Below are 56,239 nucleotides of genomic sequence, written 5' to 3' on the forward strand. Positions count from 1 at the left end.
CGAAATCGGTCGGCGCTGTCCACCCGATACGGGCGCGCTGCGGCGTTGCAAATGCTCGCGATATTACGGGTATCGCTGCGCGTTCTGCCTAGCGCCTTGCATCGCCTCCCGCCTCGGGCGTCCCTCACCGCCCATTTCAACGATTCAGCGGACTAGGCGACGAAAAGCCCTCCGCCAACTTTCGTTCGTGCGGGAGGGCCTTTCGCAGACTCGGAGTGCCGCGATGGGTGTTGCCGAGTCCGTGAAGGTATTGTGCCCACGCGCAGGAGCGGCGCAATTCAGCCATGCGCCATAGAGCAAGAGGGCGCTTTCCTACGCTGCGCTTGCCGCGCCTCATCCGTTCGTCATGCCGGACTCCACACGATCCGCGCCTCGAAACCGGTCGCCGAGCCGGGCGGCGGCGACATCAGCTCGAGCCGCGCGCCATGCTTCTCGACGATGGTGCCGACGATCGACAGGCCCAGCCCGTAGCCGGCACGATCGGAGCTGTGGCGCACGTGGCGCTGCTGCAGCGTGCGCAGCGCGACCTCGCCGACGCCGGGGCCGAAGTCGCGCACGGCCAGCGTGCAGGGCTGCATCACCTCGATCACGACGCGGCCGCGGCCATAGCGCAGCGCGTTCTCCACCAGGTTGCGCAGCGCGATCGCCAGCGCATCGACGTCGCCCAGCGCCGTCGGCGGCTCGGTGTCCGGCACCTTGAGCGACAGGCGCTCGTTCACGCGCGGGTCTTGCCAGAACTCCTGCGCCACCGTGCCGGCCAGCTGGACCAGGTCGGTCCTCGTGCGCGTCAGCGAGGCCGCCGATTCGGCCCTGGAGAGCTGCAACAGCTTCTCGGTGCGATGCCCGAGCATTCTCAGCGCATCGAGCGCGGCCTCGACGTCGTGGCGCGTGAGCTCGTGTTCGAGCGCGGTCTGCAGCCGCAGCCGCGCCGCCGCGAGCGGCGTGCGCAGCTCGTGCGCCGCATTCGCGGCCAGCGCGCGTTCGACATCGAGCGCCTGCGAAAGCCGCTCGAGCAGGCGGTTGACATGGTCGCCGACCGTGCGCAGTTCCTGCGGCAGTCCGGGTAGCCGGATCGGGCGCAGGTCTGCACCGTTGCGCTGCGCGATCTCGCCGGCAAGCTCCTGCAGCGCACGCAGCTCGGTGCGCGCCACGTTGCGCAGCACCAGCGCAAGAAGCGGCAGCACGGCGAACAGCGGGACGATGAGGCCGAACAGGGTGCGATTGAGCGCGGTGCGGCGCTCGTCCAGCGGATCGGCAACCTGGAGGAAGAGATCGAGCGAAGGATGCCGCACGGTGTAGATGCGCCAGGCTTCGGCGTTCGCGAAGCCGGCTGCCAGCGGAACGTCGAAGGCATTGGGCGGTGCCTCGGCGGAGCGCAGCAGCACGCGCTCGTGCGGGTCGACCACCTGGTACATCACGGCGTTGGTCGGGAACAGCTGCGGCGGCGCGATCAGCGGCGCGCGCGTCTCGCCGCGCTCGAGCCTGAGCTTGTCGAGCTCGTGCACTGCCATGTCGAATATGCGGTGCGAAACTTCCACCAGTTCGCTGTCGAAGTTGTGGTTGATCTCGCGGTCCACATACCAGACCACGCCCAGCACGCACAGAAGCCAGACGCCGCCGACCCACACGATGAGCGTGCGGGTCAAGTGTCCCGCGAGCGAATCGCGCATGCCGAGCTCGGCGCCTGCCTGCTGCAGGAAGTTCAGCTTCATTCGTCCTCGTCTTCGGGCGAGAAGGAGAGCCGATAGCCCAGGCCGCGCAGGGTCTGGATGTGGCTGCGGCCGAGCTTGCGCCGGAGGCGGCTGATGAACACTTCGAGCGTGTTGCTGTCGGCCTCGTCGCCGAAGCCGTAGAGCGCGTCGGCCAGGTTCTCGCGCGTGTGGATGCGCTCAGGCCGCGTCGCCATCACGCGCAGCAGCGCCCACTCTTTCTGCGTGAGCGTGATCGGAAGGCCGTTCCTGCGCACCAGGTCGCGCGCCAGGTCGATCTCGAGCGTGCCGAGCCTCAGCACGGGCGAGCTGGTGCTGCTGCGCCGCCGCTCGACGGCCCGCAGGCGCGCCAGCAGCTCCGCGGGGTCGTAGGGCTTGATGAGGTAGTCGTCGGCGCCGGCGTCGAGGCCGCGGATGCGATCGGTCACCTGGTCGCGTGCGGTGAGTACGATCACGATCGGGCGCTCGCGCAGCGCCCGCACGTCCGGCAGCAGCGAGAGCCCGTCGCCGTCGCTCAGGTGCAGGTCGAGCAGCACGGCCGCGTACTGCACGGCCGCGAGCGCGGCGCGCGCTTCTGCGAGCCCGGACGCCGCATCGACCACGAAGGCCTTGGCCTCCAGGTAGCTGCAGACCGCGCCCGCCAAGGCGGCATCGTCCTCGACCAGCAATATGCGCACGTCGCTCCGTTCTTTCCCAAAAGAGGAGAGTCTAGTGCGCCGTCGCTTCAGATTCGGTTCAGGCGCCGACCCTAAGCTTGGCCGCGCATGATCCGTTCCGTTGCCGCTCGCCCGCTCGCCTGGATTCTTCCGACACTGGCTCTTCTTCTGCTCTGGGATGCCACCGGCCTCGACCTGGCACTGGCTCGGACGGTGGGCACGCCGCTGGGTTTTCCGTGGCGCGGCAACTGGTTCCTGGTCCAGGTCATGCACGAGGGCGCGCGGTCGCTGAGCTGGCTGATCGTGATCGCGCTGTTCGCCGGCATCCGCTGGCCGGTGGGCATCCTGCGCCGGCTGCGCCTGCGCGAAAGAGCGCAGCTCGCGTTCACCGTGCTGGCCTCCGTGCTGGCTGTGTCGCTGGTCAAGACCACGAGCCATACCAGCTGTCCCTGGGACCTCCAGCTCTTCGGCGGCGTCGCGCGCTACGTGTCCCACTGGTCGTGGGGCGTGCAAGACGGCGGCCCGGGCGGCTGCTTTCCAGCCGGCCACGCGTCGGCTGCTTTTGCCTATGCCGGCGGCTGGTTCGTATGGCGCCGCACCGCGCCGACTGTGGCGCGAAGGTGGCTCATCGCAGCCCTCGCGGCCGGGCTGCTGCTGGGGCTGGTGCAGCAGTTGCGCGGCGCCCACTACATGAGCCACACGCTATGGACCGCGTGGATCTGCTGGACGGTGGGCTTCGCGATCGATGCCTTCCTGCACAGGGGGTCGGCCGGATCTGCGCGGCTGGCCGGCTCTCCGAAGCTGAACGAATCCTGAGCTGCGCATTCAGCGAGTCTTCAGTCCAGGTTTTCAGACTCGCTGGATGCCTGTTTCGAATGCCCGTCCCTTCCCCCCAGCCGCGCATGACCTGCCGCTCGCCACGCCGGCGCAGGGCGCTGCCGAGGCGTCCACGCAGCTCTGGCATCACGTCGATGCCTGGTTCGCGCGCCCGCGCTCGGCGCGCAGCGTGGTCCTCTGGCTGAGCCTCTACCTGGCCCTGGCCGCCAATTGGCCCTTGTGGAACGAGCTGGCGCGCATCGGCGGCGCACCCAGCGTGTACCTGCCCTCGGCCGCAGCGATGGCGCTGCTCGTCGTCTGCGGCAGCGTCGCGCTGCTGTCCTTCACCGCCTGGTCGCGCTGGATGAAACCGCTCTGGTTCGCCGTCGTCGTGATCGCCGCAATCGCGCAGTACTACATGCAGAGCTACCGGGTGGTGATGGACCCCAGCATGCTGGCCAATGCGATGCAGACCGATGCCCACGAGGTGAGCGACCTGCTGAGCTGGCGCCTGCTGTTCCAGGTGCTGCTCGTCGCCGCTCTGCCTGCCTGGGCGCTGTGGCGCGTGCAGGTCGTCCCGATGAGATTCGTTTCGCAAGCCTGGCGCAATGCGCTGATGCTCTTCGCAGCGGTGGCGGTGGCAGTGGGTGGCGCGCTGGCGATGGGCCGGGAGCTCGCGCCGCTGATGCGCAACAACGTCCACCTGCGCTACATGATGAATCCGCTGGCCAGCATCTATTCGGCCAGCGCGGTCGCCATCCGGCCATTGTTCAAGCACAGCCGCAGGCTGATTCCGGTGTCCGGCGGCGCGGCGCTGGGCGCCAGCTATGCGGCGCAGGCCCGGCCGCCGCTCCTCGTGCTCGTGGTGGGCGAGACGGCGCGGGCCGACCATTTCGCGCTGAACGGCTATGCGCGCGAGACCACGCCCGAGCTCGCGGCGCGCAAGGTGCTGAGCTGGCACGATGTTCATTCCTGCGGCACCAACACGCTGGCCTCGGTGCCCTGCATGTTCTCGCCTCTGGGCAAGACGGCCTTCGAGGCGCGCAAGGACGATCACGAGAACCTGATGGACGTGCTGCAGGCCGCCGGCCTCGCGGTGTTCTGGCTCGACAACCAGGCCGGCGGCTGCAAGGGCGTCTGCGACCGCGTGCCCCACGCGTCGGCCTTCGACACCGTCGATCCCGGCGTGAAGAGCGCGCTCTGCGAAGGCGACGAATGCCTCGACGATGTGATGCTCCATGGCCTGGATGCGCGCCTGGCCGCGTTGCCGGCCGAGCGCCGCGGCAAGGGCGTGGTGCTGGTCATGCACCAGATGGGCAGCCATGGCCCGGCCTACTACAAGCGTTCTTCGCCCGATGCCAAGCGCTTCCTGCCCGAGTGCAAGAGCAATGCGCTGGCCGAATGCAGCCACGCCGAGCTGATCAACGGCTTCGACAACACGATTGCCTACACCGACCGCTTTCTCGGCAAGACCATCGACTGGCTGAAGGCGCAGTCCGGAAGCTACGACCCCGCATTGCTCTATCTCAGCGATCACGGCGAATCGCTGGGCGAGTACGGGCTGTTCCTGCACGGCGTGCCCTACAGCTTCGCGCCCGAGGTGCAGAAGCACATACCGATGGTCGCGTGGTTCGGCGACGGCATGAGCGCTCGCGACAGGCTCTCGCATTCGTGCATGGAGGCGGGGCTCGACACGCCGCTCACGCACGACAACCTCTATCACACGGTGCTGGGCCTGATGGACGTGAAGACGCCGAGCTACAAGCCGGCGCTCGATGCGCTGGCGACTTGCCGCGGTGCTGCTGCTCCCTCTCCCTCTGGGAGAGGGTTGGGGTGAGGGCTCTTGGGCCTTTGATTCGGTTGCTGCATGTTTTGCTGAGGCCTGGAGCCGGGTCTCGCCCCGGCGGGCGACTCACTTTCTTTTGCTTCGCCAAAAGAAAGTAAGCAAAGAAAAGGCGACCCCACTGCCTGCGACCCCTGCGCTTCGCTCCGGGGCAACCTGCGGTGCTCGCGCAGCCGGCCTGCCGCAGAACTCGCTGCGTTCACTTCGCTCACTGCGCTCAAACAGCCGCGGCAAGTCAGACCACGAAGCACGCCTGTCCTTCGGCAGGCGTGCGGCCGCCGCCCCTGCGCTCCTCGGCGCAGCCAGAGGGGAGTGGGTCGGGCCGTCGCTTCGCTCGGCCGCCAACGGCCACGCTGCGCGTGGCCTGGTCTCTTCGTTCTTGAGCCGACGCAGCGGCGTGTGTGCAGGTCCAGTGCCGTCGCTCACCCTTACACCCCCCAAGTACGCGCCATGGCGCGTTGGAGTTCGATCCCCTCTGCGCGTGCCGAGGAGTGCAGGGGCGCCGGCCGCACGCCTGCCGAAGGACAGGCGTGCTTCGTGGACTGACTTGCCGCAGCTGTCTGAGCGCAGTGAACGAAGTGAACGCAGTGAGTTCTGCGGCAGGCCGGCGGCGCGAGCACCGCAGGTTGCCCGGAGCGCAGCGGAGGGACACGCGCAGTGGGGTCGCCTTTTCTTTGCTTACTTTCTTTTGGCGAAGCAAAAGAAAGTGAGTCGCCCGCCGGGGCGAACTCCCGGCTCCGGCCTCAAACCAAACGCAGCGCTCAAGCAAAGGCCCAAGTGCCCCCACTCCAACCCTCCCCCAGAGGGGGAGGGAGCAAGGCAGGAGAGGCGCAAGACAGCTACTTCCTCTCCTTCGGCACCCGCCCCATCAGATAGAACTCCGGATTCGGCTGCATGCCGCTGAAGCTGGCCATGCGGTTGGAGAGTCCGAAGAAGGCAGTGATGGCGGCGATGTCCCAGATGTCCTCGTCGCTGAAGCCGTGCGCATGCAGCGGCGGGAAGTCGGCTTCGTCGATCTCGTGCGAGCGGTCGCAGACCTTCATCGCGAACTCGAGCATCGCGTGTTGGCGCGGCGTGATGTCGGCCTTGCGCCAGTTGACGGCCACCTGGTCGGCTACCAGCGGTTTCTTCTCGTAGATGCGCAGCAGCGCGCCGTGCGCCACCACGCAATAGAGGCACTGGTTGGCGGCGCTGGTGGCGGTGACGATCATCTCGCGGTCGCCCTTGGTGAGAGAGCCTTCCTCCTTCAGCATCAGCGCATCGTGATACGCGAAGAAGGCGCGCCACTCGGCCGGCCGGCGCGCGAGCGCCAGGAAGACGTTGGGCACGAAGCCGGCTTTCTCCTGCACTTCGAGGATCTTCGCGCGGATGTCTTCGGGCAGCTCGGCCAGCTCGGCCATCGGGTAGCGTGATGCGGTCATGTCGTCTCCATGAGTGCGTCGCCCATCATAGGCAAGGCGAGGGGCCTCACTCCGGCAAGGCGCTGATGGCGCCGTCCGGCGCGGACAGCACCGCCAGGTCGCTTTCATCCTTGAGTGCCACGCCGGTCAGGCCGCGCTTCAGCGCCTCGCGCAGAAGCCAGGCCAGTTTGAAGGCCGCGGCCTCGTAGCGCAGGCCCTCGGGGCGCACGTTCGAGATGCAGTTGCGCTCGGCATCGTGCCGGCCGCGGCGCGGCGTGTGCGTGACGTAGATGCCGAGGCTGTCGGGCGAGCTGAGGCCGGGCCGCTCGCCGATCAGCATGACCGAGAGCCGGGCGTCGAACAGCTCGCCCACCTCGTCCGCGAGCGCCACGCGGGCCTGCGTGGCGATGACGATGGGCGCGAGGCGGAGCTCGGCCGGCAGATGCTGCTTCAATGCGGCCAGCAGCGGTGCCGCATGGCGGGCCACGGCCAGCGAAGACAGGCCGTCGCCGATCACGATGCAGATGTCGCTGGGGGCAACGGCTGCGGCGCGCAGAGCCTGGGCATCGTCGGCGTCGAGCTGGCGCCCGAGGTCGGGGCGGCGCAGATAGCCCGTGCGATCGGGTGCGCGGCTGCGCACCTGCGCCACCTCCCAGCCCTGCGCGCGCAGCGAGGCCTCGAGCGCCGGCACGTCGAGCGCGGCATGGATCGCGTCGCGCGCCATCGCATGCGCCCAGCCGAAGCGCAGCACCTCGTCGGTCGGCATGCCGGCGCCCGCGCGGCCCAGCGCGATGCGCGCCGGCGTGGCCGGGCGCCAGTCGCGCCACGGGCTTTGCGTGACGACGTCCTTGCTCATTGGTGCAGCGCCCGGAGCCCGCTCATGTCGGCAAGCAAGCGGTTGGAAGAGGGCGGCTGCAGCCGGCCCGCGCCGTCGGTGATCTGCATGCGCGCCAGCCACGCCTCGAACTCGGGCGCACGCTTGAGGCCCATGGTCTCGCGGAGGAACAGCGCGTCGTGGAAGGAGGTGCTCTGGTAGTTGAGCATCACGTCGTCCGCGCCCGGCACGCCCATGATGAAGTTGATGCCGGCGGTGCCGAGCAGCACCAGCAGCGTGTCCATGTCGTCCTGGTCGGCCTCGGCATGGTTGGTGTAGCAGACGTCGCAGCCCAGCGGCAGGCCCAGCAGCTTGCCGCAGAAGTGGTCTTCCAGCCCGGCGCGGATGATCTGCTTGCCGTCGTAGAGGTACTCGGGCCCGATGAAACCGACCACCGTGTTGATCAGCAAGGGCTGGTAGCGCCGCGCGAGCGCATAGCCACGCGCCTCGCAGGTTTGCTGGTCGACGCCGAAATTGGCGTCGGCCGAGAGCGCGCTGCCCTGGCCGGTCTCGAAGTACATGACGTTCTGGCCCACCGTGCCGCGCTTCTGCGCCTGCGCGGCGGCGTGCGCTTCGTCGAGCAGCTCGGGCGTGATGCCGAAGGAGCGGTTGGTCTTCTCGGTGCCGCCGATCGACTGGAACACCAGGTCGACCGGCGCGCCGGCCTCCGCCAGCTTGAGCGTGTTCGTCACGTGGGTCAGCACGCAGCTCTGGGTCGGGATCTCGAAGCGCTGGATCACCTCGTCCTGCATGCGCAGCAGGTCGCCCAGCACCTGCAGGCTGTCGGAGACCGGGTTGATCCCGATCACAGCGTCGCCGGCGCCCATGAGCAGGCCGTCGAGCGTGGAGGCCGCGATGCCGCGCAGGTCGTCGGTCGGATGGTTGGGCTGCAGCCGCACCGAGAGATGGCCGGGCAGGCCGATGGTGTCGCGAAAGCGCGTGACCACGCTGCACTTGCGCGCGACCGCCACCAGGTCCTGGTTGCGCATGAGCTTGGACGCCGCGGCCGCCATCTCGGGCATGAGGCCGGGGGCGAGCGCCGTCAGCGCCTGGGTGTCGGCCTGCTCCGACAGCAGCCAGTTGCGGAAGTCGCCGACCGTGAGATGCGCGACCGGCGCGAAGGCCTCTGCATCATGCCCATCGATGATGAGCCGCGTGATGTTGTCCTCTTCGTAAGGGATCAGCGCTTCGGTGAGGAACTGCTTGAGCGGCGTCTCCGCCAGCACGTGGCGCGCGGCCATGCGCTGCTGCGCGGTGGCCGCGCCCACGCCCGCGAGGTAGTCGCCCGAGCGCGCCGGGCTTGCGGCGGCCATGACCTGCTTGAGGTCTTCGAAGGAGAAGGCCTGCGAATCGATCGTGGTTCGGTAGCGCATCGATAAAGGGGCTCAGACGGTCGTGGACAGCATCTCGTCGGGCGCTGCTGCCGTGCGCTGCTTTGCCGTGAGTCGGAAGTAGCCGTAGGCCAGCGCCATCAGCACCAGGAACAGCAGCGTCAGCATGCCATTGAACCAGATCATCGCGCCGAGGCAAACCACTCCCAGGCCCAGGGCAATGGCCGGAAAGACCGGGTAGAAGGGCGCGCGGTAGGTGCGCTCGAGGCCGGGTTCGGTGCGCCTGAGCTTGAAGAGCGCGGCCATCGAGATGAGGTACATCACGATCGCGCCCAGCACCGCCATCGTGACGATGTTGGCCGTGAGCGTCTGGCCGCCGAACTGCACCCACTCGTCGCTGAAGATCGCGGCCACGCCGATCACGCCGCCCACCACCAGCGCGCGATGCGGCGTGTTGAAGCGCGGGCTCAGCGCAGCGAAGGTGGCGGGCAGGTAGCCGGCGCGCGCCAGCGCGAAGATCTGGCGCGAGTAGCCCATGATGATTCCGTGGAAGGAGGCGATCAGGCCGAACAGGCCGATCCACACCAGCATGTGCAGCCAGCCGCTGTTCTCGCCGACCACCACTTTCATCGCCTGAGGCAGCGGGTCGTTGATGTTGGCGAGCTTGCGCCAGTCGCCCACGCCGCCGGCGAAGATCATGACGCCGAAGGCCAGCACGACCAGCGTGAGGATGCCGCACGTGTAGGCCAGCGGAATGGTGCGGTGCGGATCGCGCGCTTCCTCGGCCGCCATCGCTGCGCCCTCGATCGCGAGGAAGAACCAGATCGCGAACGGGATCGAGGCGAAGATGCCCGGGATCGCCGCGCTGCTGAAGGACGAACTGCCCGACCACCCGTTGGCGGCGAAGTTCGCGAGCGACCAGCCGGGCGCGACCACGCCCATGAACACCAGCAGCTCGAAGATCGCGAGCACGGTGACGAAGAGCTCGAAGGCGGCGGCGATGCCGATGCCGATCCAGTTGAGCCCGATGAAGATCACATAGGCGCCGAGCGCGAACCACTTGGGGTTGATGCCCGGGAATTGCACATTGAGGTAGGCGCCGATCGCCAGCGCGATGGCCGGCGGCGCGAACACGAATTCCACCAGCGTCGCGAAGCCGGCGACGAAGCCGCCGTTGGGCCCGAAGGCACGCCGCGCGTAGGCAAAGGGTCCCCCTGCATGAGGGATGGCGGTGGAGAGCTCGGTGAAGCTGAAGATGAAGGTGGTGTACATGGTCGCGACCAGCACGGTGGCGACCAGGAAGCCCAGCGTGCCGGCAGTGTTCCAGCCGTAGCTCCAGCCGAAATACTCGCCCGAGATCACGAGGCCGACGGCGATGCCCCACAACTGGAAGGGGCCGAGCACTTTTTTCAAGCCCGAGGACATGGTGGATTCCTTGTTGCTGTTTGGACAGGGGCCTCGCAGCAAGAGCGATGCCATGGCGGCGCGCCCGCAATAATGGACCGTTTTCAGACATTCAAGGAGATCTCTTCGTGCCTTCCCTCTTTCGTACTACCGCCGCAGCTTTGGTCTCGTTGTGCGTCGTGCCCGCTGCCCTGGCGCAGAGCGCAGCGGTCACCCTGCCCAGCGGCCTGATCTACCAGTCGCTCAAGGAGGGCAGCGGCGCCTCGCCCGCCGCCACCGACGTGGTCAAGGTGCACTACCGCGGCACCTTCCCCGACAGCGGCAAGGAGTTCGACAGCTCCTACAAGCGCAACGAGCCGACCGAGTTTCCGTTGAACGGCGTGATCCCGTGCTGGACCGAAGGCGTGCAGAAGATGAAGCCGGGCGGCAAGGCCAAGCTGACCTGCCCGCCGGCCATTGCCTACGGAACGCGCGGCGCGGGCGGCGTGATTCCGCCCAATGCCACGCTCAATTTCGAGATCGAGTTGATCTCGGTCACGAAGCGCTGATCACTCTGTGTTTCGACGAGTAGGGGGCGCGGAGGCGCGCGGCATGCCCTGTGCCGGCCGACGTCACCGGCCCTTCGGGCTTCCCTGCGCTGCTCGCGTCAGGCGGGGTCTCGCTCAAACTCGCGTCGCTCAAACAGTCGCGAGCCCTGATCCGCCTGCCGCTGCGCTGCTCGGCGGTGCCTCAACGGCCGGCCCAGGGCACACCGCCCGCCTCCGTGGAAACGCTGCTGTCTTGCTCCCTCTCCCTCCGGGAGAGGGCTGGGGTGAGGGACCGGGCCCGCCATGCGCCGACATCGATCAAGCCCCAACGTTGCGGCTACTTCGCCCGCAACAACTCCCCCACCTCCAGCAGCACCAGCTCGTTGTCGTCCGCCTTGTTCGGCTCGCGGCTGCTGGAGAAGGGCAAGTTGTTGTCGTTGCCCACCACGATATGCGTGGCATCGACCACCTCGACGTTCTCGATCGTGAAGAAGGGGAACTTGAGCACGCCGTCGTTGAGCGGCTTGCGCGCCAGCTTGTTCGGGTCGGCGATGGCAAGCAGGTCGATGTAGCCGATCTTGCGCACGGCCTGCCCGGCGTTGGCATCGCTCAGCTCGATCTTGTAGACGCGCTTGAACTTCGCCAGGTCGTGGAAGCAGTCGGCGCGCTTCTGGCCTTCGGGGCAGGCCTTGTCGGCTGTGCCTTCGCCGTTGTCGCGCTCGATGACGAGGCCGGTGGTCGCATCGATCATGTTGAAGTCGCCGATCGCGTGGCCGTTGGCTTCCAGCGGGTAGTTCCAGTGACGGCCGGTCCACTTCTCGCTCGCGACGTCGAACTCGAGCACACGCAGCGCCTCCTTGCCGTCGATGCGCTCATAGTCCTTGGCCTCGGCGTTCCATACCGGGCCTTCGAGCAGGGCGTAGAGCTTGCTGCCGTCCTTCGATGCGGCCATGCCTTCGAAGCCCTTGGAGCGCCGGATCCGGAAATCCACCGCGCCGCCGGGCGCGCCCGGCGTTGTCACGGCCGGATGGTCGGGCGAGCGCACCGCCTTGCCGTCGACCTGGGTCTCGAACACCGCGAGCACCTTGCCCTTCAGGTCGGCCTTGATCAGGTAGGGGCCGAACTCATCGCCGATCCACAGCGCGCCGCCCGCGAACTGGAAGCTCTCGGGGTCGAAGTCCGAACCCGTCAGCAAGCGCTGCTTGCTGCCTTCGTGGACGATGCGGAAGGGCACCTTCTTGTCCGGGTCGTGCAGGAACACGGTGCCCGTGCGCTCGAACTTGCCGCCCTTGAAGTCCACCTTGTAGTGGTTGAGGTAGAGCATGAAGTCCGGCGAGTTGGCCTTGGCGCCGGCGCCGTTGTCGGTGAGGATCCAGAAGCTGCCGTCGTCCATCTTCTTGATGCCCGAGTGGCCCTGCACCGGCTGCCCCTTGAAGGGCAGCGAAACGCCGGTGCCGCGGCCGGCCGAGAGGCCTTCGATGCTGCCCGGCGCCTCGACACGCTTGCCGCTGGTGAACTTGCCGCTCACTTGCAGATCGGCCGGCGCCTCCTTCGGCGCGGCGATGAAGCTCTGCGCCGGCAGCAGCGCATGGCCGGCGAGCGCGGCGGGGTAGGCGGTTTGCGCCGCGGCGCTGCCGCAGGCCAGGGCGGCGGCGAGGGCGGTGAGGGAGAGGGAAGCGATACGCATCATGGTCCGGGGTGGCTTGGGATAAAGCCCTGCACCATGCCGGCGCCGGGTGACGACGCCGTGACAGCAGCGCTACTTCGCGTCGCTGTAGATCGTCGCGCGCGACACGCCCATGTGCGCCGCGGCGATCTCCATGCCGCGGCGAATGTCGAGGAAGCCGGCCTTCTTCAGTTCCTGCACCAGCTGCCTCCGATCCGCCGGCTTGAGCGAGCGTGCCGTGGTCGCGCGTGCCGCGGCCAACTCGTCGAGCCGCTCGCAGATGCGGTCGGCATGTCTTGCATCCAGCGTTTCGCCGACCTCGCTCGATTCGATTCGCGTGAACTGCGCGAGCGCGGCCTGGAAGCCCTGGAACAGCGTGAGGTCCACGTTCAGGCACAGCGCGGCCACGTACTCGCCGCTCTCGTCCTTGATGCCGATCGAGGTGCTCTTGACCTTGCGGCCGTCGGCGAACTGGTTGGCGTAGTTGGTGATGACCGCCGGGTAGTCCGGATCGCCGATGCGCGCCAGGCCCAGCTCCGTCACCGGCTGGCCGACGCGCCGCCCGCTCAGGTTGTTCTCGATCGCGAAGATGGCGTTCTTCGGATCGCTGAGGTCGTGGACCACCACTTCGCAGAACGGGGCGAAGGTCTTGCCGAGGCCTTGGGCAATGGTTCGCAGCTCGCGCAGCAGGAGCTTGTTCGGCTTTTTCTTCATCGGCCGAATGTATCCAACATTGGACTAAGCGTCCAAGTTGGTCGATGGGATCAGCCGGGCTGGTACTGGTAGAGCCAGGTCTCGGTCAGCGTCTGGTCGCCGGTCTTCAGATACAGGCGCATGTCCACCGGCTCGCTGCCTTCGGCCGTGAAGTCGAACTGCGCGCGCCAGTGGCCCGGCACACCGTTGGGTACCGCTTCCGAGAAGATGTACGAGAACTTGCCGCGCGAGGCCGTGAGCACGAGCTCGGGCTTGACGCCGAAGGGGATCGCCTCCAACGGCTTGCCGATGAACTCGACCATGAACTTGCGCACACCCTGCGGCCGCTGCGTGCCCGGCTGCCCGCCGCGCCCGAGCCGCGTCGCCACGCAGCGCGCGAGCGGCGATGGAAAGGGCTCCTGGTCGGTCCAGTGCAACCGGTACTTGAGGTTGTAGCTGGAGCCCGCGGCGGCCGGCGCCTTGGGCACCCAGCAGGCGAGGATGTTGTCGTGGATCTCGTCGTCGGTCGGTATCTCGACCAGCTGTACCGAGCCTTCGCCCCAGTCGCCCAGCGGCTCCACCCAGAGGCTCGGGCGCTTCTCGTAGAACACGCCGTCCTGGTAGTGGTCGAAGGCGCGGTCGCGCTGCAAGAGGCCGAAGCCGCGCGGGCGGGTGTCGCTGAAGGACGAGGCGCGGGTCTGCGTGGGATTGTTCAGCGGGCGCCAGATGCGCTCGCCGGCGCCGTTCCAGATCGCGAGGCCGTCGGAGTCGTGCACCTCGGGCCGCCAGTCGATGCCGGTGGGCCTGCTTTCCGAGTACCAGTACATCGAGGTCAGCGGCACCAGCCCGAGGCGGACGATGTCGCGGCGCAGGAAGAGGCGCGACTCGATGTCCATCAGCACCGCCTTGCCGCGCTGCATGACGAACTTGTAAGCGCCGGTGATGCTCGGTCCTTCGAGCAGCGCATAGACCGTCATCGTGTTCGCATCCGGCGCCGCCGGCGGCTCGAAATAGAAGCGCGTGAAGGTCGGGAACTCCTCGGGCCGGTCGGGCACGGCCGCATCGAGCGCGATGCCCCGCGCCGAGAGGCCGTACTGGTAGAGCTCGCCGATGGCGCGGAAATACGAAGCGCCCAGGAAGGCGACCCAGTCGTTGGTCTGCCAGGGCAGCTTCTTCTGGTCGCCGTTGCGGCTTTCCTGCAGGCGGAAGCCCGCGAAGCCGGCGCCGTCGGGCAGCTTGCGCGCGGGGCTGTCGTCCGGCATCGAGAAGTACGCGCTGTCGTAGAGGATCTCGCGCGCGAAGCCGTCGCCGCTCGCGGCCTCGGTCACGTACATGTGGACCGGTGTCTGGAAGTAGCGGCCGAGGTGGAAGAAGGTCACGGGGAACTGGCCCGGACCGTCGCGGAACAGCGCGTTGTCGGGGTTGTATTTGATCTTGCCGTGGGCGTCGTAGTCGATGCGCTGGAGCACGTCGGCCGGCAGCGTGTTGTCGGCCACATAGGGCTTGGCGGCCTGCGATTTCGCGAAGGTAACAAGACGTTCAAAAGAGAAGGGCCGGGGTTGTGCGAGCTTGATTCCGCCGGCTGCGAGGGCATCTAGGGGGAATCCGAGTGCGGAGAGCGCCATCGAGGCGCCGCTGGCGGTGAGGAGTGAGCGTCGATCGATCATTGGCCGAAATGTTAACGAAGCCCGGCGCCCCGGCCCGTAGGCCAAGGCCGGAAGTACCCGAATTCGAAAGCAAGACCCGGAGTGCGCATGCAAGCCCTGATCCCTAGAGTGGATGCATCGATCAACGACACTGCTAGAGGATTCACATGAACATGAGCAACCCCAACGAAATCCGCGCCCTCGCCACCGTGAGCGATCCGCGCTGGGCAGCGGTGGCCGCGCGCGATGCGGCGGCCGACGGCAAGTTCTTCTACTCGGTGCGGACCACCGGCGTGTATTGCCGGCCTTCCTGCGGCGCGCGCGCGGCCCGGCCCGAGAACGTGGACTTCCATGCCACGGCGGCGGACGCGGAACGCGCGGGCTTCAGGCCCTGCAAGCGCTGCAAGCCGGACCAGCCCGCGCGGGCCGAGCAGCATGCGGCGCAAGTGGCCGAGCTGTGCCGCTTCATCGAGCGCGCCGAAGAGACGCCCACCCTCGACCAACTGGCCGAGCGTGCGGGTCTCAGCAGCTACCACCTGCACCGCATCTTCAAGGAGGTGACGGGCCTCACGCCCAAGGCCTATGCGGCCGCGCATCGCGCGAAGCGCGTGCGCGCGGAGCTAGCGCGCAGCGGCACGGTAACGGACGCGATCTACGACGCCGGCTACAACTCCAACGGCCGTTTCTACGCCGACTCGAAGGACATGCTCGGCATGACGCCGACCGCATGGCGCGCCGGCGGCGCCGACACCGACATCCGCTTCGCGATCGGCGAATGCGCGCTCGGTGCGATCCTGGTGGCGCAGAGCGAGCGCGGCGTCTGCGCGATCGCGCTGGGCGACGATCCCGATGCCTTGGCGCGTGATCTCCAGGACCAGTTTCCGCAGGCGCGGTTGATCGGCGGCGATGCCGCTTTCGAGCAACTGGTGGCCAGGGTGGTGGGCTTCGTCGAAGCGCCGGGCCTGGGGCTGGACCTGCCATTGGACGTGCGCGGCACCGCCTTCCAGCAGCGCGTGTGGCAGGCGCTGCGCGAGATCCCGCCCGGCGCGACGGCGAGCTATGCCGAGATCGCCCGGCGCATCGGCAGCCCGAAGTCGGTGCGCGCCGTGGCCCAGGCCTGCGGCGCCAATGCGATTGCCGTGGCCATCCCGTGCCACCGCGTGGTGCGCAGCGACGGCAGCCTGTCGGGCTATCGCTGGGGTGTGGAGCGCAAGAGCGCCTTGCTCGAGCGGGAGGCCAGCGCCGCATGATCGATTGGGGCCAGGTGGCGCTCGACCTCGATGCCGAGGGCAGCGCCCTGATCGAGCGATTGCTGACGCGCGAGGAGTGCGAATCGCTGTCGGCGCTGTACCCGCTCGATCCGCTGTTTCGCAGCCGGGTGGTGATGGAGAGGCACGGCTTCGGGCGCGGCGAGTACAAGTATTTCGACTACCCCTTGCCGGAGCGCCTGGCCGGCTTGCGCGAAGCGGTCTATGCGCAGCTGGCGCCGATCGCCAACCGCTGGAACCAGGCGATGGGGGTCGAGGTGCGCTATCCGCCGCGGCATGCCGACTTCATCGCGCGCTGCCATGCGGCGGGCCAGACGCGGCCCACGCCGTTGCTGCTGCAGTACGGCGCCGGCGACTACAACTGCCTGCACCAGGACCTGTACGGCGAGCATGTGTTCCCGCTGCAGCTGGTGATCCTGCTGTCCGAGCCGGGCCGCGATTTCGAAGGCGGCGAGTTCGTGATGACCGAGCAGCGCCCGCGCATGCAGTCGCGGCCGATGGTGCTGCCGCTGCGCCAGGGCGATGCGGCCGTCATCGCGGTGCACCACCGCCCGGTTCAGGGCACGCGCGGCGTCTACCGCGTCAATCTGCGGCATGGCGTGAGCCGCGTGCGTTCGGGCCACCGGCATACCGCCGGCATCATCTTTCACGACGCAACATGAAGCTCTCCCCCAGGCTTCGCGCACTTCGTGTCGCGCGCGCCTTCCCCCTCGCCGGGGCCAACACCAGCGGCCCGGCAAAGCCGGTTCCGCGCTGTTCCCCGAAGGAGCCGCACGTGACAGAGGATTTGTTTGAATCGTCTGTCGAATCGCTGGGCCCGGGCGCAGTGTGGCTGCGTGCTTTTGCGACGCCGCACGAAGCCGCGCTGCTGGCCGGCGTGAACGAGGTGACGGCGCGGGCGCCGCTGCGCCACATGGTCACGCCGGGCGGCTTTCGCATGTCGGTCGCGATGAGCAACTGCGGCGCGCTGGGCTGGGTCACAGATCGCACGGGCTACCGCTACGACACGATCGATCCAGAGACCGGCCGGCCCTGGCCGCGCATGCCCAACGCTTTCTCGCAACTGGCCACCGAGGCGGCCGCCGCGGCCGGCTTCGAGGGCTTCGTGCCCGACGCCTGCCTGGTCAATCGCTACGAAGCAGGCACGCGCCTTTCATTGCACCAGGACCGCAACGAGCGCGACATGCGCTGGCCGATCGTCTCGGTGTCGCTGGGCATGCCGGCGGTCTTTCTCTTCGGCGGCGCGAAGCGCACCGACAAGGCGCGCCGCGTGCCGCTCATGCATGGCGACGTCGTCGTGTGGGGCGGACCGGCGCGGCTCAACTACCACGGCGTGCTGCCGCTGAAGGAGGAGGCGCATCCCGTCGTCGGCGCTTGCCGCATCAACCTGACGTTCCGCAGGGCGGGTTGAGGATCAGGCAGCGGGCGGCTGGATGTGGTACGAGATCCGCCCCGCCGGCAGATAGAACAGCGCGATGACGGCACCCCCCTTTGCCTCGGGATAGTGATGGCTCCCGGGGGCTGGCGCGGTCCACCCGCCGTGGCACCAGCCGTTCGGCCCGGCCAGCGCCGCGCCTTCGTCGAGCGGGATCACCATGTTGAACTCCCCGTACGGATGCGCGTGGTAGTCGCCGCGGAAGCTGCCTTCGGGATTGCCCTGCGTGTTGCCGGTGCTGTCCATGTACACGGCGGTGATGCTGAAGCCGAGCGTCTCGGGCGTTGCTTCGCAGATCCGGCTGCGACGGTAGTGCCGGCCCCGGATCTCGACGTTGGCAGCCCATCCGTCGCGCACGCCGGCCTTCACCAGCGCCGCCAGTTCGTCATAGAGCGCACTGCCGGGGCCGTACTTCGCGTTCAGCCATTGCTCGACCTCGGTGCCTGCGGTCATGTCCTGGATCTCCGCCAGGAAGGGCAGGCTCGCGGCGATGAGTGTTTCTCGATCGGTCATGGCCATTACTCGTCCGCCTTGAAACCGGAGGCCTCGACGACGGGCTTCCATCGCTCCCGTTCGGCCGCGATGAGTTGCGCGTACTCGGCCGAGCCGAGGTAGGTCGCTTCGAGCCCGATCTGCTCCAGGCCGCCGGCCAGCGCCTTGTCGCGGGACGCCGCCTGCGTTGCCGCGGCCAGCGCCGCCACCGTTGCTTCGGGCGTCGAAGCCGGCGCGAAGACGCCGTAGCTTTCCAGGCCTGCCACCGTGCCGAAACCCTGCTCGGCGAAGGTGGGCACGTCTTTGAGGAAGCGCGAACGCCGCTCGCCCGTCGCGGCCAGAAGGCGGACCTTGCCGCTGCCGAGGTACTGCAGGAAATCGCCGACGAAACCGAGGTAGGCCGGAACCTGTCCGCCGAGCAGGTCCTGCATGGCGGGCGCGGAGCCACGATAGGCCACGTGCGTGAGCGGCACGCCTGCGGCCTGAGAGAAGCGATAGCCCAGGAACTGCGCCAGCGATCCGGCGGCGGGCGATGCGTAGGTCCGCCCGGTGTCGTGGGCCTTCAGCCAGCGAACATAGTCGGCAAGCGTCCTGATCTCGGACGGCAGCGCGCTGCTGATCGCGAGTACGCAGGTCGCAGACGCGAGCAAGGCGACGGGGCGAAGGTCTTTGACCGGATCGTAGGAGAGCTTGGCGTACACGTGCGGGTAGATCGTCATCGCCGAGGTGTGAGTGCAAAGAACCACGCTGCCGTCGGCGCGCTCTCGCTTGAGTTGGCCGTTCGCGATTCTTCCGGCGGCGCCCGGCCGGTTGTCGACGACGTAGGCGCGGTTCTGCGCCTTCCATGCCTCCGCAAGGCGGCGCGCGGTCTGGTCCAGCGTGCCGCCGGGCGGATAGCCGACGACGATTCGGCCGACGCCGCCGTCGGCTTGTGCGTGTGCCAGTGTCGGAAGGCCGGCCAGAGCCGGCGCGAGGCAGGACACATACTTGGCGAAACTTCGTCTGGAAAGATCGGTCATCGCGGTGCTCCGTGTGATGCGTGGCTGCACATTGCCACCGCGGCTTCGACATCGGAAGCGATGAATCTGCAACAGGAAAATGCACGAGGTGCAAGATGAAAAGAACCCAGGCACCGCTCAGTCCCAAGCGCATCGACCTGAATCTTCTGCGCGTGTTCGACGCCGTCTTCGAGGACCGGAACCTTCTTCGCGCCGGCAAGCGGCTGCACCTCAGCCAGTCGGCGATCAGCCATGCCTTGTCGCGCCTGCGCGAGGCCTTGCAGGACGAACTGTTCGTGCGCACGGCCAAGGGCATGGAGCCCACGGCGCGTGCCCTCGCCATGGCGACGCCGCTGCGCGAAGCCGTGCGCGCCATCCACGACACGCTGGGCGTCCAGCCTTTCGAGCCGGCGACGACCACGCGCAGGTTCGTGGTGGCGGCCAACGACTACGTCACCTCGGTCCTGCTGACGAAGCTGGCGCGCCGCATGGGCGATGCGGCGCCGTCGTCCGATCTGGTCGTGCGGCCGGCGACGCGGCTCGACCTGGCCGAGCAAATCGACGTCGGGCGCATCGACATCGCGCTGGGCATCTTCGCCGACGTTCCGGGCCGGTTCCAGAGCGCGCGGCTGTGGATCCAGCAGGACGTGCTCGTGTTTCGCAAAGGCCATCCGCTCGCGCGCCGCAAGCCGCGGACCGAAGATCTGGCCGCGTTCCCGCTGCTGACGGTGTCGCTCGGCGGCCAGGAGGAAGGGGCGGTCAGCGGCTACATCGTCGAGCGCGGATTGGCGCGCCAGTCGGAGATGTTCGATCGTTCGGCGCTGGAGGATGCGTTGGCGGCCGCCGGAAGGCGCCCCCACTACCGGATCACGGTGCCGCATTCGCTGGCCGTGCCCGATCTTCTGCAAGGCAGCGACATGATCTCTATCGTGCCGGCGCCACTCGCTCAGGCCTTTCTCGCGCGGCGCGACCTGTTGGCAAAGCCCTTGCCCTACGCGGCGCAGCACGCCACCGTGCGCGCCATATGGCACCGGCGGGACGAGCACGATCCCGCGCATCTTTGGCTCAGGGAGCAGCTGGTCGAACTCTCGGGTGTTCAGGATCTTGCGCTTCGTGCATGACGATCTTGCTCAATGTTCACTGGATGGCGAATACGCGCTGGGGCAACATCGCGGCATGATGAACGCAGATCGTCCCGTGGTGGCGGAAGGGTCCACCGTATGCAGCGTCGTGGAGGCCCTGATCCGATCGCGCCGGACGGTCCGCGCCTTCCGGCCGACGCCGGTTCCGAAGTCCGAGGTGGCGGAGATCCTCGACGTCGCACGTTGCGCGCCGAGCAACTCGAACACGCAGCCCTGGTCGGTCCATGTCCTGGCAGGCGAGCCCAAGCGCCTGTTGAGCGAGGCCCTGTCGCTGTCGCATGAGCGCAATGAGCTGCCGCCTTCGCGGCACTTCCCGGACGATCTGCCGGCCGCCTGCGTGTCGCGGCAGGCCGACTTCGGCGCCCGGTACTACGCGGCGCTCGGGATCGATCGCAACGATGCGGCGGCTCGCAACCGGCAATCGGGGCGCAACCTTTGCTTCTTCGATGCGCCGGTCGGGCTCATCTTCACCATCGACAGCCGCCTGACGAAGCACAGCTGGGCGGATTGCGGCATGTTCCTGCAGACGCTGATGATTGCCGCCAAGGCCAGGGGCCTCGATACCTGCCCGCAGGTTTCGTTCGTGCGCTACGAGTCGCTCATTTCGGAGTTTCTTCACCTGCCGCCCACCCAGTCGGTCGTCTGCGGCATGTCGCTAGGCTACGCGGACGCCGATGCGGTGGTGAACGATCTGGGGATGCCGAGGGAGCCGGTCGAGAATTTCTCGGTCTTCTGGGGCTTCGAGGATGCAGGTGGCTAGCGCGCCGGCTGCGACGAAGGCTCCCACGAATCGGGCGTGGTCGCGACCAGCGACTTGAGATCGGACCACGGCTTGGCATCGGGCACGCGCGTGCCGCCGGTGACCACGCGTTTCGCGAAGGCCACCATGCGTTGCTGCATGTAGGCCAGGTCGGCCGGCGCCCAAGTCTCCATCGAATGCGGTCCGCGGGCCACCACGATCTCCTTCGGGCCGCGGATGCGGTCGTAGGCGGCGATCGTGCCTTCGACGCTCTCGGCGCGGTCCCACAGTCCCTTGCCGAAGAAGGCCGCCGGCCAGCGGTCCATGCCCGCGAGCGTGGCCGAGCTCGGATAGAAGACGATGTGGTGCTCAGCCGCCATGCCGGCCGCGAAGAGGTTGCGATCGGCCAGGTCGGGCGATGCCGGCACATAGCCCGCACCGCTCGCGAAGGAGGCAAGCAGGATCGCGCCCTTGATGTTCTTCAGGCCTTTCGGCGGCGCGCAGCGCACGATCGGCATGTCGTAGCCGCACGACTCGGCGAAGTTCTTCGTCATGGCCCAGGCGGTGGACATCGAGCCGCGCGAATAGCCGCCGAGGATGATCGGGATCCGGTCGGCCTTCATGCCCGCGAGCAGGCGGCCGCCGGCCGCGTCGCCTTCGAGCAGCTGGCCAGTGGGCGTCAGCATGCGCATGCCGCGGCCGCTCTCGAGCTGTTCGAGCACGCGGAACACGTCCTCGCCCTGTTCAAGGGTGTGGGTGTCGCTGAAGCCGCCCGAGAGCCCTTCGCCGCGCCGGTCGTAGCTCAACACGTCGAAGCCGGCGGCGTTCAGCGCATGCAGGTTCTCGCGCCACCAGCGCTGGCCCATGCTCTCGGTGGTGGCGTTGGGGAAGGCGATGCCCACCGTCCTGCCGGTGGCCGGATCGATGCGGTAGGGCTTTTCATCCGGGTGCTGGATTGCGGTGAGCTGGCCGCTGCCGCCACTTGCCATGACGACCAGCGCGCGCAGCTTGCCGCCCTTGCCGTCATCCACGCCGGCACCCTCGAGGTACCAGCCGCGCAGCTTGATCGTGTCCTGCATCCTCAGTGCGATGCGCTCGAAGCTGTCGCGCGGCGCGCTGAATTCGACCGTGTAGGCGTGCGGCTCGGCCTCGGCGATCGATTCGTTGTACGGCGCCTTGGCGAAGAAGGCCGGCCGCCGGATCTGCCGCAGGTCGACCTCGCCGTCGGGATCGATCCTGCCCGAGGGATCGACCACGCCGGTCGAGCGCGTCGCGCGCTCCTTGTTGGGCGGCAGCCAGCGCTGCATCTGCGCATCGATGCGGCGGAAGCAGGCGGCGTCGGCCTTGCAGGCGCTCCAGCGCGACCTGAGCTTGGCATCGGTGAATTCGTCGACGTGGTAGTCGCGGCCAGCGTAGTTCTTCGGCGGGTGGTTCGCGCTCGGCAGAAACGGAACGCAGACCGTGCCGCCGCTTGCGCGCGGCAAGCTGTAGCCGGGCAGCTCGGCGTTGCGGTCGGCGCCGACGCGCGCGGTGCAGTCGGTGGGCGGCGGCGCGGCGCGGGCTTCGCGCGGCGGCGCGTTGTTCAGCGTGCATCCAGCCAGTCCAACGAAGGCCGCGAGGATGCAGCCGGCGGCGCACGAGGGCCTCGTCATCCGCGGGTCTCCCTCATCGCCAAGGCGCGAGGTGCGAGCTTTCTCGTCTCGCCGATCGCCATCACGAAGAATTCGTCCTCCGGCATGCCGCGCGCCGCTCGCAATTCGGCCAGCTTTCGCGGGGGCTCATCGAGCGACTCGTCGGTCAGCTCGAAGGTGCCCCAGTGCACGCCGAGCGAACGCTTGGCGCCGAGGTCGTCATGGATCGGCAGCGCCTCCTCGACATTCACATGCTGCGCGCTCATGAACCAGCGCGGCGCGTAGGCGCCGATGGGCAGCAGGGCGATGTCGAAGCCGCCGCCTCGCTCTTTCGTCTGCCGGCTTTCGAAGTGGCGGCGGATGTCGCTGAAGTCGCGCGAGTAGCCGGTGTCGCCGGCAAAGAGCAGATGGCAGTCCGGCGCGAGCACGGCGAAGCCGCCCCACAGGGTGGCCAGCGCATCGCGCGGGCCGCGCGAGGACCAGTGCTGCGCCGGGACCAGCACGACATCGGCCTCGCCCTGCGGCGTCGCGATGCGGTGGCTGTCCCACCAATCCAGCTCCACGGCATGCCGGATGCCCTGCGCCCTGAACCATGGCTCGAGGCCCAGCGGCACGACGAAGAGCGGCGGACCGCCGGGCTGGCGATTCAGCGCGTTCACCGAGGCGGAATCGAGATGGTCGTAGTGGTTGTGCGAGACCAGCACCAGGTCCACGTGCGGCAGCGCGCGCAGCGCGATGCCGGGCGGCACATGGCGCCGCGGCCCCGCGAACTGCACGGGCGAGGCGCGCTCGGAGAACATCGGGTCGGTCAAGAGCGTGAGGCCGCCGAGCTGTGCCATCACGGTCGAATGGCCGATCCAGGTGAGGGCCGGCGCCATCTGCGCGCCGGCCTGTGCATTGGCGTGCAGCCACGGCAGATCGGGCGCCACCTGCGGGATGGACGCGAGCGGCGGGCGGGGCAGGCCGGCGCGCGCGGCCTCGCGGCGCCATCGCAGCAGCTCGGCGAGGCTCTTGGGCTGGAACTCGATGTAATTGTTCTGGAAGCCGCGCGCGCGATGGTGCGGCTTGCCGGGGTCGGGGAGCGAAGACATGGTTTCGGATCGTGCCGTAGCCGGCTTAGCCGGCGATGAGCTTCTGCACCAGCTCCGCAGTGGTCGCCGCTGCGTACTTGCGCATCAGCCGCGCGCGGTGGATCTCGACCGTGCGGTGGCTGATGCCGAGCGCCTTGCCGATTTCCTTCGAGGTCGAGCCCTGCATCACCTGGGCCGCCACCTCGCGTTCGCGCGGCGTGAGCTCGGCCTTCGCCGAGCGTCGCGAGCCCAGGTCCTCGAAGGTCCAGATGCCGGCCTCGTGCGGGGCCGCGCGGTTGAGCGCCTGGCCGCTCACGTGGCACCAGAAGGTCTCGCCCGCGAAGACGCCATGCAGGCTGCCGACCCTTCTCATCATGCGGTTGTCGGCATAGCGGCCGCTCGCGTTGAGAATGGGCTCCATGCGCTTGCCGATGCGCTCGAATTCGGCGACGCTCGGGTAGAGCACGCGAAACGATTCGCCGATCAGTTCATCCGGCGTGGTTCCGAACATCTCGCACAGGCGCGCGTTGCAGTCGATGATGATGCGGTGGCGCGACAGCACCATGCCCACCGGCGCCTGCTCGAAGGCGAGCCGGTAGTCGATCGAGTGCAAAAGAGTGTCGGGTGTGTCCATTACGAAATACTACGTATGCCTGTACGTAGTATCGTCTCAGGCGCTTCATCAACCATTTCCGAACGAGGAACCATGGCCAACAAGATCTACCCCTCCGCCGACGCAGCGCTCAAGGGCGTCGTGGCCGACGGCCAGACCCTCGCGGTCGGCGGCTTCGGCCTTTGCGGCATTCCCGAGGCGCTGATCGACGCGCTGCACGATTCGGGCGTCAAGAACCTGACCTGCATCTCCAACAACGCCGGCGTCGACGGCTTCGGCCTCGGCAAGCTGCTCGGTACGCGCCAGATCAAGAAGATGATCGCGAGCTACGTGGGCGAGAACAAGGAGTTCGAGCGCCAGTACCTGGCCGGCGAGCTCGAGCTCGAATTCACGCCGCAGGGCACGCTGGCCGAGAAGCTGCGCGCGGGCGGCGCCGGCATTCCGGCCTTCTTCACCAAGACCGGCGTCGGCACGATGGTGGCCGAGGGCAAGGAGCTGCGCGAGTTCGAGGGCGAAACCTACGTGATGGAACGCTCGCTGGTGCCCGACGTGGCGCTGGTCAAGGCCCACGTGGCCGACAAGTCGGGCAACCTGCGCTTCCGCCTCACGGCGCGCAACTTCAACCCGGCCGCCGCGATGGCCGGAAAGGTCTGCATCGTCGAGGTCGAGAAGATCGTCGAAGTCGGCGAGATCGCGCCTGACGACATCCACCTGCCGGGCATCTACGTGCACCGCATCGTGCTCAATGCCAAGCCCGAGAAGCGCATCGAGAAACGCACCGTGAGCGCGGCGGCGCCGGTCGATGCGGCAGCCGCCAAGGTCGAGGCCCAGGCTGCGATCGCGCAGGCGGCGGTGGGCAGCGAAGTGCCGGAGCCGGTCAAGAACAACACCAACATCAAAGGAGCCTGACATGCCCTGGACCCAAGACCAGATGGCGGCACGCGCCGCGCAAGAACTCGAGGACGGCTTCTACGTCAACCTCGGCATCGGCATCCCGACGCTGGTGGCCAACTTCGTCGGCGACAAGGAAGTCTGGCTGCAGAGCGAGAACGGCATGCTCGGCATCGGCCCCTTCCCGACCGAGGACCAGGTCGACGCCGACCTGATCAACGCCGGCAAGCAGACCGTGACCACCATTCCCGGCTCGGCCATCTTCGGCAGCCACGAGAGCTTCGCGATGATCCGCGGCGGCAAGATCAACCTGTCGATCCTGGGCGCCATGCAGGTGAGCGCCAAGGGCGACCTGGCCAACTGGATGATCCCGGGGAAGATGGTCAAGGGCATGGGCGGCGCGATGGACCTGGTGGCCGGCGTCAAGCGCGTGATCGTGCTGATGGAGCATGTCGCGAAGAAGAAGGACGGCACCGAGGACCTCAAGATCTTGGAGCAGTGCACCTTGCCGTTGACCGGCGTGGGCGTGGTCGACCGTGTCATCACCGACCTGGCCGTGATGGACGTCACGCCCGAGGGGCTCAAGGTGATCGAGCTCGCCGAAGGCGTGACTTTCGAGGCGTTGCAGGCCAAGACGGGTGTGAAGCTGCTGCACTGAAGATGAAGAGCATCGGCGCGGTGCAGGGGCTCTGGCAGCAGGCCGGCCTGCCCGCCGATGCGCTGGACTTCGCGCGACTGACCGGCGCCGATCCGGTGCTGCCTTCGTCCTTCGCCGTCGGCACCGCAGCGCAGAGCACCATCGCTGCCGCCGCGCTCGCGGCCTGCGAGCTGGGCCACCTGCGCGGCGTGCCGCGCCAGCAGGTGGCGGTCGACATGCTGCATGCCGCGCTCGACTGCACGGCCTGGTTCAGCATCGACGGCCGCGTGCCGCCGCAATGGGATCCTTTTTCCGGCCTCTATCGCTGCGCCGACGGCTGGGTGCGCGTGCATGCGAACTTCGCGCACCACCGGGACGGCGCGTTGCGGCTGCTCGGATTGGATCCTGCGGCGTCAGGGCGCGCCGACGCCGAGCGGGCTATCTCCGCATGGCAGGCCTTGGACTTCGAACAGGCGGCCGCGGAGAAGAAGCTGGTGGTCGCGGCCCTGCGCCGTTTCGACGAGTGGGACGCCACGCCGCAAGGCAGGGCAGTGGCGGCGCAGCCCCTGTTCTCCATCGAGCGCATCGGCGACGCGCCACCGCTCGCGCTGCCGCCGCTGCACGAGGACGACCGCCCACTGGCCGGCCTGCGCGTGCTCGACTTGACGCGCGTTCTCGCCGGGCCGGTCGGCTGCCGCGCGCTCGCCGCCTATGGCGCCGACGTGATGCTGGTCAACTCGCCGCATCTGCCCAACATCGACGCCATCGCCGATACCAGTCGCGGCAAGCTGTCGGCGCATGCGGATCTGCGCAGCGAGGCGGGACGCGAAGCGCTGTCAGGTCTGCTGGCCGATGCCCACGTCTTCGTGGAGGGCTACCGGCCCCGCGGCCTGGCGGCGCTGGGCTTTGGCCCCGAAGAAGCCGCGGCGCGGCGTCCCGGGATTGTCTATGTCTCGCTCTCGGCCTACGGAACCCAAGGGCCGTGGGCCGACCGCCGCGGCTTCGATTCGCTGGTGCAGACCGCCATGGGCTTCAACCACGCCGAGGGCGAGGCGGCAGGCGACGGCAAGCCGAGGCCCTTGCCGATGCAGATGCTCGACGAGGCAAGTGGCTACCTGATCGCGCTGGGCGTGGCAGCTGCGCTGTGGCGCCAGCAGCAAGAGAGCGGCAGTTGGCACGTACAGGTCTCGCTCGCGCAGACCGGGCATTGGCTGCGCGGGCTCGGGCGCGTGTCCGGCGGCTTGGCCGCGGCCGAGCCGGACATCGAACCCTGGCTCGAAAGCGCGCCGTCCGGCTTCGGCGAACTTCGGGGAATGCGCCACAGCGCGCAGCTGGCGCGCACGCCTGTCGTCTGGGCGCGCCCCTCGATGCCGCCCGGCAGCGATCCGCCGGCCTGGCCTTGAGCGAGCTTCGCCCTCAGGGGGCGGCGAGGAAAGCCACCAGCATCGACAGGCCGAAGCTCGCCATGGTCATCGAGAGTCCCACGGTCAGGGTCTGGGCCTTCCATGAAAGCCGGAGCCAGATCCGGCGGTGCATCCTCTGAATGGCCACAAGGGGGCCGAGCATTCCAGGGACTTCGGGATTGCTGCGCGCGAACGCACGATCATGCTCGTTCGTGATGGGGTGGCGGCCGGGGCTCATGAAAATCTCCAGTCAGGGCGCGCATGGGCCCGGGGCGGTTTCTTCTTGCCTTCCCGGCTTCTTGCGCAGGGAGAAATATTCGTCGCGACGGTGCTGCAGCGCATCGGCCAGAGGAGCCAGCCAGGCTCGCGGCGACGGGCCAACACTCGCCGCTGTGGGAGGAAAAAAGTTCTATAGGTCGGCTCATGGGCCGGCGGCCGCTGGGCTGCATTGCATGCGCAGGAGCCAACCTCGGGCCAATGCCGCCGCCGCTCGGTGCGGTCGAGATGCTTGCGCTGCATCGAGTGCGGCCTATAGTCCCGTGTGATTTCAAGGCTCCCATGATCTTTTCGCCAACCAAGATCCAGCCGCCGCGATATCGCGTGGGCTTGATCGAACGCAGCGAGCTCGAGCGGCAGTTCGCCGCAGCGCTTCTCGACCATCGTCTGGTCCTGCTGGTAGCGCCGGCGGGCTACGGAAAGACGGCGGCGCTCTCGCGCCAGCTGGCCCTGCTGCCCGCGGACTGCGCGACCGCCTGGGTCAAGGCTGACGCCGAAGACGACCTGGAGCGGCTGCTGTCGCACCTGATCGAGGCGCTGGAGCCTTGCGATCCGCCGTGGCGCGTCGCACCCGAAGCCTTGGTCAGGCTGGTCGCCACCGGGCACGGCTTGCGGGAGGCCGCCGTGGTCATGGTGAACACGCTGGCGGCGACCGAACTGAAGCGGGGCGTGATCGCGCTGGACGACCTGCACAGCGTCGCAGACACGAGGGTGTGCGATTTTCTCTCGCTGCTCCTGGATTCCCTGCCCGAGAACTGGACGATGGCCATCGCGACCCGGGTCGATCCTCGGCTGCCGCTGGCGCGCCTGCGCGCACGCCGGGAGCTGGCCGAGTTCAGGCAGGCCGAGTTGAGCTTTTCCATGCCGGAGGTTCAGCGCCTGTGGCTGGTTGCGGGCGGCGGCGACGAGCCCGAGCTCGCGCGGCGCCTGTACGAGCGCACTCAGGGCTGGGCCGCCGGGCTGAGCCTGAGCCTCGACGCGATGAAGGGGCAGCCGTCCACTGCGCCGGCGGCAGGCAAGCGGAGCCAGCGGCACCTGTTCGACTATCTGGCCAGCGAGGTCCTGGCGCAGATGCCGGAGGAACTGCATGACTTCCTGCTGCGCTGTGCCGTGTTGCCGGAGCTCACGGTCGAGCGTTGCGCCGCGGTGAGCGGCAGCCCGCGCACCGCCGAATTGCTGGAAGAGATCGAGCGGCGGGGACTCTTCGTGTCGGCGCTCGAGGGCGATCAGTTCACACTGCGTCTTCACGACCTGTTCAGGGACTTCCTCGACGAGCGGCTGCGGCGCGAGTATCCCGACGAGGTCCCATCGCTCCTGAAGCGGGCCGCCGAAGGTGAGGGCGACCCGGTGCGCAGGGTCAACCTGCTGTTGCGCGCGGGCGCCTGGGACGAAGCCGAGCAGGTGTTTATCGACGCGGCCTCGCCGATGCTGGCATCGGGCGACAGCGCCCAGGTGGTGCGGCTCATCGAGCAGTTCCCACCGCTGCTGCGCGCGCGCTCGCCGCAGCTGACCTATGCAACCGGGCTCTGCGAGCTGCAGAACCTCGAGTTCGCCAAGATGCAGATCGCAATGAACCGCGCCGCTGCGGGCTTCGAAAGCATGCAGCAGGACCGCGAAGCGCAGCATGCGCGCGCCTTCGAGACGCTGGCCCTGTTCTTTGCCGGCCGTACCGAAGAGATGCATCGCCTGTCGAAGGCGATCCGCGCCCGGCCGCTCGACGAAACCTCCGCCGCGGTGACGGAGCTGGTCCGGATCTGGGAATCCTGCGTCGACGGGCCGCCCGAAGGGCCGGCCGAGCATCTCGATCGATTGATCGACATCCTCTCGAAGGCGGCGACGCCCGATCTCTGGTATTGCTGCGCACCCAATCTCTACGTCTTTGTCGGCCGCACGGACTTTCGGGCCTCGCTCCAGCGCTTCGTGCGCGGCGCGCTGGCGGTTGCCGGCGACACCAACGCGGCACTCCAGGCGGCCGCGCACACGCTCGAGGCCTGGCTCGAAATGGGGCAGGGACGCTTGGCGCAAGCCGACGCAAAGATCCGCCAATTGCGCGAAGACAACCAGTGGCTCGGGCAACCGCGCAGTCTTCGCGTGCCCTTGCTTCGGCTCGAAACCATCTACCAGGCGCTGCAGGGCGACACCGCCGCACTCGGCCCTTCATGCAACGCATTGCTCGAAGATGGCCAGGAGCGCACGCGAGGGCTCAACTGGGGCTTGATGCAGATCAGCCTGGCCGGCCGCGCCGCCGCTGCGGTGGGCGATTGGGACGGCGTTCGCGAAGCGGAGCGCGCTTTCGCACGGATGCCCAAGACCTTCCGTTGGCCGCTTCACATGCCGATCATCCGGTCCTTCGAGGGCCTGCTCGCGCTGCGCGATCAGCGCGACGAAGAGGCGTTGAAGCTCCTGCGCGAAGCCGCCGCCATATCGGCCGACGTCGACCGCATCGGCATCGATGCCTTCTGCCGCATCCACCTGGCGCGCGCCGAGCTCAGATGCGGTTCACCCGCCGATGCCTGGCAAGCCGTGGCCCCGCTCCTGGAGCATGAACGCCGCACGGGCGAACTCATCGGTGTGCTGCTGACCGGCGTGAGCGCGCTCACCGAACTGGCCAATGCCGCCTGGGGCACCGAGGTTCCCGTCCATGGCGTCGCGGCCGTTCGACGATGGGCCGACACCGCGCGGCAGCTGCGTCGGGTGGAAGTCGTCGCGCCGGCGCGGGAGACGAGCGAGGCCTCCGCGTTGCTCAGCGAGCGCGAGCTGGAGGTGCTCGCGCGCGTCGCGGTGGGCGAAAGCAACAAGCTCATCGCCCGCGCGTTGAGCCTCAGCCCCCATACCGTCAAGCGTCATCTCGCGCGCATCCTCGAGCGGCTGGGAATGTCGTCTCGCGGAGAAGCGGCGGATTGGTATCGGACGCACATGGGGCCGCTGCGAGATCGCCACTAGGGCCTGTTAGCAGGCCTAGCCGGCGGTGGCGTCCGCCGGCAGCAGCAGCTCGCGCTGCGCCTCCACCGTCTCGCGCAGAAAGTTCCAGGTGGCCTGCATGCGCGCCAGGTGCCGGGTCTCGGCCGCTACCGACATCCAGAAGGTGCGCGTGAAATTGGCTTCGCCCGGCAGCACGCGGCGCAAGGACGGGTCGCGCTCGGCGATAAAGGCCGGCAGCACCGCGATGCCGGCGCCGGCCGCGGCGGCCTGGTGCTGCGCGAGGATGCTGGTACTGCGCAGCGCGAACGAGTCGGGGCGGTACAGCTCGTCGAGGTACTGCAGCTCCTTGCTGAAGAGCAGGTCGTCCACGTAGCTGATGAAGCTGTGGCCGCGCAGGTCCTCGCGCTCGACGATCGGCTTATGCGATGCCAGGTAGCGCTCGGACGCGTAGAGGCGCAGCACGTAGTCCGTCAGCTTGGTCACCACCACCGGACCGCGCGCGGGGCGCTCGAGCGAGATCACGATGTCGGCCTCGCGGCGCGACAGGTGCACCAGCCGCGGCATTGCCAGCAGGTCGATCACGAGCTTGGGATGCGCCTGCGCGAAGAGCGCGAGCTGCGGCGCAAGCACGACGGTGCCGAAGCCTTCGGTGGCGCCGATGCGCACCAGGCCCGAGAGGCCTTCCCGCGAAGCGGGCGCCGCGCTCTCGACCGCGAGAAAGGCGCTCTCCATCGCCTCCACCTGCGGCTGCAGCCGGCGGCCCGCTTCGGTCAGGCGATGGCCGCCGGCCTCGCGCGAAAAGAGGGCGCTGCCGACTTCCTTCTCGAGCGCCTGGATGCGGCGCGCCACCGTCGTGTGGTCCACCGCCAGCCGGCGCGCCGCGCTCACCAGTGTGCCGGTGCGCGCGAGCTCCAGGAAGAAGCGCAGGTTGTCCCAGTCCATGCGTTGCAATTATGCAGATCGCCAGTGCGTAATTGTCTATTGCCATCGCAAAAGTGCAAAGCTAGCATCGATTGCTGCACCCCATTCAAGGAGACAAATTCATGGACGCCACCACCACTCCCGCGACTCAGGTCGCGACCGTCAAGCTGCTGATCGGCGGCCAGTTCGTCGAGTCGAAAACCACCGAGTGGCGCGACATCGTCAACCCGGCCACGCAGGAAGTGCTCGCGAAAGTGCCGTTTGCGACGCAGGCCGAAGTCGATGCCGCCGTCGCCTCCGCCAAGGAAGCCTTCAAGACCTGGCGCAAGACGCCGATCGGTGCGCGTGCGCGCATCTTCCTCAAGTACCAGCAGCTCATCCGCGAGAACATGGCCGAGCTGGCCGCGATCCTCACGGCCGAACAGGGCAAGACACTGCCCGATGCCGAAGGCGACGTGTTCCGCGGCCTCGAAGTGGTCGAGCACGCCACCAACATCGGCAACCTTCAGCTCGGCGAACTGGCCAACAACGTCGCCAACGGCGTCGACACTTACACGCTGCTGCAGCCGCTGGGCGTGTGCGCGGGCATCACGCCTTTCAACTTCCCGGCCATGATTCCGCTGTGGATGTTCCCGATGGCCATCGTCACCGGCAACACCTTCGTGCTGAAGCCTTCCGAGCAGGATCCGATGGTCACGATGCGCTTGTGCGAGCTCGCGCTCGAGGCCGGCATCCCGGCCGGCGTGCTCAACGTCGTGCATGGCGGCGAAGCGGTGGTCAACGCGATCTGCGATCACAAGGACATCAAGGCCATCTCCTTCGTCGGCTCGACCAAGGTCGGCACCCATGTCTATCACCGCGCCTCGCAATCGGGCAAGCGCGTGCAATGCATGATGGGTGCGAAGAACCACGCCATCGTCATGCCCGACGCGAACAAGGAGCAGACGCTCAATGCGCTGGCCGGCGCGAGCTTCGGCGCGGCGGGCCAGCGCTGCATGGCGGTGTCGGTCGCGGTGCTGGTGGGCGAGGCGCAGAAATGGGTGCCCGACCTGGTCGCGAAGGCCAAGACGCTGAAGGTCGGCGCCGGCACCGAGAAGGGCGTGGACGTCGGCCCGCTCGTTTCTTGCGCGGCCTACGAGCGCGTCAACAGTCTGATCGAACGTGGCGTGGCCGACGGGGCCACGCTGGCGCTGGACGGCCGCAAGCCCACGGTGCCCGGCTACGAGAAGGGCAACTTCGTCGGCCCGACGGTGTTCGCCGACGTCAAGCCCGGCATGACCATCTACGACCAGGAGATCTTCGGCCCCGTGCTGTGCCTGGCCAATGCCGAGAGCATCGACGAAGCCATCGAGCTCATCAACGCCAACCCGAACGGCAACGGCACCGCGATCTTCACGCAGTCGGGCGCCGCAGCGCGCCGCTTCCAGGAAGACATCGACGTCGGCCAGGTCGGCATCAACGTGCCGATCCCGGTGCCGGTGCCGATGTTCTCCTTCACCGGTTCGCGCGGCTCCAAGCTCGGCGACCTCGGCCCCTACGGCAAGCAGGTCATCATGTTCTACACGCAGACCAAGACGGTGACGGAGCGCTGGTTCGACGACGACACCGCGCACGGCCTCAACACCACCATCAGCCTCCGCTAAGCTCGGCGGCATGGACTTCGAACTCTCCGAAGAGCAGCGCGCATTCGCCCACACCGCGCGCGAATTCGCGTCTGCCGAGTTCGCGCCGCATGCCGCGCGGTGGGATGCGGAAGGCATCTTCCCGAAAGAGGCGATCGCGAAGGCGGGCGAGCTCGGCTTCTGCGGGCTCTATGCGCCGGAAAGCATCGAGGGCCTGGCGCTGCCGCGCCTCGACGCCACGCTGGTGTTCGAGGAGATGGCCGCGGTCGATCCGTCGACCACGGCCTTCATCACGATCCACAACATGGCGACCTGGATGCTCGGCACGTGGGGCGGCCCGGCCGTGCGCGAGCAGTGGGGCGCCGATCTCACCAGCGGGCGCAAGCTGGCCTCCTACTGCCTGACCGAGCCGGGCGCCGGCTCGGACGCCGGTGCGCTCAAGACGCGCGCCGAGCTGCAGGGCGCGGAGTACGTGATCAACGGCGGCAAGGCCTTCATCTCGGGCGCCGGGTCGACCGACGTGCTGGTGCTGATGGCACGCACCGGCGGCGGCGGCGCGGGCGGCGTCTCGGCCTTCGCGGTGCCGGCCGACGCGCCCGGCATCAGCTACGGCAAGAAGGAGCACAAGATGGGCTGGAACAGCCAGCCCACGCGCACCATCAATTTCGACAACGTGCGCGTGCCCGCCGCCAACCTGCTCGGCAGCGAAGGCGAGGGCTTCCGCATCGCGATGAAGGGGTTGGACGGCGGCCGCATCAACATCGCGACCTGCTCGGTCGGCGCGGCGCAGGGCGCGCTCGATGCGTCGCGCCGCTACCTGCACGAACGCCAGCAGTTCGGCAAGCCGCTGGCGAGCTTCCAGGCGCTGCAGTTCAAGCTGGCCGACATGGCGACCGAACTCGTGGCCGCGCGCCAGATGGTGCGGCTGGCCGCGAGCAAGCTCGACGCCGGGCATGCCGATGCGAGCACCTATTGCGCAATGGCCAAGCGCTTCGCCACCGACGCGGGCTTCAACGTCTGCAACGAGGCGCTGCAGCTGCACGGCGGCTACGGCTATTTGAGCGAGTTCCCGCTGGAGCGGCTGGTGCGCGACACGCGCGTGCACCAGATCCTCGAAGGCACCAACGAAATCATGCGCGTGATCGTCGCGCGCAAATTGCTGGAAGGCGAGAGTGACATCCGATGAGCGATGAAGTGGTCCTGTTCGACGAGATCCAGGCGGCCGGCGGCCGGCGCTTCGGCGTGGCGACGCTCAACACGCCTGCGGCGCTCAATGCGCTCTCGGTGGCGATGGTGCGGCTGCTCACGCCGAAGCTGCGCGAGTGGGCGCAGGATGCGGGCGTTGCCGGCGTGCTGCTGCAGGCCGCAGGCGAGAAGGCCTTCTGTGCCGGCGGCGACCTGCGCCAGCTCTACCAGACGCTGCGCGAATGCGGGCCCGAACGCAATTCCTACGCCGAGCGCTTCTTCGCCGAGGAGTACGAGCTCGATTACCTGATCCATACCTTCCCCAAGCCCGTCCTGTGCTGGGGCCACGGCATCGTGATGGGCGGCGGCATCGGGCTCATGGCGGGGGCCTCGCACCGCGTGGCCACGGCCCAGAGCCGCCTCGCGATGCCCGAGATCAGCATCGGCCTGTACCCCGACGTGGGCGGCAGCTGGTTCCTGCGCCGCATGCCGGGGCGCGTGGGCTTGTTCCTCGCGCTCACGGCGGCCCACCTCAATGCCGCTGATGCCATCTTCTGCGGCCTGGCCGACCTGTTGGTGCCGCACGAGCGCAAGGCACAGGTGCTGGACGAGATCGCCGCAGGCACATGGACCGGCGAGGCCAAGTCCGATCGCGCCGCGCTGTCGCGCATCCTGCTGCGTGCGGGCGAAGGCGCGGAGCTGCCGCCTTCCAAGGTGCGCGAGCATTTCGACACCATCAACGCCCTGATGGCCGGCGACGACTTGCACGACATCGCCAAGCGGCTGCTCGCGTTGCAAAGCGAAGACCCCTGGCTGCAGACCGCGGCGAAGACCTTCGCCAAGGGCGCGCCGAGCTCGGCGACGCTCAGCTTCGAACTCTGGCAGCGCGTGCACCGCATGTCGCTGGCCGAAGTCTTCCGGCTCGAGTACCGGGCCTCGCTGGGCTTCTGCGCGCACAAGGACTTTGCCGAGGGCATCCGCGCCGTGCTGATCGACAAGGATCGCAATCCGAAGTGGGACCCGGCCACGCTCGAAGAGATCACGCCCGAGTTCGTCGCAGACCATCTGCGCGTGCGCGGCGAGATGCCTGCAGAACTCGCATCGCTGACCTGACAGCCATCGCACGAATAACGGAGACACACATGAAGATCGCATTCATCGGCCTCGGCCACATGGGCGGCCCGATGGCCCTCAACCTGCACAAGGCCGGCCACGCGCTCAGCGCTTTCGATCTCTCGGCCGAGGCCTGCCGGAAGCTCGGCGCCGAAGGCCTGCCCATCGCCAAGTCGGCGGTGGACACGCTCGCCGGCGCCGAGGTGCTGATCAGCATGCTGCCCGCAAGCCAGCATGTGGAGTCGCTCTACCTCGGCAGCGACGGCCAGCCCGGCCTGATGGAGAAGATCCCGGCCGGCACGCTGGTGATCGACAGCAGCACGATCGCCGCTGCGACTTCGCGCAAGGTGGCGGAGGCGGGCGCGAAGCGCGGCGTGGCCGTGATCGATGCGCCCGTGTCCGGCGGCACCGGCGGCGCGATCGCCGGCACGCTGACCTTCATGGTCGGCGGCTCCGAAGCGGATCTCGAACGCGCGCGCCCGGTGCTCGAGAAGATGGGCGCCAACATCTTCCACGCCGGTGGCGCAGGCGCGGGCCAGACGGCCAAGATCTGCAACAACATGCTGCTCGGCATCCTGATGATCGGCACCTCCGAAGCCATCGCGCTCGGTGTCGCCAACGGGCTCGATCCCAAGGTGCTGTCGGAGATCATGCGGCGCAGCTCGGGCGGCAACTGGGCGCTCGAAAAGTACAACCCGCTGCCCGGCGTGATGGAGAACGCGCCGGCCTCCAAGGGCTACGCCGGCGGCTTCGGCACCGACCTGATGCTCAAGGACCTGGGCCTCGCGCAGGAGAGCGCTGCCGCGGTGCGCGCCGCCACGCCGCTCGGCGGCCTGGCGCGCAATCTTTATGCGGCACACAGCCTGGCCGGCCATGGCGCGCTCGATTTCTCGAGCGTGATCAAGCTGGTGCAGAAGAAGTAGGGTGCCGCCAGGGGCGGGCTGACGCGGGATCGCAACGCGGCCTGCAGCCGCCGCCGAGAAGTAGTCCACGGCGGCGGCGTTTATGTCGCCGGCACGGCGCCCGCGCTTCGCGGACTGCCTAGCATGCGGGTTTACCGTCTTCGGCCGCCCCATGAAGCAGCTCCACAGATTTTTCCGATCGGGCGCGGCCCGGATCGCCCTCGCGGCACTGCTCGGCATCGCCGTCTTGGCGGGCCTGTACCTGGCTTTGCGCGCGACGCCGCAGGCTCACCAGCTCGGCGGCGACGCGCAGCAGATGCGCAACGCGGCTTCGGGCTGGACGGGCACCGAGAAGGACGGCTCCGAGCTGCTGCGCGACCTGCGCGCCGGCGCGGTCCGCACCGTCGGCATCGCGGCCAATGCCATCCTCGTGACGACGGCCGGCGGCGAGCGCTACTTCGTGGTCGACGGCCGCGGCTCCTTCGCCGCGCTGGTCGTCGGCGAGGCGGCGAAGGCCGGCGATTCGAAATCCTTCCAGCTGGTCGTGCTGCCGGACACCACGGTCGGCGCACCTGCCGCAGACGACCGCACGCTGGGTACCGCGCGCGATCTGGTGGGGGTGTTCCTCCCCATCCTGCTCGTCGTGGCCGTTCTCTACATGATGCGGGACAGCATCGGCGCAAGCGCCAAGCTGGTCGAGAAGCCGACCGGCCTGCGCTTCGACGACGTCATCGGCGCCGGCGAGGCCAAGAACGCGCTGCAGGACATCGTCGACTACCTGAAGAATCCGAAGCGCTTCAGCGCGCTCGGCGCACGGCCGCCTTGCGGCGTGCTCATGCTCGGCGGCCCGGGCGTCGGCAAGACGCTGCTCGCCAAGGCGCTGGCCGGCGAGTGCGGCGCCCGCTTCATCGCCACCAATGGCAGCGAGTTCACTTCCAAGTTCTATGGCGTCGGCGTGCAGAAGGTCAAGAAGCTCTTCGAGACCGCACGCAAGAACGCGCCCTGCATCCTTTTCATCGACGAGATCGACGGCATCTCCAGGCGCAGCGCCGGCGGCTCGGGGCCGGCGGAATCGGAGGGCAACCGCATCATCAACCAGTTGCTGGTCGAGATGGACGGCTTCGCGGCCAACGAGGGCGTCATCGTGGTGGGCGCCACCAACCTGGTCGACAACCTCGACGAGGCGCTGCTGCGCGAAGGGCGCTTCGATCGCCGCGTGAACGTCAAGCTGCCGGACGTGCGCGACCGTGCCGCCATCTTCCGGCTCTATGCCGCCAGGCTGCGCCTCGCCGGCGAGCTGGACTACGAGCAACTGGCCCGCCTGACCACCGGGCTGTCGCCGGCGACCATCGCGCACGTCGTCAACCACGCGGCCCTGGTAGCGGCGCGAGCGAATGCGCAGGCGGTGTCGATGGGCCACCTGATGGAGGCCATCGAGACCACGCGCATCGGCGAGCTCAACGGCGCGCAGCGGGCGCTCGGCGAGCGCGAGCGGCGCTACATCGCGGTGCACGAGGCCGGCCACGCGCTCGTCTCCGTCGTGCTGGGTTACGGCAAGGTCGAGAAGATCACCATCCTGCCGCGCGGCGGATCGCTGGGCGCCACGCTCGTGACGCAGGAAGAAGACATGACGCTGGTGTTGAAGAGCGACATGGAGAAGCACATCCAGATGCTGCTGGGCGGCCGCAATGCAGAGCTGGCCGTGTTCGAGGAGGCGTCGAGCGGCGCCAGCCACGACCTGCAGCAGGCCTCGAAGCTGGCGCTCGACATGGTCGGGCGCTACGGCTTCGGCGAAGACGGCGCGCTGTTCAGCCTGGGCGCGCTGCCGGCGCAGCACGCATCGCGGCAGGTCTCGGCCGCGGTGCGCCAGGCCAGCCTGCTGCTCGAAGGGCTCAACGTGAAGTGCCAGCAGATCATGCGCACGCATCGCCGGGCGCTGGATGAACTCACGCAAGAGCTGCTCGCCCACGAGACCGTGTCGGGCGAGCGCGTGCTCGAGCTGGTCGGGCATCGCAGCCCGATCGCGCTGGTCGCCTGAGCGCCGCCCTCAGAGCAGCTCGATCCCGGGCAGGCTCTTGAAGCAGCTCTCGCGCGTGATGCGCACGAAGTCTTCGAGCCAGGGCCGCGCCGAGGTCGCGGCGGTGCAGGCCATGTGCAGCTCGCCTGTCAGCCCCTTGCGGCCCACGGGCCGGGCCGTGACGTAGCCGCGGTCCAGGTAGTTCTGCACGGCCCACAAGGGCAGGGCCGCAATGCCGCGGCCGCTGGCCACCAGCTGCAGCATCGCGACCGTGAGCTCGGTGGTGCGGCGCTGCGCGGGCTCGACGCCTGCCGGCGCCAGCACCTGGCGCACGATGTCGAGCATGTCGTCGGGCACCGGGTAGGTGATCAGCGTCTGGTCAGCGAAGTGGCGGGCCGTGAGATGCGTCTTCGCCGCGAGCGGATGCTCGTTGGCCAGCAAGGCCATGATCTCGAAGCGAAACAGCGGGTGGTAGTCGACCGTCTCGTCCGGATCCTGCTCGGACACGATGGCCACCTCGGCGCGCTTCTGCATCACCAGCGCGATCGGGTCGGGATGGAAGCCCGAGACGATGTCGAGCTCGATCTCGGGCCAGCGGTTGCGAAACGCATCCATCGCCGGCATCAGCCAGTCGAAGCAGGTGTGGCACTCGACCACGATGCGCAGCTGCCCGGCGCCGCCCTGCGCCAGGCGCGCCACGTCGCGCTCCGCCTCCTCGACCAGCGGCAGGGCCGCATCGGCCAGCCGCAGCAGGCGCAGGCCGGCGCCGCTGAACTGCGGCGGCACCGATTTGCGCTCGAACAAGGCCGCGCCGTAGCGCTCCTCGAGCAGCTTGACCTGGTGCGACAGCGCCGACTGCGTGAGGTTGAGCAGCTGGGCGGCGCGCACCAGGCTGCCGGTGTCGCGCAGCGCGACCAGGGTGCGGAGATGGCGGATCTCGAGAACGGATTGGGCCATGAATGAAATTCAAGTTGACGGGCAAAAGCTTTCGTTTGAATCATAGGCGAGGAACGCCGACCATCAGGGGATGACACGTATCCACACTCTCGGCTTTCCGCGCATGGGCGCGCAGCGCGAACTCAAGTTCGCCCTCGAACAACACTGGCGCGGCGAGATCGACCGCGATGCGCTCGAAGCCGTCGGCCGCGAGCTGCGCGCGCGCCACTGGCAGGCCCAGTGCGACGCGGGCCTCGACTTCGTGACGGTGGGCGACTTCGCCTTCTACGATCACGTGGCCAACCACATTCAACTGCTGGGCTGCGAGCCGGCGCGCTTCGACTTCCGCGGCGACGAGCCGGAGCTTTCGCGCTACTTCGCGATGGCCAGGGGCGTCGCCGACGAAGTGCACGAGCACGGCTGCACCCATGTCGACCACGGCACCTTCGCGCTCGAGATGACCAAGTGGTTCGACACCAACTACCACTACCTCGTGCCGGAGTTCTCCCCGGCCACGCGCTTCAGCCTGCAATCGTTCCGCCTGTTCGACGAGGTGGCCGAGGCGCAGAAGGCCGGCCACGCGGTCAAGGCCGTGCTGCTGGGGCCGCTGAGCTTCCTCTGGCTCGGCAAGGAGAAGGAGGCCGGCTTCGATCGCTTCAGCCTGCTCGAATCGCTCTTGCCGGTCTACGAGCAGTTGCTCGCGCGCCTCAAGGCGCAGGGCGTCGAATGGGTTCAGATCGACGAGCCCATTCTCGGCCTGGACCTGCCCGACGCCTGGCGCCATGCCTTCGAGCGCAGCTACTGGCAGCTCGCGCGCCGGGCGCCGAAACTGCTCCTGGCCACCTATTTCTCGCCGCTCTCGGACAACCTGCGCCTGGCATGCCAGCTGCCGGTGGCCGGCCTGCATGTCGATGCGGTGCGCGCGCCCGACGAACTCACCGGCGTGGCCGACTGGCTGCCGGCGCACAAGGTGCTGTCGATCGGCATCGTCGATGGCCGCAACATCTGGCGCACCGATCCGGACGCTGCGCTCGCGCGCCTGCGGCCCGTCGCGGACAAGCACCAGGGCGAACTGTGGATCGCGCCTTCGTGCTCGCTGCTGCACGTGCCTTTCAGCCTCGCGGGGGAGAACAAGCTCGACGCCGAATTGAAGAGCTGGCTTGCCTTAGCGGTGGAGAAGCTGGACGAGCTGCGGGTGCTGTGCGCCGCGCTCGACGGCAACGAAGCCGGCGTGCACGACGAACTCGCTGCGGCACGCGCCGCCGTAGCCGCCCGCCGCGCGAGCGCGCGCGTGCACCGCGCAGACGTGGCACTGCGCCTCGCGCGCCGCGTGGCCGGCGACGATCGTCGCGCTTCGCCCTTCGCCGTGCGGCAGGCGGTGCAGCGCATGCGCTTCGCGCTGCCGCCGCTGCCGACCACCACCATCGGTTCCTTCCCGCAGACGGCCGAGATCCGCGCCGCGCGCGCTGCCGTCAAGCGCGGCGCGCTCGATGCCGCTGGCTACCGCGAGAAGATGCATGCCGAGATCGCGCTCGCGGTGCGCAAGCAGGAAGAGCTGGACATCGACGTGCTGGTGCACGGCGAGGCCGAGCGCAACGACATGGTCGAGTACTTCGGCGAGCAGCTCGACGGCTTCGCCCTCACTGCCAACGGCTGGGTGCAGTCCTACGGTTCGCGCTGCGTCAAGCCGCCCGTCATCTACGGCGACGTGGCGCGCCCGGCGCCGATGACGGTGGAGTGGACCGCCTATGCGCAAAGCCTCACGGCCCGGCCGATGAAGGGCATGCTGACCGGGCCGGTCACCATCCTGCAATGGTCTTTCGTGCGCGACGACCAGCCGCGCAGCGTGACGACCGAACAGATCGCCTGGGCGATCCGCGACGAGGTGATCGACCTGGAGCGCGCCGACATCGGCATCATCCAGATCGACGAGCCGGCGATCCGCGAAGGCCTGCCGCTGCGCCGTACCGGCTGGAAGGCCTATCTGGAAAGCGCGACGCGCGCCTTTCGCATCAGCGCCTCGGGCGTGGCCGACCGCACGCAGATCCACACCCACATGTGCTACTCGGAATTCAACGACATCCTGTCCGAGATCGCGGCGATGGACGCCGACGTGATCACCATCGAGACCAGCCGCTCCGACATGGAATTGCTGCGCGGTTTCGGCGAGTTCAAGTACCCGAACGAGATCGGCCCCGGCGTTTACGACATCCATTCGCCGCGCGTGCCGGCCGTGGACGAGATGGTGCGCCTGATGCGCAAGGCCGCGGCCGTGGTGCCGCCGGCCAACCTGTGGGTCAACCCCGACTGCGGGCTGAAGACGCGCGGCTGGCCGGAGACCGAGGCGGCGCTGGTGAACATGGTGGCGGCGGCGAAGGTGTTGCGACAGGAGCTCGCGTCGGTCTCTAGGGCCTGTTAACGCTATTTGCGGGGATCGCGTTGCCCAGCCAAGGGGCTGGATGCAAGGCGCCCGCGCGCAGCAAGGCTTGCGCCTTGCAAGCGCGGGCAACGCCGCAGACGGCCCCTTGGCTGGGCAACCCGAAGGGAAGGCCTGCCAGGGCGCGCCACTCGGCGTTGCGCTCCTTGTGCGTGCCGACGCACGCACGGCGTCGCGCGCCTTGATTGGCCCGCCCTGGCAGGCCTTCGCGACCCCGCAAATAGCGCTAACAGGCCCTAGGCGCTGAATCATTGAAATGGGCGGTGAGGGGACGCCCGAGACGGGATGCGATGCAAGGCGCAAAGCGCAGCGATACCCGTAGGTATCGCGAGCATTTGCAACGCCGCAGCGCGCCCGTATCGGGTGGACAGCACCGACCGATTTCAGTGATTCAGTGGTCTAGGTGATATGAACGCGCTGGAGGACCAGGAAGCCCCCCAGCGAGGCAGTGCCTATCGCCAGCGCCAGCAGACCCAGGCGCATCCGGAACCCCATGGTCCTGCCCGGCGGTGCGGCAGCAGGAGCCAGCGGCGCCCTGTTCGATATGGGCCAGCCGTTCAGGCGTGGCCCCTTGCTCAATTCCATCGCGGAGAAGCCGGCGGGCGCCAGGCGGCGCAGCGCGCTGGCGCAGCTCTCGCAGAACATCGCACTGTCGGGGTTGGGGGTTCTGCAGACGTCGCAGACCACGGGCATGGGGAACTCCATCAAAGATTGACCGAAGCCGCCCACTTTCCATAGCGACTGCCGCATGTCTGTCGGCAGCCTCCTACGCGCTGCGCAGGAATTCGGCGTTCTACGGCCTCGACCTGATGGGCGCGCGCTGCGCCGGGTCGTAGAAGAAGGTCTCCTCGGCGATGCGTTCACCCTCCCAGCGCTGGTAGGCGAGTTCCTCCATGTGGGTGGCCGTGCCGTCCTTCCACTCGAAATGAAAGATCCAGCGGACGACGACCTTGTCACCGTTCACGAACACGGGGCGCACGCAGGTCGAACTGATGGATGTGGCCTTGGCCAGCATGGCGCGTTCGCGCGCAATGGCCGCATCGCGGCCGACACGCGGCGCCTCCTGGTTCTCCTGCAGCGAGGCATTCGCGGTGTAGAACTCCTCGACGGCTTCGGCATGCGCGTTTTCTTCGACGCGGGCGATGAAGCGTTCGAGGGTGTCGGCGGTGGGCATGGGCTTTTCCTCTTCGGTGACGGGCTCGGCAGGAGCGCGCGACGATACAGCCATGCCGGAAATTCGCTGATGTGTCGCAGCGGCATACCTGGCGCGCTGCGCAGGCTCAGAAGCTGGGGTTGCGCCGCGCGATGTCGCGCCGCGTCTGCTCGCGCACCGCGTTGCAGTGCGGATGGTGGTTGAACGGACTCTTGGCGCATTGCGCCGCCTCGCAACGCGCCGCTGCGATGAAGTTGAGATGCGCGCAGGAAGGCCGCGGATCGGCGGCGCCGTTGCCGCCATTGCCGCCGGTGCGGGCCACGATCTTTCGCGGGGGAACCGTCCGTTCGATCGGCACGTTGGGCTGGTAGGCGGCGGTGGGGCGTTGCTCCGGCTCCGAGCGCACGGGGCCCGGCTCCACGATCGTCTCGGCCGGACCGAGCGTTTCCACCGTCCGCACCGGCATGGTCGGCACCATGGGCACGCGATCGAGCGGCGCCGCCGGAGGCACCGACGCACGCACCGGCGCCGCGCGTGCCGCCGGAGCGGCCGCCACGGCAGCGGGCGCGGGGGCCGGCGGCTTGCGCGTCACATAGGCCACCCAACTGCCGAAGCAGGCGGTGATCACGATCGACAGCACTGCGAAGCGAATCCAGAAGGCGCGCGTTTCGATCGGCAACATGCCGGGCGTCGGGCCTGCGGCAGGCGCGGCTGCAGGCGCCGGCCGCATCGGCTTCATGCCTTCGAGCGCGGACGGACCGGTGGCGGCAAAGCCGGGCAGCTTGGCCGCGCAGCCGCGGCAGAACATGGCGTTGGCGCGGTTCTCGGTCTTGCAGGCGGCGCAGACCACGGACATGGGGAACTCCTTCGAAGCCGGAATGCTAGTTGACAGGCCCTAGGAGTCTGCACGTCCCGCGGCCGCTGTCTGCCAGCCGCCTCCTACTTCGAAATCAGCCTGTCCAGCGAGATGCCCTGCGAAACGCTCAGGCTTCGCGTTCGAGACCCCGGGCGCGCAGCACCGCCTTCAGCCGACGCACCTCGTGCTCGAGGTCGAGAATCAGCGCCGCGGCGTCGAGCCCGACGCCGAAGTCGCGCTCGAGCCGGCGCGCTGCGAGCGCGCATTGCAGGTCGGCGCTGTGGAAGCACCAGTCCTCCGGATGCTCGGCCGGCGCGCGCACTTCGACGATGCCCACCTCGACCAGTTGAACCACCCACTCGATCTCGGCGCCGCAGGCATGCGCCAGTTCGGGCGCGGCGAGCGGGTGGGATGCGCCCAGGGTCGTGGCATCGAAAGAAGGATTGGCCATGTCATCACACTCCGAGATGGCGGCGCGGGTCGAAGGGCGCGGCCTGCGCCAGTTGCTCGTAGGCCTTGCGCGCGGCTTCGGTGTCGGCCGGCGGCAATGCGATCTCCAGCAGCAGGTAGAGATGGCCGGGCGGCTTGCCCGGCAGGCCGCGCTCCTTGAGCCGCAGCTTGAGGCCGCTGCGCGCGCCGCGCGGCACCGTCACCTCGACCACGCCGCCGCCGGGCGTCGGCACCAACACCCGCGCGCCGAGCGCGGCTTCGCTCGGCGTCACGGGCAGCGTCATGTAGAGGTCGCGGTCCTCGATGCGGTAGTGCTTGTGCGGTGCGATGCGCACCTCGAGATAAAGATCGCCTGCCGGCTCGCCGCCATGGCCCGGCATGCCTTGGCCGGCGAGCCGGATGTACTGGCCCGGGTGCACGCCGGCCGGGATCTTCACGCTCAACGTGCGCGTCTTCCACTGGGGCCGGCCCTGCTCGTCGATCTCCTGCGCACGCAGCGTGATCTCGCGCTCGGCACCGTGCAGCGCGTCTTCGAGCGCGATCTCGATCGCCGCATGGTGGTCCTCGCCGCGCGCGCGGTAGTGGCGCCGCTCGGCGCTGCGCCGTTCGGCCGCGCCGAAGAGCGAGGAAAAGAACTCGCTGAACTCGGCATGGTCGGCCGGGCCCTGGCCCGGGCCGCGGTGGAACTCGAAACCTTCGTCCCAGCCCGGCGGCGGCTGGAAGCCCTCGCCGGGGCGGCCGCCGGCGTAGCGGCCCTGTGCGACCTGGTCGGCCAGCGCGTCGTAGGCGGCGCGCTTTTCCTTGTCGCGCAGCACGTCGTTGGCCTCGTTGATCTCGCGCATGCGCCGCTCGGCGTCGGCTTCCTTGCTGACGTCGGGGTGGTACTTGCGCGCGAGCTTGCGATAGGCCTTGCGGACCTCGTCGTCCGAAGCGCCGCGTTCGATGCCCAGTGCCTGGTAGTAGTCCTTGAATTCCATGTGGCGGAGGGCGGTGCGTGCTGCGGCCTTCAGGCCAGCGACGCGCCGCCTTCCACATGTTGCAGGAGCGGCTTCACCCGCCATGTAGGACCGTTTCGCTCGAAGCGCAGCGGCTGCGCATTTCCGAGCAGCTCCAGGTCCGCGGGAACGCCGAGCAGCGCCGCCAGCACGTACAGCGAGCCACCGTGCGCCACCACCAGCACCGGCGCCGGATGGGCCAGCGCGACTTCGAGCGCGGCGCGCTTGCGGGCAACGAACTGGGCCAGCGTTTCGCCGCCCTCGGGTTCGCAGGCCCAGTTCAGGCTGGCGGAAGAGGTGCCGATCAGCGCGCCGAAATTGCGCTCGCGCAGGCTTGTCTGCACCAGCGGGGCGATGCGCAGGCCGGCCGCAACCGTGTGGGCGGTATCGAAGGCGCGCTTTGCATCGCTGCACACCACGCTCCTGATCGGTTCGCCGGCCAGCAGTTCGGCCGCGCGCGTGGCCTGCTGCAGGCCGAGCACGCTCAGCGGCGTGTCGACCGCCTGGAAGATGCGCCGTGCGTTGCCTTCGGTTTGCCCGTGGCGCAGGAAGTAGAAGTGATCGCAGGCCGGCGCCAGCGGCACTGCGGCGGCCAGTCGAACCAGTTGATCGAGACCGTCGTTCATTGAGACCTCCAGACAAGGTGTGACTCATTCCAGGAACACCGCGGAACCGGCTTTGCCGGGCCGCTGGTGTTGCCCCCGGCGAGGGGGTTGGCGGCCACACGAAGTGGGCAAGCCTGGGGGTGAGTCTAGTATTCGAGTCGCAGGGGGCTGCCCACGCGCTGCGCCTCGATGTCGGCACGATGGAAGGGCAGCGGGTGCCATTGCTTGGCGGCGAACAGCGGCAGTTGGTCGTAGGCGCGGGGCGATGCGAGGTCGCTGCTCTGGCCGTAGGTCAGTATGGCCTGGGCCACCGGCCCGCGCTCGTTGAAGCCCACCACCTGCATGTAGCTGCTGCCGTAGTTGATGTTGTAGCCCTTCGGATCGATCAGCGACTGGCCCTGGCTCTCCACCTTGTTGAGCACGCCTTCGAATTCGTCGCCGCCATGGATCGCGATCTTCTGGCCGCGCACCATGCGCGTCTGCACCTCGGCCAGCGGCACATCGGCCGCGAAGCCGGCGGTGCGAACGATGGAGACTGCGTCGCCGAGCGCCTTGAAGACCGCATCGCGCGTGGCCGACGTGGCCATGTCGAGGCCGGCCGGCGTCGCGACCGGGCGCGTCGGGTCGAAGGGCACGCGCCAGACCTTCGGCACGTCCTTGGCCTTGCGCCAGAACTCGCGGAACAGCGGCGCGCCTTTCGATGCGCTGTTGCTGGTGCGGTCCCAGGCGGCGAGCACGCGGCAGCCGAGCGTCTGGTCCGGCGTGAGCGCGGAGGCGCCGGCGTTGCAGGCCGACACCAGGTCATCGACCACCAGCATGCCGGCCAGGTTGCGGTCGCGGAAGATCACGTTCTGCAGCTCGGCCGCGCCCATCTTGTCGCCCCGCAGGCCGTCCTTGCCGGCCAGCCGGGCTTCGATCTCCATGATGCTGCTGCGCGTGCGCAGCCGCTGCGGCGTGCCGACGAAGCCGACCAGCGGCGAGATGCCGGCAGGCACTTCGATGTGCGGATTGCTGAGCCAGAAACTGTCGTTGCTGTTCTGCACCCAGTCCGGCGTCACGACGACCGGCATGCGCGCCGGCGCGGTCACGCCGGGCATGGCGGCTGCGGCGTCGCGGTGCCAGGCGCAGGCCGAGCGCGAGCCGTCGAGCACCGGCAGGCCGGCGGCATTGAGCAGCGCGGCGGCACGGGGCGAGGGCGCGCAGCGCTTCAGCATGTCGGCCGACACGTCGGGCACCACCGAGAGATCGGCATACATCGCATTGCCCTCGCGGTCGGCCGCGATGGTGTTGATCCACGGCATGCCCTGGTTGCCCATGGCAGCGCGCAGTTCGGCGACGTTGCGCGCGAGCGCCATCTGCATCCAGCTCTGGGCCGAGCGCACGTTCTGCGTGTTGGCGTCGCGGATCGCGTAGGCCGTGGTCGCGGTCCAGCCGAGGCCGGCGCGCGGCAGCGAGACGACCGGGCCCCAGTCGGTGCCGTAGAAGGTCTTCGGCGGGGCCGGGCCGCCCACGGCGGGCACGCTGACGATCTTGGTCGTCATCTTCCTGCGCTGGCCATCGACGAAGTAGACCGTGGGGTCGTCCGGGTCGAGCTTCAGCTCGTAGAGCGTGAAGCGCTTGCCGGTGGAGACCGTGTGCGTCCAGGCCACGTCCTTGTTGAAGCCGATCGCGACCACCGGGCTCAGTGCACCGGTGGCGCCCATCACGTCGAGCTTGCCGGGGATGGTGAGGTGCATCTCCCAGAAGCGGTTGATGCCGGTCCACGGGAAATGCGGATTGCCCAGCACCAGGCCGCGGCCGTCGGGCGTGGCGTTGCGGCCGAAGGCCCAGCCGTTGGAGCCGAGCTCGCCGCCCTCGGGATTGGCATTGAAGCTGTGCCGGCCGATCTCCGCGACGGCCTGCTGCAGCGCGACCGGCTCTGCGGCGGCGTTGCGCGTTCCCGGCGCGGGGGGCGCGGCCGCGAGGACCGCGCCGGCCAGCGCGCCGACACCGCCCTGGATCATCGACATCTCGGTGGTGCGCGACAGGTCGGCCAGCGACATGGGACGCACCCAGGGCTTGTTGCGGCAGGCTTCGGGCAGGCCGTTCGGGCCTGCGTCCTGCAGATAGCGGTTGTAGCCGGCCACGTAGCCGCGCCACGAGGCCTTGACGTCCTCGTTGTTGTGGGCGGCGGCACGCGCCAGCGCGGCGTCGTCCATGTGGGCGCGCACGAACAGGTCGATCTGCGAATTCCGCAGCCGCCCCAGGCCGAGTTCGCCGGTGGCCTGCGCGCCGAGGAACTGCGAGCGCTCGCCGCGCGCGGTGAGCAGGTGTTCCGCGGTCTGGCACACGTTGTCCTGCGCGTGCGCGTAGGCCACGCCGTAGGCGATGCCTTCGTAGTCCGGCGCCGTGATGTGCGCGATGCCGTAGGTGGTGCGCTCGATCGTCACGCTGCGCGAACCGGGCGGCGGCGCGCTGGCGCAAGCGGCGAGGGCCAGCGCGAGTGCGAGCGGAGCGAGGCGGAAGGAGGTCGTGGCTGTCATGGGCTGGGCTTCTTCTGGAGTGAAAAAAGTGCTGTCGATTAGAGGTTGGCGCCGCTGGGTGACGATTGCGTGATAACCCGTGTGGCCTGTCGCCGGCGCTACAGTTGCCACTCGATCGGCAGGCGCGAAGAGAAGTCGATCCGCAGGCGCTGCGGGACCGTCCGGTCGAACTCGCGCGAGACCTCGCGCACCACCGGGCCGATCGCGATCACGTGCGGGCGGCGCGCATCACAGCTTCGGAATATGCAGCGTCTTGCTGATCATCAGCGTGCCCGAGAGGGCGAACAGCAGGGTCAGCGGATGCAGGGCCCAGGGCCCCAGCATCCAGACGCCGCCCCAGAGCGCATCGCCGATGCGGCCCTGCCAGGCGGCCCAGGCGAGCACGGCCACCAGCACCACGCTGGTCGGGATCGGCGTGCCCTCGAAGTACTTCACCTTGTCGGCGCCGGCCGAGAGCGCTTCGGCCGTGACGTTGTAGCGCGCCAGCCGGCTCACGCCGCAGCCGACGAAATAGATCAGGATCACGCAATCCCAGCCGCCGTCCAGGCCGGCGGCGAAGGCGAGCGCGGCGGGCGCCACGCCGAAGGAGATCACGTCGGCCAGCGAGTCGAGCTCGCGCCCGAGCGCCGACTGCGTCTGCCGCCAGCGCGCGATGCGGCCGTCGAAGACGTCGAAGATGAAGGCGGCGGGCGCCAGCGCCGCGGCCCAGAGGAACTGCGCGAGGGACTGGCTCGCCACATAGGCCATCGCGAGGAACACGGCGCCGACGCCGCAGGCCGCGTTGCCGAGCGTGAACACGTCGGCCAGGTGGAAGCCGCGGATCATCGAGAAATGCTTGCGGGCCCGTGCGACGACGGGAGGGGTGGTGGCCATGGTCGTTCTTTCGAAGGGAAAGCTGCGCTGCACCTTAGCGCAACTGCGGGAGGCTTTCTGTAGTCGCAATCCACAAACCCGTTCGGCCTGAGCTCAGGAGAGGCTTCGACAAGCTTGGCCCGAGGGGATCGGAGAGGCGGCGCCGAGCTTGATGATCGCGAGGGGTCGCGGGCCATCCATCTCCGGGATCACGTCGCAGCCGGCGCGAGCTTCTCGATGGCAACCACGGCGCGCTCTGCGACGCGCGCCACCACGTCCTGGCGCTGCGGCGCCTCGCGCCAGCGCAGCCGGGCACCGCTTTCCCATTCGGGGTGGCTGCGTGCCGGCTGGGCCGCGCGCACCAGCTCGGCCAGCGGGCGCTGCGTCGCTTCGGTACTGCCTGCGGTCGTGCCGGTGGCGATGCGGTCGACGGCCGCATGGCCGCGCTGCTCCAGCGCGCGCACGAGCTTCAACTGCCAGCTTGCGATCACGAACAGCACGCGGTCTTCCACCGTGAGCTCGTGCACGTCGCGCAGCTTGTTGGCGAGCTTGCGGCCCAGCGGCCCCAGGCCCTGGGAGACCGCACCGCCGATGGCACCGCCCAGCGCCGCACCCGCGCCCAGCGAGAGGCCATGCAGCGCGAGGTCGGCCACCACGCCGACCGCCGCGCCGACGGCCACGCCCTTGCCGAGCAAGACGCCCGCATCCTTCAGCGCCTCGGGGTGGAAGAAGTCCATGGTCCAGCGGCCTTCCACCAGCGGCAGCGGCGCCTCGTCGGCATCGCCCTCGCGGAAGCCGTAGAGCGCAAGCAGGTCCTCGGCGCAGCGCTGCGCCTTGTCGAACACGGCCTTCTGCAGCGCGGCGATCAGCCGCCGGCGGCTGCTCTCGATGGCGAATTCGACGGCCGATACGTTGCGGCGCAGCGCGGCCGCATCGACCAGCAGCTCGGCGATGCGCGTCGCCGCGGCCCGCCGCCGACTGGCGAACTCGGCTTCGAGGAAGGCGGCCACGCCGTCGAGCTGCGCGCGCCGATCGCGCAGCAAGGTGGCGAGGTCGCGGTAGAGCTCGCGCTCGGCGCCGACGAAAGGCGCGGCCGCGTCGAAGCGCACCACCACATGCAGTCCGTAGGCCGAGAGCAGTTCCTTCCAGGCGGCCTCGCGGTTCGCCGCGTCGCGCACGAAGTTGAGCACCGGCAGCACGGGCCGAGCGCAGGCGTTGAGCAGCTCGATCTCGGCGCGGAACTTGGGCAGCACCGGCTCGCGCGCATCGATCACCAGGAAGGCGGCATCGACCTCGAGCAGGGCGCGCAGCACCTTGGCTTCCTGCTCGAAGACACCGTGCGCCTCGGGGCCCTGGAGGAAGCGGCGCACGCGCTCGGGCGGCGTGAGGTCCTTGTCGTCGAAGGCGGCCAGATGTTCGCGCAGGGCGACCGCGTCTTCCAGGCCCGGCGTGTCGAAGAAGCGCACGGCGGCGCGGCCGTTCACCTGCAGCTCGACGGCTTCGACGTGGCGCGTGGTGCCGGGCTGCTGCGACACCTCGCCGAAGTTCACGCGCCGCGTCAGCGTGCGCAAGAGCGAGGTCTTGCCGGCATTGGTGTGGCCGACGACGGCGATGCGGATCGGCTCCGTCATCGTCATGCCCATCCGCGCAAGGCGGCTTCCGGCGTATCGCTGGCAGCGATGCGCTCCAGGCCGGCGGCGGTCAGCCAGGCGTGCCAGCGGTCGCGCGTTTCCTGCACCTGGCCGTCCAGCAGCCACAGCCGGCATTCGCTGCTGAGCGCGGCCACCTCGCGCAGGAAGCGCTCGGTGCCGCGATCGGGGCTCGAAGCCGCGTTGCAGCCGACCAGCACGCGGCGCGGCCGCACGCGGGCCAGCGTATCGAGCAGGTCGCGCCGCGCGCCCGCGCTGCCGTCGATGCGCAGCACCTGCGCGGCTGCGGCATCGAGCCCGGGCGGCGGCCACGGCAGCTCGTCCGGCAGCTCGAAGCCGATGGCCATCAGCGTGTCGGTGGTCTCGCCGGCAGCCAGGCCGGTGGCAGCGCCGTGCAGCAGGCGGCCAGCGTCGGCATCGACGATCTGCCGCGGCGCCATGGCTTCGAAGCGCGCCAGCAGCCGGCGGTGGTAAGGCTGCGAAAGATCGGGCGCGAGCGCCTTTCTGCGCGCCTGCCAGACCAGCGCGCAGAGCAGCGCGAAGAAGAGGCGCGGCAGCAGCCCGTAGACCACGATGCAGCCAGTGAGCCACAGCGCCCAGGCGCGCTGGCCGGCCGCGGCGGCGAGCGGCGACAGCACGGTCTGCGCATCCGGCACCGCAAAGCCCAGCCGGGCCGGCGCCGCGCCGAGCAGCTGCACGCCGCGCACGAAGAAGGCCGGGTCGAGGATGGTCGTCTCCCAGCTCAGCGTGTAGTTGCGGAAGGCCAGCGCAAAGAGCAGGGCGGCGAGCACCACCGCGAAGGAGATCGACCAGATCGCGTGGCTCACGAAGCCCAGCGCCCAGGGCAGCAGGCGCGCGCGGGCCAGCAGGCGGGTGGCAGCCCGCAGCAGGATCGGCGCCTGGCCGCGCTTGCCGCCGGCCACGCGGGCCGTGAGCGCCAGCCACAGCCAGCCGAAGGAGGCGTTGAAGCCGCCCAGCGGCACCAGCAACCCGAAGAGCCACAGCAGCAGGGTCAGGAGGTGCAGGCCCAGCAGGCTGGCGAGCGCCACCACCACGTTGATGCTGCGCGCGCTGCCGCCGACCACGCTGCCGGCGAGCGTGAGGCCGGCAACGACGATCAGCGCCACCAGCGCCAGCAGCACCCACGGCGCCCAGGCGCGGGCGCGTTCCAGTTCGTTCAGCAGGCCGATGCGCTTGCCGAGAAGGCGTGCGCGTTCGATGACCCGGCCGCAGCCGTCGGACCGCAGCGCCATGGCCTCGCGCATCGCTTGCGCGTCATCGAGCGGACCGGTCTCTTCGACCAGTTGCACGGCCTCGGTGATCGTCGCATCCTGGAAATCAAAGCGCTGCGCTGCGGGGTTCAACGGCTTCCTTCAAAGAGAGCGCGAAATTATGCCCGGCGCCCCCGGCCGTCGCCCCATGAAAAACGGGGCCGCGATGGCCCCGGAATCCGCGTCCGCGAAAGGGCGCAGACAAGAAGATGGCGGTTGTTCAGCGAAGGCCGAAGAACGAGAGCACGGCGACCACGACCACGACCAAACCGACGATGTAGATGATGGAATTCACGGCGAGGACTCCTCTTGTTGAAGACCATTCCAGGGTGACAGGCGCAGGATTTCAAGCTGTAGTCGGCTGTCTGCGGGCCCTGTAGGACTCGCGAGTCACTCGTCGTCGCCATCCCCCAGGAAGCCCCCGCTCTGGTGCGCCCACAGCCGCGCGTAGAGCCCGCCCTGCGCGAGCAGCGACTTGTGATCGCCCTGTTCGACCACGCGGCCCTCGTCGAGCACGATCAGCCGGTCCATGGCCGCGATGGTCGACAGCCGGTGCGCGATCGCTATCACGGTCTTGCCTTCCATCAGCCGGTACAGGCTGGCCTGGATCGCGGCCTCGACCTCGGAGTCGAGCGCACTCGTGGCTTCGTCGAGCAGCAGGATCGGCGCGTCCTTCAGCATCACGCGCGCGATCGCGACGCGCTGGCGCTGGCCGCCGGAGAGCTTGACGCCGCGCTCGCCCACGTGCGCCTCGTAGCCGCGGCGCCCGTTCGGGTCGCCCAGCGTCTGGATGAAGTCATGCGCCTCGGCGCGTTCGGCCGCCGCGCGGATCGCCTCTGCGCTCGCGTCCGGCCGGCCGTAGGCGATGTTGTCGGCCACCGAGCGGTGCATCAGCGAGGTGTCCTGCGTGACCATGCCGATGTGGGCGCGCAGCGAATCCTGCGTGACGTGCGCGATGTCCTGGCCGTCGATCAGGATGCGGCCGCTTTCCAGATCGTGGAAGCGCAGCAGCAGGTTCACCAACGTCGATTTGCCGGCGCCCGAGCGGCCGACCAGGCCGATCTTCTCGCCGGGCGCGACGGTGAGCGTGAGGTCGTCGATCACGCGGCGGCCGCCGTCGGCGTAGCGGAAGCTCGCGTGATCGAAGCGCACTTCGCCGTGCGGCACGGCAAGCACGGCGGCGTCGGGCGCATCGAGCACGGTGCGCGGGCGCGACAGCGTCTTCATGCCGTCCTGCACCGTACCGATGTTCTCGAACAGGCTGGTCATTTCCCACATGATCCAGTGCGACATGCCTTGCAGGCGCAGCGCCATCGCGGTCGCCGCGGCCACCGCGCCGACGCCGACCGCGCCCTGCGACCACAGCCAGAGGCCCGTGCCCGCCATGCCGGCGGTCAGGCCCATGCTGAGCGTGTGGTTGGCGATCTCGAAGGCGCTCACCAGCCGCATCTGGCCATAGCCGGTGTGCATGAATTCCTTCATCGCCGCGCGCGCGAAGCCGGCCTCGCGCTGGGTGTGCGAGAACAGCTTGACGGTGGCGATGTTGGTGTAGGCGTCGGTCACGCGGCCGGTCATCATGGCGCGCGCATCGGCCTGCGCCTTGCCGATCTCGCCGAGCCGCGGCACGAAGAAGACGAGCGTGGCGATGTAGAGCACGAGCCAGATCACGAAGGGCAGCATCAGCTGCGCATCGAGCACGGCCGCGAGCACGATCATGGTCGCGACGTAGACGCCCATGGCCACCAGCACGTCGGCCAGCACGAAGACGGTCTCGCGCACCGCCAGCGCGGTCTGCATCACCTTGGCCGTGATGCGGCCGGCGAACTCGTCCTGGTAGAAGGCCATGCTCTGGCCCAGCATCAGGCGGTGGAAGTTCCAGCGCAGCCGCATCGGCAGGTTGACCGCCAGCGTCTGGTGCTTGACCACGGTCTGCAGCGCCACCACGGCGATGCTGGCGACCAGCGCCGCGCCCAGCCACATCAGCGTGTCGCCGCGCTCTTCCCACAGCCGGGCCGGCACCTGGCCGCCGAGCCAGTCGACGATGCGCCCGAGCATCGCGAACAGCAGCGCCTCGAAGGCCGACATCGCGGCCGTGAACAGCGCCATGGCGAGGATCTTGCCGCGCAGGCCTTCGGTGCAGGCCCAGAGAAAGGCGAAGAAGCCGAGTGGCGGCAGTGCGGGTTCGGCGGGGGGATAGGGATGAAGCAGTTTTTCGAAGTAACGGAACAAGGCGGGCTGTCTCCAGTGAGGCGCCACTGCAACGGCGGGCCCGCCTTCGCGCATGCGCAGGCCTATTGGTGTGCCGGGGCGCGGAGGCGGGCGGTGTGCCCTGTGCCGGCCGACGTCACCGGCCCTTCGGGCTTCCCTGCGCTGCTCGCGCCAGGCGGGGTCTCGCTCAAACTCGCTTCGCTCAAACAGTCGCGAGCCCTGATCCGCCTGCCGCTGCGCTGCTCGGCGGTGCCTCAACGGCCGGCCCAGGGCACACCGCCCGCCTCCGTGGACGCGCTGCGGCGTTGCAAATGCTCGCGATACCTACGGGTATCGCTGCGCTTTGCGCCTTGCATCGCATCCCGTCTCGGGCGTCCCCTCACCGCCCATTTCAATGATTCAGCGCCTAGGGCCTGTTAGCGCTATTTGCGGGGTCGCGAAGGCCTGCCAGGGCGGGCCAATCAAGGCGCGCGACGCCGTGCGTGCGTCGGCACGCACAAGGAGCGCAACGCCGAGTGGCGCGCCCTGGCAGGCCTTCCCTTCGGGTTGCCCAGCCAAGGGGCCGTCTGCGGCGTTGCCCGCGCTTGCAAGGCGCAAGCCTTGCTGCGCGCGGGCGCCTTGCGTCCAGCCCCTTGGCTGGGCAACGCGATCCCCGCAAATAGCGTTAACAGGCCCTAGCGCCCCGACAAGCGTTCTCCGAGAAAGTCGATGAAGCTGCGCATCTTCGGCGCCATGTACTGCCGGCTGGTGTAGACCGCGAACAGCGTCATGCCCGGCGCGGCGTAGTCGGGCACCAGGCGCACCAGCCGCCCGGCAGCCAGGTCCTCGTCGATGAGCCACTCGGGCAGGAAGGACATGCCCATGCCCGCGCGCACCGCATGCAGCGTGAGCGTCGTGTCGTCGGACTTCATCACCGGCTGCAGCCGAAGCGGCACCTGCCGCCCGCCCGGGCCCTTGAGCGCGAGACCTTCGATGTTGACGTAGCTCGGCACGATGGCGCCCAGCTTCGCCAGGTCGGCCGGCACCGCCGGCACGCCGGTGCGCGCGAGGTAGTCGGCCGCGGCGACCAGGTGGAACTGCAGGCGGCACAGCGGCCGCGCGATGAGCGCCGGCGAGGGCTCCTGCGTGGCGCGCAGCGCGAGGTCGTAGCCGTCTGCCGCGAGATCGACCTTGCGGTTCTCCAGGTGCATGTCGACCAGCACTTCCGGAAAGCGTTCGCGAAAGGAGGCCAGCACGCGCGCAATGCGCGGCGTGGCGCACCACACGGGCGCGCTGACCTTGAGCTGGCCGCGCGGCGCCTCGTTCTTCTGGCCGATCGCGGCCTCGGCCGCATCGAGCAGGTCGAGCGCGCGCCGGCTCTGCTCGTACCAGGCCTCGCCGGCTTCGGTCAGGCTCAGGTGCCGGCTCGATCGGTGCAAGAGACGCGCCCCGAGCGACTTCTCGAGCTGCGCCACGTGCTTGCTGGCCATCGGCGCCGAGACGCCCAGGCGCTCGGCGGAGGCGACGAAGCTGCCCGATTCGACGACCTCGCGGAACACGCGCAGGCTGGTCAGGCGGTCCATGGATGATTTCCTCTGAAGAAATGAACCCATGAATACTAGGCTATCGATTTCTCGAAGGGAAATCTCTAGACTGGTGCGCATGACCACGCAAACCCTGCCCACCTATTTCATCTCGCACGGCGGCGGCCCCTGGCCGTGGATGAAGAAGGAAATGGGCAATGCCTACGCCCCGCTCGAGGCCGCGCTGGCCGACATGCCGCGCCAGATCGGCCGCCGGCCCGACGCCATCCTGATGATCTCGGCGCACTGGGAAGCGCCGGCCTTCACCGTGATGGGCAACCCCAAGCCGCCCATGATCTACGACTACGGCGGCTTCCCCGAGCACACCTACCACGTGCACTACGACGCGCCGGGCTCGCCCGAGCTCGCGCGCCGCGTGCAGGGGCTGATCGAGGCCGCCGGGCTGCCCGCGGCCCTGGATCCGGAACGCGGCTTCGACCACGGCATGTTCTCGCCGATGGCCGCGATCTATCCGCAGGCGGACGTGCCTGTGGTGCAGCTCTCGCTCCGGCGCGGGCTAGATCCGGCCGAGCACCTGGCGCTCGGCCGTGCGCTGGCGCCGCTGCGCAACGAGAACGTGCTGATCGTCGGCAGCGGCCTGAGCTACCACAACCTGCGCAACTTCGGGCCGCAGGCGCACGAGCCGTCGAAGGCCTTCGACGACTGGCTGGCCGCGACCGTGGATGCGGCGCCGGCGCAGCGGGTCGAGCGCCTGCTCGACTGGTCCTCTGCGCCCGCGGCCCGCATCGCGCATCCGCGCGAAGAGCACCTGATCCCGTTGATGGTCGCGGTCGGCGCCGCCGAGCAGGATGCCGGCCAGCGCATCTACCACGAGGATGCGTTCATGGGCGGCATCGCGGTGTCGAGCTACCGCTTCGGCGCGGCGGCCGGCGACGCGGCC

The 56,239-nt window shown here is 68.8% G+C and carries 48 protein-coding genes (1 of these 48 cut by a window edge); 20 read left to right on the top strand and 28 right to left on the bottom strand.

From position 1 onward, the window contains the following. Window positions 1–344: 344 nt before the first annotated feature. Window positions 345–1,712 (bottom strand): sensor histidine kinase, encoded by a 1,368-nt coding sequence (locus tag EJI01_RS22810; RefSeq protein WP_260602609.1) that lies wholly within the window; start codon window positions 1,710–1,712, stop codon window positions 345–347. After that, entirely contained in the window at window positions 1,709–2,386 is a 678-nt protein-coding gene (locus EJI01_RS22815; RefSeq protein ID WP_126839418.1) for a response regulator transcription factor, read from the bottom strand. Before EJI01_RS22815 ends, EJI01_RS22810 begins: the two co-directional genes overlap by 4 nt. Before the next feature lie 87 nt (window positions 2,387–2,473). Here EJI01_RS22815 and EJI01_RS22820 point away from each other — a divergent pair, with 87 nt between their 5' ends. Together EJI01_RS22820 and EJI01_RS22825 are read left to right on the top strand one after the other, a co-directional pair. Next, window positions 2,474–3,181 carry a phosphatase PAP2 family protein gene (locus tag EJI01_RS22820; protein WP_126839419.1) on the top strand — a complete coding sequence of 236 codons (708 nt, stop codon included), beginning with the start codon at window positions 2,474–2,476 and terminating at the stop codon, window positions 3,179–3,181. A 46-nt stretch (window positions 3,182–3,227) separates the two neighbouring features. Further along, on the top strand, window positions 3,228–5,018 hold the full coding sequence (locus EJI01_RS22825; RefSeq protein WP_126839420.1) for a phosphoethanolamine transferase: 1,791 nt from the start codon (window positions 3,228–3,230) through the stop codon (window positions 5,016–5,018). 845 nt (window positions 5,019–5,863) lie between these two features. On the opposite strand, the gene EJI01_RS22835 is transcribed toward EJI01_RS22825, so the two are convergent. From EJI01_RS22835 to eat, 4 genes are read right to left on the bottom strand one after another with little or no spacing between them, the layout of a single operon-like run. Continuing rightward, window positions 5,864–6,445, bottom strand: coding sequence for a peroxidase-related enzyme (locus EJI01_RS22835; RefSeq protein WP_126839422.1), 582 nt, complete (start codon window positions 6,443–6,445; stop codon window positions 5,864–5,866). Window positions 6,446–6,491: 46 nt separating this feature from the next. Beyond that, a complete protein-coding gene (eutC, locus tag EJI01_RS22840) occupies window positions 6,492–7,280 on the bottom strand; it encodes an ethanolamine ammonia-lyase subunit EutC (RefSeq protein ID WP_126839423.1) in 789 nt (262 codons plus the stop codon). Then, on the bottom strand, window positions 7,277–8,671 hold the full coding sequence (locus tag EJI01_RS22845; RefSeq protein ID WP_126839424.1) for an ethanolamine ammonia-lyase subunit EutB: 1,395 nt from the start codon (window positions 8,669–8,671) through the stop codon (window positions 7,277–7,279). Before EJI01_RS22845 ends, eutC begins: the two co-directional genes overlap by 4 nt. A gap of 12 nt (window positions 8,672–8,683) precedes the next feature. Next, on the bottom strand, window positions 8,684–10,054 hold the full coding sequence (eat, locus tag EJI01_RS22850) for an ethanolamine permease (protein WP_126839425.1): 1,371 nt from the start codon (window positions 10,052–10,054) through the stop codon (window positions 8,684–8,686). Between the two features lie 107 nt (window positions 10,055–10,161). Here eat and EJI01_RS22855 point away from each other — a divergent pair, with 107 nt between their 5' ends. Beyond that, window positions 10,162–10,581, top strand: a complete 420-nt coding sequence (locus EJI01_RS22855; RefSeq protein ID WP_260602610.1) for an FKBP-type peptidyl-prolyl cis-trans isomerase — start codon at window positions 10,162–10,164, stop codon at window positions 10,579–10,581. A gap of 316 nt (window positions 10,582–10,897) precedes the next feature. On the opposite strand, the gene EJI01_RS22860 is transcribed toward EJI01_RS22855, so the two are convergent. The 3 genes from EJI01_RS22860 to EJI01_RS22870 all read right to left on the bottom strand — a co-directional run bounded on the left by EJI01_RS22860 (window position 10,898) and on the right by EJI01_RS22870 (window position 14,586). After that, window positions 10,898–12,250, bottom strand: a complete 1,353-nt coding sequence (locus EJI01_RS22860; protein ID WP_126839427.1) for an esterase-like activity of phytase family protein — start codon at window positions 12,248–12,250, stop codon at window positions 10,898–10,900. Window positions 12,251–12,319: 69 nt separating this feature from the next. Beyond that, window positions 12,320–12,940, bottom strand: coding sequence for a transcriptional regulator (locus tag EJI01_RS22865; protein WP_126839428.1), 621 nt, complete (start codon window positions 12,938–12,940; stop codon window positions 12,320–12,322). A gap of 50 nt (window positions 12,941–12,990) precedes the next feature. Then, window positions 12,991–14,586 carry a glucan biosynthesis protein gene (locus tag EJI01_RS22870; RefSeq protein WP_126839429.1) on the bottom strand — a complete coding sequence of 532 codons (1,596 nt, stop codon included), beginning with the start codon at window positions 14,584–14,586 and terminating at the stop codon, window positions 12,991–12,993. Window positions 14,587–14,732: 146 nt separating this feature from the next. Here EJI01_RS22870 and ada point away from each other — a divergent pair, with 146 nt between their 5' ends. The 3 genes from ada to alkB all read left to right on the top strand — a co-directional run bounded on the left by ada (window position 14,733) and on the right by alkB (window position 17,244). Beyond that, a complete protein-coding gene (gene ada, locus EJI01_RS22875) occupies window positions 14,733–15,815 on the top strand; it encodes a bifunctional DNA-binding transcriptional regulator/O6-methylguanine-DNA methyltransferase Ada (protein ID WP_221885706.1) in 1,083 nt (360 codons plus the stop codon). Beyond that, complete coding sequence (locus EJI01_RS22880; protein WP_126839431.1) at window positions 15,812–16,495, top strand: 2OG-Fe(II) oxygenase; 684 nt, start codon at window positions 15,812–15,814, stop codon at window positions 16,493–16,495. Before ada ends, EJI01_RS22880 begins: the two co-directional genes overlap by 4 nt. Window positions 16,496–16,608: 113 nt before the next feature. Further along, the gene (alkB, locus tag EJI01_RS22885) at window positions 16,609–17,244 is read left to right on the top strand and encodes a DNA oxidative demethylase AlkB (protein ID WP_260602611.1); all 636 of its coding nucleotides are present in this window, start codon (window positions 16,609–16,611) and stop codon (window positions 17,242–17,244) included. A gap of 3 nt (window positions 17,245–17,247) precedes the next feature. Here the strand turns inward: alkB and EJI01_RS22890 are convergent, their stop codons facing one another. Both EJI01_RS22890 and EJI01_RS22895 read right to left on the bottom strand, forming a co-directional pair. After that, window positions 17,248–17,781, bottom strand: a complete 534-nt coding sequence (locus EJI01_RS22890) for a DUF4863 family protein (RefSeq protein ID WP_126839433.1) — start codon at window positions 17,779–17,781, stop codon at window positions 17,248–17,250. Between the two features lie 5 nt (window positions 17,782–17,786). Then, window positions 17,787–18,779 (bottom strand): tripartite tricarboxylate transporter substrate-binding protein, encoded by a 993-nt coding sequence (locus tag EJI01_RS22895; protein WP_126839434.1) that lies wholly within the window; start codon window positions 18,777–18,779, stop codon window positions 17,787–17,789. A 95-nt stretch (window positions 18,780–18,874) separates the two neighbouring features. Here EJI01_RS22895 and EJI01_RS22900 point away from each other — a divergent pair, with 95 nt between their 5' ends. Both EJI01_RS22900 and EJI01_RS22905 read left to right on the top strand, forming a co-directional pair. Further along, window positions 18,875–19,879, top strand: coding sequence for a LysR family transcriptional regulator (locus tag EJI01_RS22900; RefSeq protein WP_126839435.1), 1,005 nt, complete (start codon window positions 18,875–18,877; stop codon window positions 19,877–19,879). After that, complete coding sequence (locus EJI01_RS22905) at window positions 19,872–20,660, top strand: nitroreductase (protein ID WP_312846079.1); 789 nt, start codon at window positions 19,872–19,874, stop codon at window positions 20,658–20,660. Before EJI01_RS22900 ends, EJI01_RS22905 begins: the two co-directional genes overlap by 8 nt. Here the strand turns inward: EJI01_RS22905 and EJI01_RS22910 are convergent. The 3 genes from EJI01_RS22910 to EJI01_RS22920 are packed head-to-tail and all read right to left on the bottom strand — an operon-like array spanning window position 20,657 to window position 23,953. Further along, window positions 20,657–22,291, bottom strand: coding sequence for a hypothetical protein (locus EJI01_RS22910; RefSeq protein ID WP_126839436.1), 1,635 nt, complete (start codon window positions 22,289–22,291; stop codon window positions 20,657–20,659). The genes EJI01_RS22905 and EJI01_RS22910 overlap by 4 nt on opposite strands. Continuing rightward, entirely contained in the window at window positions 22,288–23,361 is a 1,074-nt protein-coding gene (locus EJI01_RS22915; RefSeq protein WP_126839437.1) for an MBL fold metallo-hydrolase, read from the bottom strand. Before EJI01_RS22915 ends, EJI01_RS22910 begins: the two co-directional genes overlap by 4 nt. Window positions 23,362–23,386: 25 nt before the next feature. After that, window positions 23,387–23,953, bottom strand: coding sequence for a LuxR C-terminal-related transcriptional regulator (locus EJI01_RS22920; protein WP_126839494.1), 567 nt, complete (start codon window positions 23,951–23,953; stop codon window positions 23,387–23,389). Window positions 23,954–24,046: 93 nt separating this feature from the next. Between EJI01_RS22920 and EJI01_RS22925 the strand changes: the two genes are divergently transcribed. Genes EJI01_RS22925 through EJI01_RS22935 form a run of 3 tightly spaced genes read left to right on the top strand, consistent with a single transcriptional unit; the run spans window position 24,047 to window position 26,884 of the window. After that, window positions 24,047–24,862 (top strand): CoA transferase subunit A, encoded by an 816-nt coding sequence (locus EJI01_RS22925; RefSeq protein WP_126839438.1) that lies wholly within the window; start codon window positions 24,047–24,049, stop codon window positions 24,860–24,862. A gap of 1 nt (window position 24,863) precedes the next feature. Continuing rightward, window positions 24,864–25,502: a 3-oxoacid CoA-transferase subunit B gene (locus EJI01_RS22930; RefSeq protein ID WP_126839439.1), complete on the top strand. Its 639-nt coding sequence runs from the start codon at window positions 24,864–24,866 to the stop codon at window positions 25,500–25,502. A 2-nt stretch (window positions 25,503–25,504) separates the two neighbouring features. Continuing rightward, the gene (locus EJI01_RS22935; RefSeq protein ID WP_126839440.1) at window positions 25,505–26,884 is read left to right on the top strand and encodes a CoA transferase; all 1,380 of its coding nucleotides are present in this window, start codon (window positions 25,505–25,507) and stop codon (window positions 26,882–26,884) included. Window positions 26,885–26,897: 13 nt separating this feature from the next. On the opposite strand, the gene EJI01_RS22940 is transcribed toward EJI01_RS22935, so the two are convergent. Beyond that, window positions 26,898–27,122 (bottom strand): hypothetical protein, encoded by a 225-nt coding sequence (locus EJI01_RS22940; protein ID WP_126839441.1) that lies wholly within the window; start codon window positions 27,120–27,122, stop codon window positions 26,898–26,900. A 320-nt stretch (window positions 27,123–27,442) separates the two neighbouring features. Between EJI01_RS22940 and EJI01_RS22945 the strand changes: the two genes are divergently transcribed. Then, complete coding sequence (locus EJI01_RS22945) at window positions 27,443–30,103, top strand: LuxR C-terminal-related transcriptional regulator (protein ID WP_185879027.1); 2,661 nt, start codon at window positions 27,443–27,445, stop codon at window positions 30,101–30,103. A gap of 15 nt (window positions 30,104–30,118) precedes the next feature. Here EJI01_RS22945 and EJI01_RS22950 read toward each other — a convergent pair whose 3' ends face one another. After that, window positions 30,119–31,024: a LysR family transcriptional regulator gene (locus EJI01_RS22950; protein ID WP_126839443.1), complete on the bottom strand. Its 906-nt coding sequence runs from the start codon at window positions 31,022–31,024 to the stop codon at window positions 30,119–30,121. Between the two features lie 101 nt (window positions 31,025–31,125). On the opposite strand from EJI01_RS22950, the gene EJI01_RS22955 reads away from it, so the two are divergent. The 5 genes from EJI01_RS22955 to EJI01_RS22975 all read left to right on the top strand — a co-directional run bounded on the left by EJI01_RS22955 (window position 31,126) and on the right by EJI01_RS22975 (window position 37,863). Continuing rightward, window positions 31,126–32,646 (top strand): CoA-acylating methylmalonate-semialdehyde dehydrogenase, encoded by a 1,521-nt coding sequence (locus EJI01_RS22955; protein ID WP_126839444.1) that lies wholly within the window; start codon window positions 31,126–31,128, stop codon window positions 32,644–32,646. 10 nt (window positions 32,647–32,656) lie between these two features. Next, a complete protein-coding gene (locus EJI01_RS22960) occupies window positions 32,657–33,811 on the top strand; it encodes an acyl-CoA dehydrogenase family protein (RefSeq protein WP_126839445.1) in 1,155 nt (384 codons plus the stop codon). Continuing rightward, on the top strand, window positions 33,808–34,923 hold the full coding sequence (locus EJI01_RS22965; RefSeq protein ID WP_126839446.1) for an enoyl-CoA hydratase/isomerase family protein: 1,116 nt from the start codon (window positions 33,808–33,810) through the stop codon (window positions 34,921–34,923). The genes EJI01_RS22960 and EJI01_RS22965 overlap by 4 nt, the downstream gene beginning before the upstream one ends. 29 nt (window positions 34,924–34,952) lie before the next feature. After that, on the top strand, window positions 34,953–35,846 hold the full coding sequence (mmsB, locus tag EJI01_RS22970; RefSeq protein WP_126839447.1) for a 3-hydroxyisobutyrate dehydrogenase: 894 nt from the start codon (window positions 34,953–34,955) through the stop codon (window positions 35,844–35,846). Window positions 35,847–35,997: 151 nt separating this feature from the next. Next, complete coding sequence (locus tag EJI01_RS22975) at window positions 35,998–37,863, top strand: AAA family ATPase (RefSeq protein WP_126839448.1); 1,866 nt, start codon at window positions 35,998–36,000, stop codon at window positions 37,861–37,863. Between the two features lie 9 nt (window positions 37,864–37,872). Here the strand turns inward: EJI01_RS22975 and EJI01_RS22980 are convergent, their stop codons facing one another. Further along, a complete protein-coding gene (locus EJI01_RS22980; RefSeq protein WP_126839449.1) occupies window positions 37,873–38,799 on the bottom strand; it encodes a LysR family transcriptional regulator in 927 nt (308 codons plus the stop codon). Window positions 38,800–38,869: 70 nt separating this feature from the next. Here EJI01_RS22980 and metE point away from each other — a divergent pair, with 70 nt between their 5' ends. Both metE and EJI01_RS22990 read left to right on the top strand, forming a co-directional pair. Continuing rightward, window positions 38,870–41,197 carry a 5-methyltetrahydropteroyltriglutamate--homocysteine S-methyltransferase gene (gene metE, locus EJI01_RS22985; protein ID WP_126839450.1) on the top strand — a complete coding sequence of 776 codons (2,328 nt, stop codon included), beginning with the start codon at window positions 38,870–38,872 and terminating at the stop codon, window positions 41,195–41,197. 511 nt (window positions 41,198–41,708) lie between these two features. After that, entirely contained in the window at window positions 41,709–41,930 is a 222-nt protein-coding gene (locus EJI01_RS22990) for a hypothetical protein (protein ID WP_126839451.1), read from the top strand. A 78-nt stretch (window positions 41,931–42,008) separates the two neighbouring features. Here EJI01_RS22990 and EJI01_RS22995 read toward each other — a convergent pair whose 3' ends face one another. From EJI01_RS22995 to EJI01_RS23045, 11 genes are all read right to left on the bottom strand, one after another. Then, window positions 42,009–42,389 (bottom strand): nuclear transport factor 2 family protein, encoded by a 381-nt coding sequence (locus EJI01_RS22995; RefSeq protein ID WP_126839452.1) that lies wholly within the window; start codon window positions 42,387–42,389, stop codon window positions 42,009–42,011. A gap of 106 nt (window positions 42,390–42,495) precedes the next feature. Next, window positions 42,496–43,224 carry a hypothetical protein gene (locus EJI01_RS23000; protein ID WP_126839453.1) on the bottom strand — a complete coding sequence of 243 codons (729 nt, stop codon included), beginning with the start codon at window positions 43,222–43,224 and terminating at the stop codon, window positions 42,496–42,498. Window positions 43,225–43,351: 127 nt separating this feature from the next. Beyond that, the gene (locus EJI01_RS23005) at window positions 43,352–43,675 is read right to left on the bottom strand and encodes a chaperone modulator CbpM (protein ID WP_126839454.1); all 324 of its coding nucleotides are present in this window, start codon (window positions 43,673–43,675) and stop codon (window positions 43,352–43,354) included. Window positions 43,676–43,679: 4 nt separating this feature from the next. Continuing rightward, on the bottom strand, window positions 43,680–44,651 hold the full coding sequence (locus EJI01_RS23010; protein WP_126839455.1) for a DnaJ C-terminal domain-containing protein: 972 nt from the start codon (window positions 44,649–44,651) through the stop codon (window positions 43,680–43,682). A 29-nt stretch (window positions 44,652–44,680) separates the two neighbouring features. Then, the gene (locus tag EJI01_RS23015) at window positions 44,681–45,295 is read right to left on the bottom strand and encodes a histidine phosphatase family protein (protein WP_126839456.1); all 615 of its coding nucleotides are present in this window, start codon (window positions 45,293–45,295) and stop codon (window positions 44,681–44,683) included. A gap of 125 nt (window positions 45,296–45,420) precedes the next feature. Further along, a complete protein-coding gene (locus EJI01_RS23020) occupies window positions 45,421–47,796 on the bottom strand; it encodes a penicillin acylase family protein (protein WP_126839457.1) in 2,376 nt (791 codons plus the stop codon). A gap of 228 nt (window positions 47,797–48,024) precedes the next feature. After that, window positions 48,025–48,669: a CDP-alcohol phosphatidyltransferase family protein gene (locus tag EJI01_RS23025; RefSeq protein WP_126839458.1), complete on the bottom strand. Its 645-nt coding sequence runs from the start codon at window positions 48,667–48,669 to the stop codon at window positions 48,025–48,027. Between the two features lie 188 nt (window positions 48,670–48,857). Beyond that, window positions 48,858–50,285, bottom strand: a complete 1,428-nt coding sequence (locus tag EJI01_RS23030) for a GTPase/DUF3482 domain-containing protein (RefSeq protein WP_260602614.1) — start codon at window positions 50,283–50,285, stop codon at window positions 48,858–48,860. Then, a complete protein-coding gene (locus tag EJI01_RS23035) occupies window positions 50,282–51,661 on the bottom strand; it encodes a DUF2868 domain-containing protein (protein WP_260602615.1) in 1,380 nt (459 codons plus the stop codon). The genes EJI01_RS23030 and EJI01_RS23035 overlap by 4 nt, the downstream gene beginning before the upstream one ends. A gap of 297 nt (window positions 51,662–51,958) precedes the next feature. Beyond that, entirely contained in the window at window positions 51,959–53,797 is a 1,839-nt protein-coding gene (locus EJI01_RS23040; RefSeq protein ID WP_185879028.1) for an ABC transporter ATP-binding protein, read from the bottom strand. A 653-nt stretch (window positions 53,798–54,450) separates the two neighbouring features. After that, the gene (locus EJI01_RS23045) at window positions 54,451–55,338 is read right to left on the bottom strand and encodes a LysR family transcriptional regulator (RefSeq protein WP_126839460.1); all 888 of its coding nucleotides are present in this window, start codon (window positions 55,336–55,338) and stop codon (window positions 54,451–54,453) included. A gap of 79 nt (window positions 55,339–55,417) precedes the next feature. Here EJI01_RS23045 and EJI01_RS23050 point away from each other — a divergent pair, with 79 nt between their 5' ends. After that, window positions 55,418–56,239: the 5' portion of a DODA-type extradiol aromatic ring-opening family dioxygenase gene (locus EJI01_RS23050; RefSeq protein WP_126839461.1), read on the top strand. It continues 3 nt past the right edge of the window; only the first 822 of its 825 coding nucleotides appear in the window; it begins with the start codon at window positions 55,418–55,420; its stop codon lies beyond the right edge, outside the window.

The sequence above is a fragment of the Variovorax sp. MHTC-1 genome, assembly GCF_003984645.1.
GTDB lineage: Bacteria > Pseudomonadota > Gammaproteobacteria > Burkholderiales > Burkholderiaceae_C > Variovorax.

What these genes read in the sequence shown, in the direction of transcription:
- EJI01_RS22810 (WP_260602609.1), bottom strand. Translation starts at nt 1,712, where the DNA reads ATGAAGCTGAACTTCCTGCAGCAGGCAGGCGCCGAGCTCGGCATGCGC.
- EJI01_RS22820 (WP_126839419.1), top strand. Translation starts at nt 2,474, where the DNA reads ATGATCCGTTCCGTTGCCGCTCGCCCGCTCGCCTGGATTCTTCCGACA.
- EJI01_RS22825 (WP_126839420.1), top strand. Translation starts at nt 3,228, where the DNA reads ATGCCTGTTTCGAATGCCCGTCCCTTCCCCCCAGCCGCGCATGACCTG.
- EJI01_RS22835 (WP_126839422.1), bottom strand. Translation starts at nt 6,445, where the DNA reads ATGACCGCATCACGCTACCCGATGGCCGAGCTGGCCGAGCTGCCCGAA.
- eutC (WP_126839423.1), bottom strand. Translation starts at nt 7,280, where the DNA reads ATGAGCAAGGACGTCGTCACGCAAAGCCCGTGGCGCGACTGGCGCCCG.
- EJI01_RS22845 (WP_126839424.1), bottom strand. Translation starts at nt 8,671, where the DNA reads ATGCGCTACCGAACCACGATCGATTCGCAGGCCTTCTCCTTCGAAGAC.
- eat (WP_126839425.1), bottom strand. Translation starts at nt 10,054, where the DNA reads ATGTCCTCGGGCTTGAAAAAAGTGCTCGGCCCCTTCCAGTTGTGGGGC.
- EJI01_RS22860 (WP_126839427.1), bottom strand. Translation starts at nt 12,250, where the DNA reads ATGATGCGTATCGCTTCCCTCTCCCTCACCGCCCTCGCCGCCGCCCTG.
- EJI01_RS22865 (WP_126839428.1), bottom strand. Translation starts at nt 12,940, where the DNA reads ATGAAGAAAAAGCCGAACAAGCTCCTGCTGCGCGAGCTGCGAACCATT.
- EJI01_RS22870 (WP_126839429.1), bottom strand. Translation starts at nt 14,586, where the DNA reads ATGATCGATCGACGCTCACTCCTCACCGCCAGCGGCGCCTCGATGGCG.
- ada (WP_221885706.1), top strand. Translation starts at nt 14,733, where the DNA reads ATGAACATGAGCAACCCCAACGAAATCCGCGCCCTCGCCACCGTGAGC.
- EJI01_RS22880 (WP_126839431.1), top strand. Translation starts at nt 15,812, where the DNA reads ATGATCGATTGGGGCCAGGTGGCGCTCGACCTCGATGCCGAGGGCAGC.
- EJI01_RS22890 (WP_126839433.1), bottom strand. Translation starts at nt 17,781, where the DNA reads ATGACCGATCGAGAAACACTCATCGCCGCGAGCCTGCCCTTCCTGGCG.
- EJI01_RS22895 (WP_126839434.1), bottom strand. Translation starts at nt 18,779, where the DNA reads ATGACCGATCTTTCCAGACGAAGTTTCGCCAAGTATGTGTCCTGCCTC.
- EJI01_RS22900 (WP_126839435.1), top strand. Translation starts at nt 18,875, where the DNA reads ATGAAAAGAACCCAGGCACCGCTCAGTCCCAAGCGCATCGACCTGAAT.
- EJI01_RS22910 (WP_126839436.1), bottom strand. Translation starts at nt 22,291, where the DNA reads ATGACGAGGCCCTCGTGCGCCGCCGGCTGCATCCTCGCGGCCTTCGTT.
- EJI01_RS22915 (WP_126839437.1), bottom strand. Translation starts at nt 23,361, where the DNA reads ATGTCTTCGCTCCCCGACCCCGGCAAGCCGCACCATCGCGCGCGCGGC.
- EJI01_RS22925 (WP_126839438.1), top strand. Translation starts at nt 24,047, where the DNA reads ATGGCCAACAAGATCTACCCCTCCGCCGACGCAGCGCTCAAGGGCGTC.
- EJI01_RS22930 (WP_126839439.1), top strand. Translation starts at nt 24,864, where the DNA reads ATGCCCTGGACCCAAGACCAGATGGCGGCACGCGCCGCGCAAGAACTC.
- EJI01_RS22935 (WP_126839440.1), top strand. Translation starts at nt 25,505, where the DNA reads ATGAAGAGCATCGGCGCGGTGCAGGGGCTCTGGCAGCAGGCCGGCCTG.
- EJI01_RS22940 (WP_126839441.1), bottom strand. Translation starts at nt 27,122, where the DNA reads ATGAGCCCCGGCCGCCACCCCATCACGAACGAGCATGATCGTGCGTTC.
- EJI01_RS22945 (WP_185879027.1), top strand. Translation starts at nt 27,443, where the DNA reads ATGATCTTTTCGCCAACCAAGATCCAGCCGCCGCGATATCGCGTGGGC.
- EJI01_RS22950 (WP_126839443.1), bottom strand. Translation starts at nt 31,024, where the DNA reads ATGGACTGGGACAACCTGCGCTTCTTCCTGGAGCTCGCGCGCACCGGC.
- EJI01_RS22955 (WP_126839444.1), top strand. Translation starts at nt 31,126, where the DNA reads ATGGACGCCACCACCACTCCCGCGACTCAGGTCGCGACCGTCAAGCTG.
- EJI01_RS22960 (WP_126839445.1), top strand. Translation starts at nt 32,657, where the DNA reads ATGGACTTCGAACTCTCCGAAGAGCAGCGCGCATTCGCCCACACCGCG.
- EJI01_RS22965 (WP_126839446.1), top strand. Translation starts at nt 33,808, where the DNA reads ATGAGCGATGAAGTGGTCCTGTTCGACGAGATCCAGGCGGCCGGCGGC.
- mmsB (WP_126839447.1), top strand. Translation starts at nt 34,953, where the DNA reads ATGAAGATCGCATTCATCGGCCTCGGCCACATGGGCGGCCCGATGGCC.
- EJI01_RS22975 (WP_126839448.1), top strand. Translation starts at nt 35,998, where the DNA reads ATGAAGCAGCTCCACAGATTTTTCCGATCGGGCGCGGCCCGGATCGCC.
- EJI01_RS22980 (WP_126839449.1), bottom strand. Translation starts at nt 38,799, where the DNA reads ATGGCCCAATCCGTTCTCGAGATCCGCCATCTCCGCACCCTGGTCGCG.
- metE (WP_126839450.1), top strand. Translation starts at nt 38,870, where the DNA reads ATGACACGTATCCACACTCTCGGCTTTCCGCGCATGGGCGCGCAGCGC.
- EJI01_RS22990 (WP_126839451.1), top strand. Translation starts at nt 41,709, where the DNA reads ATGGTCCTGCCCGGCGGTGCGGCAGCAGGAGCCAGCGGCGCCCTGTTC.
- EJI01_RS22995 (WP_126839452.1), bottom strand. Translation starts at nt 42,389, where the DNA reads ATGCCCACCGCCGACACCCTCGAACGCTTCATCGCCCGCGTCGAAGAA.
- EJI01_RS23000 (WP_126839453.1), bottom strand. Translation starts at nt 43,224, where the DNA reads ATGTCCGTGGTCTGCGCCGCCTGCAAGACCGAGAACCGCGCCAACGCC.
- EJI01_RS23005 (WP_126839454.1), bottom strand. Translation starts at nt 43,675, where the DNA reads ATGGCCAATCCTTCTTTCGATGCCACGACCCTGGGCGCATCCCACCCG.
- EJI01_RS23010 (WP_126839455.1), bottom strand. Translation starts at nt 44,651, where the DNA reads ATGGAATTCAAGGACTACTACCAGGCACTGGGCATCGAACGCGGCGCT.
- EJI01_RS23015 (WP_126839456.1), bottom strand. Translation starts at nt 45,295, where the DNA reads ATGAACGACGGTCTCGATCAACTGGTTCGACTGGCCGCCGCAGTGCCG.
- EJI01_RS23020 (WP_126839457.1), bottom strand. Translation starts at nt 47,796, where the DNA reads ATGACAGCCACGACCTCCTTCCGCCTCGCTCCGCTCGCACTCGCGCTG.
- EJI01_RS23025 (WP_126839458.1), bottom strand. Translation starts at nt 48,669, where the DNA reads ATGGCCACCACCCCTCCCGTCGTCGCACGGGCCCGCAAGCATTTCTCG.
- EJI01_RS23030 (WP_260602614.1), bottom strand. Translation starts at nt 50,285, where the DNA reads ATGACGATGACGGAGCCGATCCGCATCGCCGTCGTCGGCCACACCAAT.
- EJI01_RS23045 (WP_126839460.1), bottom strand. Translation starts at nt 55,338, where the DNA reads ATGGACCGCCTGACCAGCCTGCGCGTGTTCCGCGAGGTCGTCGAATCG.